Origin of the sequence: Pseudomonas sp. SGAir0191 (genome assembly GCF_002812565.2) — a bacterium.
Taxonomy (GTDB): domain Bacteria; phylum Pseudomonadota; class Gammaproteobacteria; order Pseudomonadales; family Pseudomonadaceae; genus Aquipseudomonas; species Aquipseudomonas parafulva_B.
Genome location: NZ_CP025035.2, coordinates 4,256,874 through 4,314,544 on the forward strand (window position 1 = coordinate 4,256,874; position 57,671 = coordinate 4,314,544).

General features: G+C 61.8%; 36 protein-coding genes and 1 pseudogene (1 of these 37 only partly in view). 17 read left to right on the top strand and 20 right to left on the bottom strand.

Features of this window, described 5'->3' with window-relative positions; translation table 11 throughout:
• Nucleotides 1–238 precede the first annotated feature (238 nt).
• Nucleotides 239–826, top strand: coding sequence for a hypothetical protein (locus CWR53_RS19070; RefSeq protein ID WP_100852249.1), 588 nt, complete (start codon nucleotides 239–241; stop codon nucleotides 824–826).
• 146 nt (nucleotides 827–972) lie between these two features.
• Here CWR53_RS19070 and CWR53_RS19075 read toward each other — a convergent pair whose 3' ends face one another.
• The 9 genes from CWR53_RS19075 to CWR53_RS19115 form a co-directional block, all read right to left on the bottom strand.
• On the bottom strand, nucleotides 973–1,620 hold the full coding sequence (locus tag CWR53_RS19075; RefSeq protein ID WP_058603107.1) for a response regulator: 648 nt from the start codon (nucleotides 1,618–1,620) through the stop codon (nucleotides 973–975).
• A gap of 28 nt (nucleotides 1,621–1,648) precedes the next feature.
• Nucleotides 1,649–4,549: an ATP-binding protein gene (locus CWR53_RS19080; protein WP_058603179.1), complete on the bottom strand. Its 2,901-nt coding sequence runs from the start codon at nucleotides 4,547–4,549 to the stop codon at nucleotides 1,649–1,651.
• A 115-nt stretch (nucleotides 4,550–4,664) separates the two neighbouring features.
• Nucleotides 4,665–5,852, bottom strand: coding sequence for an EAL domain-containing protein (locus CWR53_RS19085; protein WP_100852250.1), 1,188 nt, complete (start codon nucleotides 5,850–5,852; stop codon nucleotides 4,665–4,667).
• Entirely contained in the window at nucleotides 5,849–8,677 is a 2,829-nt protein-coding gene (locus CWR53_RS19090; RefSeq protein WP_100852251.1) for an ATP-binding protein, read from the bottom strand. The genes CWR53_RS19085 and CWR53_RS19090 overlap by 4 nt, the downstream gene beginning before the upstream one ends.
• 46 nt (nucleotides 8,678–8,723) lie before the next feature.
• A complete protein-coding gene (locus CWR53_RS19095) occupies nucleotides 8,724–9,491 on the bottom strand; it encodes a molecular chaperone (RefSeq protein ID WP_258313168.1) in 768 nt (255 codons plus the stop codon).
• On the bottom strand, nucleotides 9,481–10,830 hold the full coding sequence (locus CWR53_RS19100) for a fimbrial protein (RefSeq protein WP_100852252.1): 1,350 nt from the start codon (nucleotides 10,828–10,830) through the stop codon (nucleotides 9,481–9,483). The genes CWR53_RS19095 and CWR53_RS19100 overlap by 11 nt, the downstream gene beginning before the upstream one ends.
• The gene (locus CWR53_RS19105; protein ID WP_100852253.1) at nucleotides 10,827–13,418 is read right to left on the bottom strand and encodes a fimbria/pilus outer membrane usher protein; all 2,592 of its coding nucleotides are present in this window, start codon (nucleotides 13,416–13,418) and stop codon (nucleotides 10,827–10,829) included. Before CWR53_RS19105 ends, CWR53_RS19100 begins: the two co-directional genes overlap by 4 nt.
• On the bottom strand, nucleotides 13,402–14,157 hold the full coding sequence (locus CWR53_RS19110; RefSeq protein WP_058603112.1) for a molecular chaperone: 756 nt from the start codon (nucleotides 14,155–14,157) through the stop codon (nucleotides 13,402–13,404). The genes CWR53_RS19105 and CWR53_RS19110 overlap by 17 nt, the downstream gene beginning before the upstream one ends.
• A gap of 73 nt (nucleotides 14,158–14,230) precedes the next feature.
• Complete coding sequence (locus tag CWR53_RS19115) at nucleotides 14,231–14,776, bottom strand: fimbrial protein (protein ID WP_078479122.1); 546 nt, start codon at nucleotides 14,774–14,776, stop codon at nucleotides 14,231–14,233.
• A gap of 146 nt (nucleotides 14,777–14,922) precedes the next feature.
• Here CWR53_RS19115 and CWR53_RS19120 point away from each other — a divergent pair, with 146 nt between their 5' ends.
• Nucleotides 14,923–15,879: an arsenic resistance protein gene (locus CWR53_RS19120; protein WP_100852254.1), complete on the top strand. Its 957-nt coding sequence runs from the start codon at nucleotides 14,923–14,925 to the stop codon at nucleotides 15,877–15,879.
• Between the two features lie 6 nt (nucleotides 15,880–15,885).
• Here CWR53_RS19120 and betT read toward each other — a convergent pair whose 3' ends face one another.
• Together betT and CWR53_RS19130 are read right to left on the bottom strand one after the other, a co-directional pair.
• Nucleotides 15,886–17,859, bottom strand: a complete 1,974-nt coding sequence (gene betT, locus CWR53_RS19125; RefSeq protein WP_100852255.1) for a choline BCCT transporter BetT — start codon at nucleotides 17,857–17,859, stop codon at nucleotides 15,886–15,888.
• A gap of 164 nt (nucleotides 17,860–18,023) precedes the next feature.
• Nucleotides 18,024–18,908, bottom strand: coding sequence for a homocysteine S-methyltransferase family protein (locus CWR53_RS19130; protein ID WP_181405445.1), 885 nt, complete (start codon nucleotides 18,906–18,908; stop codon nucleotides 18,024–18,026).
• A gap of 118 nt (nucleotides 18,909–19,026) precedes the next feature.
• Here CWR53_RS19130 and CWR53_RS19135 point away from each other — a divergent pair, with 118 nt between their 5' ends.
• Together CWR53_RS19135 and CWR53_RS19140 are read left to right on the top strand one after the other, a co-directional pair.
• A complete protein-coding gene (locus tag CWR53_RS19135; protein ID WP_100852257.1) occupies nucleotides 19,027–19,848 on the top strand; it encodes an ABC transporter substrate-binding protein in 822 nt (273 codons plus the stop codon).
• On the top strand, nucleotides 19,845–20,666 hold the full coding sequence (locus tag CWR53_RS19140; protein WP_100852258.1) for an amino acid ABC transporter permease: 822 nt from the start codon (nucleotides 19,845–19,847) through the stop codon (nucleotides 20,664–20,666). Before CWR53_RS19135 ends, CWR53_RS19140 begins: the two co-directional genes overlap by 4 nt.
• Nucleotides 20,667–20,736: 70 nt before the next feature.
• Here CWR53_RS19140 and CWR53_RS23600 read toward each other — a convergent pair whose 3' ends face one another.
• The 3 genes and pseudogenes from CWR53_RS23600 to CWR53_RS19150 all read right to left on the bottom strand — a co-directional run bounded on the left by CWR53_RS23600 (nucleotide 20,737) and on the right by CWR53_RS19150 (nucleotide 23,927).
• A complete protein-coding gene (locus CWR53_RS23600) occupies nucleotides 20,737–21,240 on the bottom strand; it encodes a methyl-accepting chemotaxis protein (protein ID WP_258313254.1) in 504 nt (167 codons plus the stop codon).
• A gap of 96 nt (nucleotides 21,241–21,336) precedes the next feature.
• Nucleotides 21,337–22,179, bottom strand: a pseudogene (locus CWR53_RS23605) (PAS domain-containing protein); the annotation flags it as partial.
• The gene (locus CWR53_RS19150; RefSeq protein WP_058603119.1) at nucleotides 22,152–23,927 is read right to left on the bottom strand and encodes a sensor domain-containing phosphodiesterase; all 1,776 of its coding nucleotides are present in this window, start codon (nucleotides 23,925–23,927) and stop codon (nucleotides 22,152–22,154) included. The pseudogene CWR53_RS23605 and the gene CWR53_RS19150, both read right to left, overlap by 28 nt.
• A 211-nt stretch (nucleotides 23,928–24,138) precedes the next feature.
• Here CWR53_RS19150 and CWR53_RS19155 point away from each other — a divergent pair, with 211 nt between their 5' ends.
• Nucleotides 24,139–26,094 carry an ATP-binding protein gene (locus CWR53_RS19155; RefSeq protein WP_100852260.1) on the top strand — a complete coding sequence of 652 codons (1,956 nt, stop codon included), beginning with the start codon at nucleotides 24,139–24,141 and terminating at the stop codon, nucleotides 26,092–26,094.
• A gap of 27 nt (nucleotides 26,095–26,121) precedes the next feature.
• Here CWR53_RS19155 and CWR53_RS19160 read toward each other — a convergent pair whose 3' ends face one another.
• The 6 genes from CWR53_RS19160 to CWR53_RS19185 form a co-directional block, all read right to left on the bottom strand.
• Nucleotides 26,122–26,643, bottom strand: coding sequence for an AAA family ATPase (locus CWR53_RS19160; protein WP_100852261.1), 522 nt, complete (start codon nucleotides 26,641–26,643; stop codon nucleotides 26,122–26,124).
• 282 nt (nucleotides 26,644–26,925) lie between these two features.
• On the bottom strand, nucleotides 26,926–35,715 hold the full coding sequence (locus tag CWR53_RS19165; RefSeq protein WP_100852262.1) for a YDG domain-containing protein: 8,790 nt from the start codon (nucleotides 35,713–35,715) through the stop codon (nucleotides 26,926–26,928).
• Nucleotides 35,716–35,758: 43 nt separating this feature from the next.
• Complete coding sequence (locus CWR53_RS19170) at nucleotides 35,759–37,531, bottom strand: ShlB/FhaC/HecB family hemolysin secretion/activation protein (RefSeq protein ID WP_058603123.1); 1,773 nt, start codon at nucleotides 37,529–37,531, stop codon at nucleotides 35,759–35,761.
• 169 nt (nucleotides 37,532–37,700) lie between these two features.
• Nucleotides 37,701–40,010, bottom strand: a complete 2,310-nt coding sequence (locus CWR53_RS19175) for a TonB-dependent receptor (protein WP_100852263.1) — start codon at nucleotides 40,008–40,010, stop codon at nucleotides 37,701–37,703.
• Nucleotides 40,007–42,364, bottom strand: coding sequence for an ATP-binding protein (locus CWR53_RS19180; protein ID WP_100852264.1), 2,358 nt, complete (start codon nucleotides 42,362–42,364; stop codon nucleotides 40,007–40,009). The genes CWR53_RS19175 and CWR53_RS19180 overlap by 4 nt, the downstream gene beginning before the upstream one ends.
• The gene (locus CWR53_RS19185; RefSeq protein ID WP_309147992.1) at nucleotides 42,361–43,125 is read right to left on the bottom strand and encodes a DNA-binding response regulator; all 765 of its coding nucleotides are present in this window, start codon (nucleotides 43,123–43,125) and stop codon (nucleotides 42,361–42,363) included. The genes CWR53_RS19180 and CWR53_RS19185 overlap by 4 nt, the downstream gene beginning before the upstream one ends.
• A 433-nt stretch (nucleotides 43,126–43,558) precedes the next feature.
• Here CWR53_RS19185 and CWR53_RS19190 point away from each other — a divergent pair, with 433 nt between their 5' ends.
• The 12 genes from CWR53_RS19190 to CWR53_RS19245 all read left to right on the top strand — a co-directional run.
• Nucleotides 43,559–44,080, top strand: coding sequence for a cysteine hydrolase family protein (locus CWR53_RS19190; protein ID WP_100852266.1), 522 nt, complete (start codon nucleotides 43,559–43,561; stop codon nucleotides 44,078–44,080).
• A gap of 305 nt (nucleotides 44,081–44,385) precedes the next feature.
• A complete protein-coding gene (locus CWR53_RS19195) occupies nucleotides 44,386–45,588 on the top strand; it encodes a PD-(D/E)XK nuclease family protein (protein ID WP_100852267.1) in 1,203 nt (400 codons plus the stop codon).
• Nucleotides 45,589–45,917: 329 nt separating this feature from the next.
• Nucleotides 45,918–46,277: an IS66 family insertion sequence element accessory protein TnpB gene (tnpB, locus tag CWR53_RS19200; protein WP_258313169.1), complete on the top strand. Its 360-nt coding sequence runs from the start codon at nucleotides 45,918–45,920 to the stop codon at nucleotides 46,275–46,277.
• A gap of 18 nt (nucleotides 46,278–46,295) precedes the next feature.
• Entirely contained in the window at nucleotides 46,296–47,840 is a 1,545-nt protein-coding gene (locus tag CWR53_RS19205) for an IS66 family transposase (RefSeq protein WP_100852268.1), read from the top strand.
• Nucleotides 47,841–47,973: 133 nt separating this feature from the next.
• The gene (locus CWR53_RS19210; protein ID WP_100852269.1) at nucleotides 47,974–49,044 is read left to right on the top strand and encodes a hypothetical protein; all 1,071 of its coding nucleotides are present in this window, start codon (nucleotides 47,974–47,976) and stop codon (nucleotides 49,042–49,044) included.
• 79 nt (nucleotides 49,045–49,123) lie between these two features.
• A complete protein-coding gene (locus tag CWR53_RS19215) occupies nucleotides 49,124–49,381 on the top strand; it encodes a PAAR domain-containing protein (protein WP_100852270.1) in 258 nt (85 codons plus the stop codon).
• A gap of 114 nt (nucleotides 49,382–49,495) precedes the next feature.
• Nucleotides 49,496–49,696 carry a carbon storage regulator CsrA gene (gene csrA / locus CWR53_RS19220; protein ID WP_100852271.1) on the top strand — a complete coding sequence of 67 codons (201 nt, stop codon included), beginning with the start codon at nucleotides 49,496–49,498 and terminating at the stop codon, nucleotides 49,694–49,696.
• 47 nt (nucleotides 49,697–49,743) lie between these two features.
• On the top strand, nucleotides 49,744–50,175 hold the full coding sequence (locus tag CWR53_RS23050; RefSeq protein ID WP_181405446.1) for a carbon storage regulator: 432 nt from the start codon (nucleotides 49,744–49,746) through the stop codon (nucleotides 50,173–50,175).
• Nucleotides 50,176–50,487: 312 nt separating this feature from the next.
• Nucleotides 50,488–51,003: an Hcp family type VI secretion system effector gene (locus CWR53_RS19230; RefSeq protein WP_100852272.1), complete on the top strand. Its 516-nt coding sequence runs from the start codon at nucleotides 50,488–50,490 to the stop codon at nucleotides 51,001–51,003.
• A 93-nt stretch (nucleotides 51,004–51,096) separates the two neighbouring features.
• Entirely contained in the window at nucleotides 51,097–53,598 is a 2,502-nt protein-coding gene (locus CWR53_RS19235) for a type VI secretion system Vgr family protein (protein ID WP_100852273.1), read from the top strand.
• Between the two features lie 14 nt (nucleotides 53,599–53,612).
• Nucleotides 53,613–56,603, top strand: a complete 2,991-nt coding sequence (locus CWR53_RS19240) for a hypothetical protein (RefSeq protein ID WP_100852274.1) — start codon at nucleotides 53,613–53,615, stop codon at nucleotides 56,601–56,603.
• Nucleotides 56,600–57,671, top strand: partial view of a hypothetical protein gene (locus CWR53_RS19245; RefSeq protein ID WP_100852275.1) — the 5' portion only. Its footprint extends 29 nt past the window's final position; only the first 1,072 of its 1,101 coding nucleotides appear in the window; its start codon is at nucleotides 56,600–56,602; its stop codon lies off the right edge, out of view. Before CWR53_RS19240 ends, CWR53_RS19245 begins: the two co-directional genes overlap by 4 nt.

Here is a 57,671-nt window from a genome sequence, read left to right on the forward strand (position 1 = left end):
GCACAAGGCCGCTCCCACCCTGACTGCGTGACGCTTGAGTTGAAGGGCTCACAGGACAGTGTGGGAGCGGCCTTGTGCCGCGATGGGCCGTGAAACGGCCCCAACGATCTTAAGTGAACAGCATTACGGCCAGGTGCCGGGCTTTTTTGCATTCTGCGTTTGGAACCCGTTCCGGTTAGTCCCCTCGCGCACATCGTCATAGGCTCCTGAGCTCGTCCCTGAACACTGGAGGTCTACGATGAATCACAAAGCGCACTCTTTTCTCGCGACACTGTATGCAGCTGACTGCCCGTTGAATACCTTCGACAGCATGACCAGCGGTAATGTGGCTCTAGTAAGCCCCCTTACCACCCCTGGATACGCCGTGGACGGCGCCGCTACCCTGGGCGTACTTGATTGTTCCGACGACGACTGGACCCACGGTCAAGAGATGGGGCTGGTCACTTTCGAGAAGTCTTCTGCTGCCCTACCTCTGTTGCTCTACTTCCGGCACAGTGAAGACGGCTACCGTCTTTACGTTCGCAGCGGAGCACATTTCGGCGAGGGGGTTTTCGCAACAACCCATGGTCTGGTGGAAGTGAAGCCCATCAAGCAGCAAGACCCTACAGCTTGGAGAATCACACAAGCGTCGAGCGGCAACGCGTTTGATCTGACAACCTGCGAAGGCGATCAAGTCGACATCAAACTGGAAAGCAAGTCAGGGCCATGGGGGCGCAATGCGCTATACCCTGTTGGCGACTATTCGGTATGCCACACCAATGCAACTGGCTCTACGCTCAAACTGGTCATCCAAGAGCGGAGTGTAGATTGGCTGAATCCAGCGTAGCGCGCTGGATGATTATTGCTGGCTGAATGCCGATAGGATGCCCAGCGAGAAGCTGGGCTTTTTACGATGCGTGCCCAATTGTGTGTACGCGCGTGCTTACGGCCACGCACCCGCTTTCCAACTCCCTAGCCTGGCACAGACCCTCGCTACTGAAATTGCCTGGATTCGATACAGTAAGTCAGCAAGTCCTGGTCACTGTCGACATTGAGCTTGCGCATTGCCGACACTTTCTGGGCACTGACTGTCTTGTTGCTGCGCGACAGTTGCCGAGCGATATCACCTACGGTCATACCCGTGACAAAGAGCCGGACAACCTCGAGTTCTCTGGGGGACAGCTGATTGAAGCGTGCCTCGACCTTCACTGCTTCGCGCACCACGGATGTGGCGGGCGGCAGCGGGCTTCGGTACCGACGCCGCTTGCGGATGGCACTGAGCGCCTTTTCGATTTCATCATGCAGGTGATTTTTTTGAATGACCCCTGCCACCCCTAGTTCCTGAAGCCGGGAAAGAATCAACCCATTGGAAATCATGGTCAGAATGATGACCTGGGTGTCCGGAAAGTGACGCAAAATATACTCGATGAGTTTGAAACCATCCCCGTAGGTACAATCCCCCGGCATATTGAAGTCAGTGATCAGGGTGCGAGGGTGGTGCAGGCGCAGTTGATCGATCAATTCAGATGAATTGGTGGCTTGACCGACGACTTTATAACGCCCGATGCGCTGAACGACTTCACGCACCCCCAGCAGGACGATGGGATGATCGTCAGCGATGACAACCTTGTGATGAGGCATGCAGAAATACTCCAATAGGGGACAAGGCTCATCCGGGAATCTCGTCTGACAAGCGTTGCGCGACCTGGGCAAGCCGCTCGCACAGCGCACGGACTTGCCCGCCCAGGCGTGCGTCCAGCGGCAGTTCCTGCAACATGTTTTCCAGTCGCTGGCATGCGGTGTACAACGCCGTAGCGTTGATGCTGGCCAATGCACCGCTCAAACTATGCAACCGTTGTTCGACCAGAACCGCATCGTGCTCGATCACCCCCTTTTCCAACTGCTCAATATCGCTTGTCAACGTCTGGGCAAGCAATTGGCGCATGGGCTGGGACAATTGAATCCAGCCTGAAAAATCCTCACTGCCCGGGTCGGTTGCAGCCTGAGTACCAGTCGATCCAGGGCAGTGGTTCATCAGTACCTGCCGCAGGGCACCAAGGCTCAGAGGTTTGACTATCCATGCGGTCATACCCGCTTGCAGGCAACGCTCACCTTCTTCGCGCAGCGCATTGGCGGTGATGCCGATGATGGGTACGTCGACACCTGCCTCTCGCAGCGTGCGGGTCAGCGCGTAGCCGTTCATTTTGGGCATGTTGATGTCGGTGATGACCATGTCGAAACGCTTGGCGTGCCAGAGTTGAAGTGCCTGGTGGCCGTCAGCCGCGACGGTTGGGTAAGCCCCAATGGCTTCGAGCTGCTCACGCATGACCGCCTGGCTGACTGGGTTATCCTCAGCCACCAAAACGCTCAATTTCAACGGCATAGACAGCGCCTGCGACCCCTCTTTTTGTACAGGTACCACGGTCGGCGTGGAGGCCACGACGGGCAAGCGTATGAACAGTGAAAAGCTGCTCCCAAGGCCAGGCTCACTGACCACACGCATGGTGCCGCCCATCGACTCACTCAAGCGTGAACAGATGGAAAGCCCGAGCCCGGCACCTCCTCCTTCCTGCCCTGCCGATACCTGGTAGAACGGTTTGAACAGATGCTCCAGGGCCTTTTCGGGAATCCCTTTTCCGGTGTCCGTCACTTGCCATTGCAATAACACATCCTGATCGCTGCGCTCTTGAACGATCAAGCGCAGGCGTACGCGTCCTGAGGGGGTGAACTTGATCGCGTTGCCTAGCAAGTTGTGCAGGATCTGCCTGATCCGCCCGGCATCCCCTTCTACCTGTGCAGGCACATGGGCGTCTATTTCAGCTTCAAGCTGCAGCCCTTTACCTTGAGCTGTGGCTTCGAAACTGGCCTGTGCGTCGTCGACCAGCTGACGCGGATCGAAAGCGGCATGCTCGAATGCCATCTGCCCAGATTCGATCTTGGTCACATCCAGAACATTACTGATCAGCTGGAACAGCACTGTCGACGAGGTTTCGATGATCTGCAGGTAATGCCTCTGGCGTTCGCTGAGTTCGGTCAGCGACAGCAGTTCGAGATTGCCCAGCACACCGTAGAGCGGGGTTCTTATTTCGTGGCTCATGGTAGCCAGGAAAACGGTCTTGGCCTCATTGGCAGCCGTTGCACGCTGGTGGGCCTGGTTGAGCTGCAATTGCTCGTCGACGTGGCGGGTGATGTCATTGCAGCCGCAGAGAAACACGTCTTCTCCGTCGTAACGGGTAGCGACCGCCACCACCTGGACGTAACGCCCGTCTACCTGCAGGCACAGTTCGCCCGGCGCTTGGTCGCCGTGGTTATCGCGCAGCAGTTGCAGCACCGCTGCGGTAACGCCCAGTTGTACTGCGCACTCGTTTTCCAACAACACCCTGTGATCGTGGCGCCTCACAACGCACAGCCCGACCGGCACGTTGTGAAGGATGATGCGGCTGAAGGCCTCGCTTTCCGCCAGCCGGACTTGAGCTCGCTGGGCGGGCCGAACGATGCGCGACTTGTACCAGTGATTGACCCAAAGCCCTAGCAGGATCGCAGCGATGATTGTCAGCGCCAGGCCAAGCAGTGGCCATTTGGCGTAGCGCAGAAAATCCCCGTAGCTGATGGCGTATAGCCCAGTCCACGCGTCTCCCGACGATGACATCATCTTGAAACGCAAGCCGCTCCGGTTGAAGCTCAGGCCAAGCGGGGCCAGATCGCCCTTGCTGCGCTCCCCCATCAAGACCTTGCCATCTGGGGAAATCAGGGTGAACTGGTTGTAGACCGATAACCTGAGCACACGCTCGAATTCATCGACCTGCTCCGTATCCATTACCGCAGCCAAAACCATTTCCCGATCGCCCGTCGCACTCGGCTTGAGGGTGTGCTCAGGCGCCAACTTCAAAAGCGCGACCATGCGCAGGTTGTCGTTGTAAAGGCGTGCTGGCGCTCGCACCCAATGGACACGCTGGTCGGGCAGCATGTCGGGTTGGGCCAACAAGTGCACCAAGCGATCGACCACGGTTACATAATGGCGAGGCAGCAGGGGCTGATGCTGACGCTGGTCGCCAGCAGCGGGCACGGCAATGCTTGCACCCGTTCCCCGTTCGAGCACGAACAGTTGCGGCGATGCGTAGAACGAGCGGGCCCAGAACCCCCCGTAGTAGTCGGTCAGACGCAGCCCCAACCCCAAGGCGCCGCGTACCTCTTGGGCCTGGAAATTGCCCGGGTAGGCCAGGGTGAAGGGTAAGGAGAGTTCGAATCCTTTTGCTTTGACCAGCGTCTTGCCGTCGATGCTCGTTGAATCGAGCACCGTGACGCCCTGTTCCACAGGTGGAGGAAGCTCGCCACCGGCTGGCATGCTGTTGGCCAGATTCTGCAGGAAGATCTCATGCTCATGGATGATTTCGATCACCCGGGCAAAATGCAGCTCCAGCCGCTGCTGCTCCGATTCAAGAAGGCGCGAAACTGCCCAGTAACACGTACTGGACAACAGCAGCATCAGCCCGCTGAGTAGCAGGATTGCCTTGTTCAGGCGCTGAGAGCTGCGCGCAAGTTTGTCCATGCGCAAGCTTGCATTTTTCATGGTGTTGATCGTCGACATCACTCTATGAAGGTGAGAGTGCTCTAACAGACACAAAATTCATGCCATATAGCGACATATTTACGTGGCTGAAACGTTTCTTCGAGCGTCCGTTTTCTTATTCGACGCTCTGCCCATTTAGCAAGGAGAGCATGTTGTCTCGGTCCACGGCTGGGGAGATGATGAACCCCTGCACTTGGTGACACTGAGCCTTGCGGACAACCTCCAACTCATCTCGCGTTTCAACACCTTCTGCTACTGTCACCAGCCCCAACGCGCGCCCTAGGTGGACGGCACTGGCCAAGGCGATGGCCATGTCGGGGTTGCATGCACAACCATTGACCAAGGAGCGATCGATCTTCATTTCGGTGAAAGGCGTGGAGATCAGGTTGGAATAGGAACTGTACCCTTTGCCGAAATCATCCTGTGCCAGGCCGAAGCCCATCATGCGCAGCCGGCACGTCCCTGCAAAGTAATCGCTGGAGCGCCGGGTGGTCGACGTTTCTGTCAACTCGAAGGTGATGGTCCTGGGGTCGGCCCCTTGTCTTCGAACCTTTCGGTGCAGGGCGTCGACCAGATCGGAACGGTCCAGCAGGTGGGTAGGCAGATTGATCGAGACCGGCAGCCTGTATCCTTCTGCGGCCCAAAGCGATTGAGCGGTGAGCGTTTGCTCAAGCATGTTGTACAGCAACTGCAAATCGAGACTTGCAGCCTCCAAATCGGCCAGAAATGCCCGCGGCAGCAAGAGACCTTCGGCCGGATGCAGCCATCTGGCCAGGGCCTCGGCACCGACGATCCTGCCGTCGAGCATGGATTTCTTGGGCTGAAACCACGCCTGGACCTCGCCCGCCTGCAGTGCGCGGGTAAGCGCGCTGGCCGAATGACCACCCGAACAGGATCGAGGCTGCAAGTGGCCTTGAGCGCAGGCGCTATCCATGTAGCGACGCAATGCAGCGACATGATGCGCCTGCACGGGCTTGCTGATCATGCCGGCCAGGCGGATCCCGAGGTTTTCGGCGACCTTGCCAACACCTGCGAGCACGCGCGTAGAAGCCGCGGTCATCAGCCCCAGCGCCGGAGGCGTCGGTAGCAGGCTCATCTTCTGGATGAACTGTACGCCGTCCAATTGCGGCATCATCAGGTCAGTGACGACAAGGTCGTAGGCCTGGTTGCGCAACTGCTCGATCGCCAGGTTGGCATCGGCTTGCAGCGCGACGTCGAACCCTCCGACGGACCGGAACAGCTGTGCCAGGTGCTGGTGTTGAAAGGGGTGATCCTCGACGATCAAGACGCGATAGATCATCAGGCCGCGCCCTTACGGTACGGCAGCAGGCACTGGTAGAGCGCGTGCAACGTGAAGGGTTTGACCAGAAACTGATCCATTCCGGCGCCCAGGCAACGCTCCGCCTCATCGAGCATGGCGTTGGCGGTGGCACCCACGATGGGTATGGCATGGCCCTGTTGCCGCAGGTGCTGCGCCAACTGGTACCCGTTGATCCTGGGCATGTTCACATCGGTCAGCACCAGGTCGAAGACCTCCTTCTGACACAGCGCCAGCGCTTGCTCGCCATCATTGGCAAGGGTGACCGTGCAGCCGAGCTTCTCCAGCTGGTCCCGCAATATCAGCTGGTTGATGACATTGTCCTCAGCCACCAGCACATGAATGTACAGTTTGGTTTCGATCATTGCCTGACGGGCTGTCGCGCTGTGTCGAGCCTCGATGCCCTGGGCTTGGCTCACGGCCTGGTTGAGGCACTGAAGATTGTTCAGCCCCACCTGCCAGCATTGAGCCGAAGGACGCGAAAGCGCATGCTCATCGGCGCAGGCCACCACCAAGGGGCCAGGCCATTGCCCGATGACAGCCGAGCTGGCAGGCCCTGGACATAACTCGACCAGTACGATGCCCGGCTCATGACGTACGTCCGGCACGCCAATCGCCTGCGCCCGGGCACCCCAGCGACGCAGCCACCCAGCGGCATGATCGGCCAGTTCGGGAACAGGTGAATAAACCATCACGCCTTGGTTGAGCAATGGCTGGGCCCAGCTCTGATCTTCATCGAGCGCCAATTGCCCGAGCGGCAGCGTGAACGAGAAGCTGCTGCCCAGGCCCGGCTCGCTGAACACACGAATCGACCCGTTCATCAACTCGACCAGCCGCTTGCAGATGGACAGGCCCAGGCCCGTCCCTGCCACCGTGTTGGTACTGGGACCACTTTGGAAGAACGGCTCGAACAGGTGTTGCTGGTCCTGCTCGGGGATGCCCTGCCCCGTGTCCACTACCTGCCAGCGCAGCATCATGCGCTCTCCTTCTACCCCAACCAGATGAAGCCTGACCATGATCCGGCCACTGCGGGTGAACTTGACCGCATTACTGAGCAGATTGCCAAGGATCTGGCGGGTACGCGTCGTGTCGCCCACCACCTGTTCAGGAAGTTGCGGGTCCATGCAGCTGAGCAACTGCAAACCTTTGGTCTGTGCAGCACCCATATAGCCCTGCATGACGTCCTGGGTCAGCTCGACGGGTGAGAACGCACTGACTTCCAGCGCCAGTTGCCCGGCCTCGATCTTGGACACATCCAGCACATCGCAGATCAGCTGCAGCAAGGTGGCCGATGAGCCTTCGATGGCATTGAGGTACCCCCTTTGCTGGCTATCGAGGTGAGTGCGTGAAAGCAGTTCGAGCGTTGCCAGCATGCCGTAGAGCGGGGTGCGGATTTCATGGCTCATGGTGGCCAGAAACAGTGTTTTCGCTTCATTGGCAGCATCGGCCAGCGCCCTGGCCTGTTGCAGCGAAAGCTCGGCGGTTTTTCGTTCGGTGATGTCGCTGAAGGCGCAGATCAGAACATCTTCCCGTCGATAGCGGGTAGGTGCATAACTCAGACACAGGTGACGACCATCGGCCATTTGCAGCTCTTCTGTGCAACTGGTCTGCGCAGGCTTGCCAAACGCACGGGTAATCCAGTCCTGACAGGCTCGGGTTCGCTCATCGCCCATTACAAGCCACTGCTCGCTCAGCCGATTGGCCAGCACTACCGCACCGTCACGACGACGCAATACACACAGCGCAACCGGGGCGGTGCGGATGACGGCACTGCTGAACGCTTCGCTTTCGACCAATGCCTCGATTCGAGCAGCTGCCGGGCGGATGAGCCGCAAGTCGACCCGGCGGACTAGCCACAGCATCAACAGTGTGACGGCGACACTGATCAACACTGCCAGCCCGAACGGCAGAATCAGCGCTGGGACGATAGAGCCCAAGGGCGTGCTGTAGATGATCTGCCAATCCGAATGGTCGAGCTGTTTGCGAATGCTCAGGCGATCCGGGAGCCAGTAGCCGCCTTCCCAACCGAAACCATCATCCACGCGCGTTGCCGTATGGCGCTGGGAAGTCAATTGCTGCTCGCGGTCCTTGCTGGCGATGATCTGGCTTGCACTGTCGACCAGCTGGAATTCACCCGCCTGCTCATGGCGCAACGCTGCGACCAGCTGCGGGCCCTCTACTTCAAGCCCCAGCCAACCTGAAGCGCGGTCGCGCTCATCCATGGCAATGAAAATGTAGAGCGAGGGCGGTTTATCGTCTCCAGGGTCCGCCAGCCAGATTTGCTCATTCTCAGGTTCGCCGGGCGATCCGCGCAGGCGTTGCAGCACGGCGTTGGGGACCAGGGGTAGGACCTCGGGCCGGCTATAGAGCCACTGCACCGACGCATCCAGAGCGTGCGGCACGTATACCAGGTTGGTCTGCTTGGTGCGCAAAAAATCCAGCATGCGCGGCGTCAGCCACAAGCTCCAGGTACCGCTGGGCTGACGGAGAACAATATGGACTTCCTCGCCCGGAATGTAAGTTTCGCTATCGCTATCGCTGGCAGTGGCAGCGTGCTTGACCGTCGAGAGCCCCAGCGACTTGAGCAAGGTCTGACGGCTGACAAAGAAATCCTGGGCGTTGAAGATGGCCTCGTTCATGTACCTGCGCCGGGACGAAATCTCCTCGTTCAGGGTCATGCGCATGTAACCGTAGGCGCCGACATAGACACCCGCTACGAGGGTGATCGCAAACAGGCGTAAAAGATTACGCGCTGCAATAGGCGTCGACAGGTTCCACTGGGCGGCAGGTAACAGGTTGGCTAGCTTCATGCAGCCAGCCTAGGGGCGGGACGGATGGACCTGAATAAGACGAGTCTCAATCTGGCGAGAAGGCAGGCGACCCTGCTCCATCACTGATGGGCACCAGATGCCTAATGGGCCGTTCACCATTGTGGGCATTGCCATCATCGTCCAGCCATGAAAAACGAAATGTTGCGTCGCTAGGCACGGTGGCCGGTGCCGTCTGCCGTTGCGTACTGAACGGTGCCAGCAAGGGCGCATCCAGAACGATCGAGCCCTTGCCTTCGCCGATCTGCGCGTGGGAGAGGGAGATGTAGAACGGCGTCGGATTGCGCAACTGCACACTGCGACCTTCGGCTATGACGACCAGGTGCGAGGGTGCCCGCTCGGCCTTGCTCGACAAACCCTGGGGCCGGTAGATGACTTTCAACTGAGTGCGAAGCGTGATCGTCAGGCGCGTCGCACCCTCGTCCAGCACCTCGGTCGGCCGAGGTGGAATCTCGTACACATTAAGCCAGTACAACGACTCTCGATCCTGGGCAAGCACCCGCCCGGTCGTGACGAGGCGCACGCTTCGCTGCTGTTGGGGTTCAAGCCTGAACATCGGGGGAAGCGGCATGATCGGTGCGCTTGCGGTGTCCGGCGTGACAGCCAGGTCCCCATTGTCGACCCAGGTCTGGACCACGACCGGATAGGCGTTTTGATTGACCAGTGCCAGTGAGGTTTCGCGCTGGCCTTCATGCACGATGACCTTCGTCCGCTCGGCAGTGACCCCAGCGTTGGCGAGCGTGCAGCTCAGCATAGCGACCAGTAGCAGCAGACGTTGCCCACAGCTACTGAACACGTATCACCACCTGCGCTGTGGCCTCGACCCGGCCAGGCCTTACGGTAGGCAGGGTGCCGGTGGAGAGTTTCTCCAGACGGGCTCGGAATGTCTCGGTGTACTGGCCGATGCCATTGACGCTACCGGTCAGGTTGGCAGCGCTGCTGATCACCGGGTACCAACCCCGGCCAGCCGCACCACTGCCATTGGCAGAATCCTCATTGGCCAGCAAATTGATGGGCGCACCGCCGCGCAGCAGCCGTATGCCTACTCCCTGCGCCACACCTGCCTGGCCATAACGGTCCGCCAGCAGGTAGGTCAGGCCGCCCTGGGCATTGACCAGGCCCAAGGAAGAAGACGCAGCCAGGGCACCGGAGGAAACCTTGATGCCAATGGCCGTACCGTTGGCGCTGGTGCTGTTCACGATGTTGCTCTGGCAGCGAAAGTTGATCTGAAAAGGCATTTCGCGGCGGCCGCCCGCGTTGATTTCGCTCACGCTGATCGAGGGAAACACTACATAGGGGGTGACACTGGTGACGCTGCAGGTGGGATAACGCTTGAGCGTGACCTTGTTGTACAAGCCCAACGCACCAGGCCAGTTTCCGTACCAGCCACTCCAGTTTCCATAATGCGTTTGACCCACTGTCGGATAGGCCAGCCCTGGGCCCTTGATGGCGATGTAGGCCGCCGGCTGTGCGTAGCCGTAAAGCTGCGATGAGACCGTTTCGCTGTAGTAGTTGTAGCTGGGGTCTTTCGGCGCACTGAACAGCTCCGCGCGAACGGCACTGAGGTTCTTGGCCTTGACCAGCTGATACCCTCGCGAGTCGGTGTCCAGCCCCGTGAGCCGCCGCTCTTGCCAGACGTCGGTGAACAGTTGGCCGGTTTCCAGGTGAGTCAGGCGCAACAGCACATTCGTCCAGGCTGTCCGGTAGGCGCTGCGCAAGCCCAGGGTGTTGCCGACGCTGTCGCCCCCCTGGAACCAGCCGCTGTAGACGTCGTCACCGTTGGTGGAAAACATCTCGTAAACCGCATCTTGGGCCTCGCAGCGGAAAAACACGTATTCCGGGTTGAATCCGGCCGTAGCACCATACTGGGTGAAAGGCGCCACCGAACTGGCAATCAACGAACCGTAGGGCTGAAAGCTGGGGTCGCTGACATTGATCACGCTAGGTAAGCCCAATGAGCCATTGCAAGTATCACAGCCACCGGCCCACGCACCGGCAGTGCCCTCGCCGGGCCGGATGGCATCGTTGGCCGTGGTAGTGGCGGCGCCCACGTAGGTGACCTTGTAACAGGTCGCCCAGGCGTTCTGAACGGTTGCGAACACAAAGGCTGCCAACAGCCAGGCCCTGAGCGTCATGAGGGTTCCTCGTTAGGCGTGCATGTACTTTTCAGATGAATGAAGCCCTGGCTGTCATGGGCGTTGCTGCTGTTGACGTCGAAGGGCAACAGGCATGCCTGGTCAGGGCCTGAGCCCCAGCGGACCTGCAGGCGCCCGCTGTCGGCCTGGGCGCGTGCATACACCTGCCCGCCCTGCCCCACCATGCCAATGACGGTGCCCTGCTCGTCCAGCACATCGGCGCCCAGCGCAATGGCACCGCCGCCTGGCAAGCTGGCCTGGATCAACAGGGCATGGCCGATCAAGGTCTTGAAATCGACCAGCACCGCAGCACCGGCGTAGGGCGCGACCTTTCGTTCCGTTTCGATCAGCTCGGCCTGGTCACCCATGCCGCTGGGGTCGAGCCCTACCGGGTTGTACCGGTAGGGTGACAGCGAAGGCACCACCGCGTAGCCATCCGCATTCACACGCGCCCCCTGCCCACCCCGGATGATCGCGCCACCTGCGCCCTTGGCCCGCACCAGCGCGAAGGTGTCCCCCACATAGGGCCCCAAGGTCAGGCCGCCTCCATGCAGGACGGCTGCCCCGCGAATGCCACCATTGACCTGCCGGTAATCGGCGCTTTGCGAGTAACCGCCGTTGAATGTGGCAACGGCGCTTTGTGCCTGGAGATTGCCCGTCCAGTTCGTCCCGCGTCCGGCGCTGTCACGACTGGCCGCGATTGCGTAGCTCATGTCGCGCTGGGCTCCCAGGGTGCCGTTGATGCCCGTCTGGAAACTGCTGCCCTTGGTATCACCTGAGCGCTGCGTCAGCATCGAGCTGATACTCGGTGCCCGGGTCGAGCTGCCCAGGGGCATGGAGAGCGTCAGCGTCAGGGTATTGGTGCGATTGCTGGTGTCGTGCTGGTCTGCCTGGTTGGCGAAATCGGGCACGGCAGCACTGGTCACCGTGTCCCGGTACCACGTCGTGCGCTGGCGTGAATAGGCCAGGCTGTAATTGAGTTGCCGCCAGGTGTTGGAATAACCGAACTGCACCTGCGTATCACGGCTTTTGCCGTCGTAGTAGTCGCTGCTCGAGCCAGACAGATACAGGTTTCCGTATCCCCCCAGCCCTTGGTTGACCAGCAAGGTCAGTTGATTGCGCTGCTTGAAACTGGTCGAGTCCCAACTGTCACCCCGCTCGGAGGCCTGCCGCGCACCCAGCGCATCGGCCAGATCCCGGTACCCTTGGGTTGAGTATCGATACCCCGCAAGGTTGAGGGTGGTGTTGGTGGGCTGGAAGGTACGGCTGTAGCTAAGCCCCATGCGCCAGCCTTGCTTTCGCTGTTGGTTTTCAACGGTGGCACTGGAAAACGTGCTGTTGACGCCGAAGGCGCCATAGGGCGTTGCCAGTACGCCACCGCCCAGCACGGCCAGGTAGTCCTGCGCTACCCGAGCGCCCAGGTTGGCCGAAATTGCATTGTTAAGGCCCCGTTGGTAAGTAGCCTCGGCAAAAGCCCCTTGGTTCGCACCGGTCTGGCGTACCTCACCCAGCGTGGCGCTGTAGCGAGAGATGCCGGGGCGGATGGAGTCGGGCACCGCCGCATAGGGGACAGTGAAACGCGTGATGCTGCCGTCGGCCTCGATTACCTGCACATCCAGGTCACCGTTGTAAGCCGTACCGTACAGGTCGTCGATAACAAAGGGTCCTGCCGCCACCGTGGTTTCATGCACCTTGCGGCCATTCTGGCTGATCACCACGCGAGCGTTGCTCACCGCCGTGCCGCGCACCTGCGGGGCATATTGACGCTGTGAGTCAGGCAGCATGCGATCGTCACTGGCCAGGCGCACGCCCCGAAAGCCGATGCTGCCGAACAGGTTGCCTTCGGTGAAGCTGTCGCCGACCGTCAGTTCGCTCTGCCAAGGGGCAATGGCACGCTGTGCATACGTGCGAATGCTGTTCCAGCGGCTGACCGCAGTGCCCCCAAAGCTTGAGTAGCTGTAGTTGGACTGGTGCCGCAAACGCCACAGCCCGACGTTCACGCCCGTGTTCAGACCCAGGTAGCCGTAGTTGGCCGCCTGGCTTGCTGATGCTTCGTAGCGAGAGTTGTAGAGGCTTGCGTCGTAGTTGACGAAGCCCATCGTGCCGCCTGCGTCCCAGTCCTGCGGATCGACGTAGCCGCGCGGCTTGATGTCGAGCAATGCCTGGGGCACGGAGAGGTCCAGGCGCAGGCGGGCTGAATCATATTGAAACGTTGCCCCCGGTAGCCGCGTGCTCAGCGCCAGGCACTGGGCCGCGTCGGCGGTAGGCGTTTCAAGCGTGCGGGCGTTCATGTGTTGATGCAGGTACCGTTCGGAAAAACAGGGCTCGACGACATCGTCTTGCAGTCTGAAACTCACTTCGCTTCGGTTGACGTAAAGCGTGTTCACGTACACATCGACCAGGTAAGTACCCGGGTCGATCTGCTGCGCTCGATTGAAACGCTCCAGGCTGCCACCGGCCAGACCCGAGCCAAGCAACAGGCTGTCGTCGAAGCGGTACTCACCTTCGCCATGGGCCAGCCGGGCCATCATCCAGGCGAGGCCGCCCAGCAGGACCGAGGTGCGCCGCAGATTAGCGCTGCAAGCCATGAGTGATGCCCACACGTGCACCGTAGTCGTTGATCAACTGCGCGTTGAGCTGCGCCGCTGTACCTGTGAGCGCTCCGCTGGCCTCTGGCGTCCACTGCACCGAGCCGTAGGGCGGCACCATGGCAGCATGCAGTTTCACCTGTCTGTTGCCGACAGTGATCGTCGCCGCCCCGAACGAGGCATGGAAGCCCGTCGGATTGTCGACGAGCACGTGCCAGCTGGCGCCGTTCTCGACCAGACTGAAACCTAGTTTTTCAGGCAACTGCTCGGCCGTACCGGCGATGCCAGCAGGGCGGTAGAACAGCTTCAGGCGATTGCGAAGGATCAGCAGCATCTGGCTTCTGTCGGCCTGTGCGGCATTGCGCGGGGGGATCTGGAGCACGTTCAGATAGAACACCGACTCGCGGTCCTGAGGGAGCGCCGCGCCGGTATAGATGAGCCTCAGGGATTGTCCGCTGCCCGGAGCCACGCGTGACACGGCCGGATTGACCATGAACGGCGCCTTGGCAGTTTCTGGCGTGGACGCAGGGTCATCGACATCCACCCAAGCTTGCACGACATTGGCGAAGGGGTCCTGATTGGTGAGCTGCAGGGTTTTTTCCTTCGCATTACCGGGGTAAATGACCCGTGTACCCGTCACTACCACGCTGGCCTGGACGAGGGACGCGCCCATCATGCCGAGCACGAAGGCAAGCGCAATGGCGACCAGCCTGAGCCGACCCACTGACAAAGTTCTCATGCGGATATCTCGAAGGCCTGCCGCCCTGGATACGAGCCCCAGGGCGGCAGTCGGAAAAAGTGGCGTGCGCCAATTACTCGTAACGCAGGGTGTAGGTGACCGCGCCGAGCACAGGGCCTGCAGTAACGGTGGCGGCCTCGGATACGTAACGCACGGCATAGTCGTGGCTTGTGGAGGTCTGGCCGGAACTCAGGATGATTTGTCCGGCGCTGACGGCCGCACCTCCTGCCAGGTTCACCGGGCTACCGCCGGGTGCGTCGAGCAACTGCAGTGCAACGCCGGTCGCGCCATTGGTGGCGGTGTTGGTCAGGTTACCCAGCGATGTCGGGTTGGTGGCCTGGAACAGCGTGGTGAATTGCTCGTTGGCATCGGTCGGTGCGGCGCAGCCGGTCAGGCGCAGGGTGAATTTGGTCTCCCCGGTGTTTTTGCCGGTGCTGCCGCTCAGCGCACTGGCTGGCACGCTTTGCATGACGACGGTTGGCTCGGTGTTGCCATCGACGACAGCAGAGCAGGTCTGATCGGTGACTTCTCCGCTGAAGGTGATGGTGTTGGCCGCGTTCGCCAGGCCGGGAACGGCCATGGTTGCAGCTGCAGCGAAAGCGATAGCGCGAATATTCATTACAGCGTCCTGTGGTTGTTATGTGGGCTGCGCATAGAATGCAGCCCTGGCGCTGTTGGATAACTCAGACGAGTCTTAAAACGGCCACACGCGCTCGATTGCCGCATCGCGCTACAGCGCTGCACTTTTTCCAAGCAGGTACGTTCTTGACCAGAGACCAACTCGAAACCCGGCAGACACCCCTTTATTTCGCCACCGTGCTGGTGGCCATCGCCTTCGGCCTTGTAGCCGATGCCAGTGCCTCTGTCCTGGAAGCACTGATCACGCCAGCCATCGCCGTGCTGATGTACGCCATGTTCCTGCAGATACCCTTTCTGCACCTGCGCGCGAGCCTGGCCAATCGGCGGTTCATGACTGCCTTGCTCCTGGCTAACTTCGTGCTGGTGCCCGTCCTGGCGTGGGCGTTGACCCGTGGGCTGACAGGCCACCCGGCCTTGCTGATCGGCGCCCTGCTGGTCCTGCTGGCGCCCTGTATCGACTACGTGGTGGTGTTCACGCACATGGGCAAGGGCGATGCACGGCTCATGCTGGCCGCCACACCCGTGCTGTTGCTGCTGCAGCTGGTACTGCTGCCGCTTTACCTGGCGCTCATGCTTGAAGACGGCGACCACATAAGCCTGGCGCTCGGGCCTTTCTTGCAGGCGTTCGTGCTGATGATCGTCGTGCCGTTGGCCTTGGCGGTGCTGACCAGTGCACACGTGGCCAAATCAGAGCGGGTCAGTCGCTGGAACGACGCCTGGGCCTGGATGCCGGTGCCGGCGATGGCACTCGTGTTGTTCGTGGTGATCGCTTCGCAGATCGGCATCGTGTTGCAGGCGCTGGATCAACTGCTGCCCGTGGTGCCGGTGTTTCTGGGCTTTGCGCTTTTGGCACCGGTGATTGGCTGGGCGACGGCACGGCTGATGGATTTGCCTGTACAACAGAAGCGCGCCGTCATGTTCAGTGCTTCGACGCGCAATTCGTTGGTGGTGTTGCCGTTGGCGCTCGCCTTGCCAGAGCAGATACGAACGCTGGCAGCGGCGGCGGTGATCACGCAGACAGTGGTCGAACTGATCTGCGAGCTGGTGTACGTGCGGGCGTTTCCAGTGGTCGCCCGCACGTAGGCGGGTTCAGCTGACCACGTGCAGGTAGTGCAGGTGGCGCTCGTACTGGTCGAGGATGTCGCCGATCACATCTTCACGGCTCCAGCCCATGACATCGTAGTCCTGCCCGCCTTCGCGCAGGTACACCTCGGCACGGAAGTACTTGCGTGCATCGCTGTTGTCATCGGCATCACGCATGACGAAGCTTGGCGTATTGAAGGCGCGAGGGCGAACCTCGTATTTGAAGCGGCCCTCACCGGCATGAGAAAGCTCCAGCGTGATGCGGCCGTCTTCGCGCTCCTCCACCGTCACTTCGTAGCCCTGCTTGCGCAGCTCCTGCGCCACTTCCTCGCACGCGGGCTTTACCACCTCTCCAATGAAGCGAGTGACATGGGCCCTGCGCGGCATCATCGCGATATTGCGCAACCGACGCTGCCAGCCGCCGTGGTTCTGACGGCCCTGCCGCTGGCCCGGCAACGCCTGGGTTCGCAAACCACGCCGTGTGGCATCCAGCCCCAGTGCCTTGAACAGCCCCCACATGGAAAACAGCAAGATGATCGCGAACGGCAGGGCGCTGGCGATGGTGGCAGCCTGCAAGGCCTTCAAACCGTTGGCCAATAGCAGTGCAATGGCCACTGCACCCATGCTGACCGACCAGAACACACGTTGCCAGAGCGGTGAATGTCCCCTGCCAGACGAAGCCAGCATGTCCACCACCAAGGCGCCCGAGTCCGCTGAGGTGACGAAGAACACGACGACCATCAGCACCGCCAGCATCGAAATGGCCGTAGACCAGGGGAAATGCTCGAGGAACGCGAACAAGGCCAGCGAACTGTCCTGATCGACCACCGTGGCCAGGTCCTTGATGCCGCCGTGCAGGATCATGTGAATGGCCGAATCGCCAAATACGGTCATCCACAGCAAGGTGAAACCTGCCGGTACGAACAGCACGCCACAGACGAACTCACGAATGGTGCGACCACGGGAAATCCGTGCAATGAACAGCCCGACGAAGGGCGACCAGGACAACCACCAGCCCCAGTAGAGCAAGGTCCAGCCACCAATCCAGTCGGTGGGTTCATAAGCGAACAGGTTGAACGTCTTGTTGACGATATCGGACAGGTACGCACCTGTGTTCTGCACATAGGCCTGGAGCAGGAAGACCGTAGGCCCGACTGCCAGGACGAAGATCATCAGTACCACGGCAAGACCGAGGTTGAGCTCCGAAAGAATCCGGATACCCTTGTCCAGGCCGCTGGCTACCGACAGCGTGGCCAGCGCACAGGTGACGGCGATCAGGATGACCTGGATCGTGGTACTGATCGGAAGGCCGAACAGCTGATGCAGGCCGCTATTGATCTGCAGCACACCGTAACCAAGCGAGGTCGCCACGCCGAACACGGTGCCCAGGATGGCGAAGATATCAACCGCATGGCCAATGGGCCCGTAGATACGCTCCCCGATCAGCGGGTACAGCGCCGAGCGCAGGGTAAGCGGCAGCCCGTTGCGAAAACTGAAATAAGCCAATATCAGCGCCACGATGGCGTAGATCGCCCAGGCATGCAGGCCCCAGTGGAAAAAGGTGATGTTCATCGCTTCGCGGGCTGCAGCCACCGTATTGGGGTCACCCACAGGCGGATTGATGAAGTGCATCACAGGCTCGGCCACGCCGAAGAACATCAGGCCAATGCCCATGCCCGCCGAGAACAGCATGGCGAACCAGCTCTTGTTGGGGTAATCGGGCTCGCTGTGGTCCGGGCCCAGCTTGATATCGCCGTAGCGGCTGACGGCAAGGAAGACGACGCTGATCAGCACCAGGGCGACGGTAAGGATGTAGAACCAGGCTGCATTGGTGACGATCCATTGCTGAACATGCTCGAAGACGCTTTGGGCATGCTCCTGGAAAAGCGTGGCGTATAAAACCAGCAACAGCACCAGTATCGCACTGGTGAAAAAGACAGGTGGGTTGATGGTGCTCCTGCGGTGTTGTTCTTCAGGCATAGGCATTGCTCCTTCTGGCGTTCAGCGCTGCGCTCCATGGTTGGGCAGTCAGAACACGACTGCCCGTGGCGCATGATGAATGGAAGATGCTGAAACCTTACCGTCAGTTCCGGCGTTTCCCAAACTTAAACGCTTCGCTTGCTTTGCAGATGCCCTTGAACCCGTCAGCCGAGGCGCTGTTTGAGCTCGGCAATGTGCTCAGGGCCAATGCCGCAGCAGCCACCTACCATGCTGGCGCCGCGTGCACGCCAGTCCTTGGCCCAGGCCAGGTAGCCCGGTGGGTCCAGGTCTTCGCGCAGTTCGTCCAGCCCGTCGTTGGCGGTGGCTTCCTTGGGCTGGGGTGGGAAGGCGTTGGCATAGGCACCGATGGCGACTTCGCCACCTTGCTGATCGATGACCGAACGGGCGACATCAATGGCCGCGCCGATCACTTCTGTCTGGCTGCAGTTGAACAGCACCGCTGCTGCGCCCAGTTCGATCACCGCCTGCACGGCATCGGCCACCGGCTCACCGGAGCGCAGGCGCGGCACCGTATCGACGTCTTCATCCTGCAAGGTGAAGGACACCCAGAACGGGCGACCGTCCTCGGGCAGGTGGGCACGTATGGCGCGGACTTCAGCGATCGCGCTCTGGGTTTCGGCAAGCCACAGGTCAACGTGTGGCGCCAGGCCCTCAAGCAGCGGCCGCAGGACTTCCTCGACGCGCTCAGGCTGGAACAGGTCGGGACGATAGGACCCGAACAACGGCGGCAGCGAACCGGCCACCCTCACCGGGTGCGGGCCGGTGTCGGCTGCGTGGCGGGCCAGTTGCCCGGCAACATTGGCCAACTGCCGGCCTTCTTCGGCAAAGCGCGCTTCACCAATGTGGAAGGGGACGACCGCGTAGCTGTTGCTGGTGATGACCTGAGCACCTGCGGCAATGAACGCCGCATGCACCCCCACCACCGCTTCCGGCGCCTCGGTCAACGCCAGTGCAGACCACTCTGGCTGGCGGAACGGCGCACCACTGCGCTGCAGTTCGCGGCCCATGCCACCGTCGAGAATCACCATCGCTCGCTCTGTCATATAACTACTCTGAAGGTGCTTATGAATAAAATTCATTATGTGGGTTAGATATATAACTATTTAATACCCTAATACTCATTTGGCCAACACTTCAGGTATGAACATGCGTTTTTCCACATTGCTCGGTGCAAGCCTTGCGCTGCTTGCGACCGCCACCCAGGCTTTTGCCGGCGCCACGCTGGAGCGGGTCGAATCACGCAAGGAACTGGTCAATGTACTGATGGAGAGCTATCCCCCGTTCTCGTTTCTCAATGACCAGAACCAGCTCGACGGCTTCGACGTGGACGTCGCCAAGGCAGTGGCGGACAAGCTGGGCGTGAAGCTGCGCCTGGAGACGCCTTCCTGGGATGTGATCGCCGCCGGTCGCTGGAGTGGGCGCTACGACATCTGCATCTGCTCGATGACCCCCAGCAAGGCCCGCGCCCAGGTGTTCGACTTCCCTGTGGAGTACTACGCCTCCCCGGCTGTCATCGTGGTCAATGCCAAGGATGACCGCATCCACGGTGCAAAAGACCTTGATGGGCGCAAGGTCGGCCTGACCAGCGCGTCGAGCTATGAGAGCTACCTGAACAAGAATCTGGTTATCGAGGGCGACGAGGGCCGAACCCTCGACTACCCCTTCGACTTCGTGCAGATCGCCCCGTATGACACCGACAATGTGGCGTTCCAGGACCTAGGGCTGGGCGCGGGCGTGCGCCTGGATGCAATCCTGACCAACCTGGTCACGGCCAAGCCGCGCCTGGACCAGGACAAGCGTTTCAAGCTCGCCGGTGCGCCGTTGTATGAAGAACCCAACTCGGTCGCCATCGAGAAGGGCGACCCAGAGTGGGATGCCAAGGTTCGCCAGGTGTTCGCCGAGCTCAAGGCAGACGGCACCCTGAGCAAGCTGTCGCAGAAGTGGATCGGCGCCGATATCAGCAAATGAGCACGTTTCCGCCCTCCCCCAAGCCCGTGGCCAGTACCACGGGTACACGCCTGCTGGGTTTTCGCACACGGTTGATGCTCACCTGGCTGGTGATGTTCGCACTGTTCGTCGGGTTCTTCCTGAGCTTCGACCTCAAGTTTTCGATCATCCTGGAGAAGTTTCCCAACCTGGCCGGTTTCAAACTGGGGCCCAATGGTTTTCTGCAGGGTGCAGCGCTGACACTGTTCCTGTGCGTGTGCTCGATGGTGGTGTCGGTGGCGTTGGGCTTTGCCGCCGCGCTGGCACGCTTGTCCGGCAGCGCGGTGCTGGTGGGTGTTGCCAGTTTCTACACGTCGTTTTTTCGCGGTACACCGCTGCTGATCCAGATTCTGCTCATCTACCTGGGCTTGCCCCAGATAGGCCTGGTGCCCGGCGCGATCAGCGCCGGTATCATCGCCCTGTCGCTGAACTACGGCGCTTACCTCAGTGAGATCTTCCGCGCGGGTATTCTGGGTGTTGCCCGCGGCCAACGGGAAGCGGCGCTGGCGCTGGGCATGCGCCCGCCGCAAATCTTCTGCCACATCGTACTGCCGCAGGCCATGCGGGTGATCATCCCGCCAACCGCCAACCAGTTCATCTCCATGCTCAAGGATTCGTCGTTGATCTCGGTGATGGGGGTGTGGGAAATCATGTTCCTGGCCCAGTCCTACGGACGGTCGAGCTACCGCTACCTGGAAATGCTGACCACTGCGGCCGTGATCTACTGGGTGTTGTCGATCGCGCTGGAGCTGGTACAGGCGCGCCTTGAGCGGCATTACGGCAAGGCCTATCAGCGCTGACGGTGCCTAGCGCCTGCCCCTGGCCAGGGGCAGGCGTTGCGTTCATCGGCAGCCGTGCTGCCGGATCGGACTAACGCCCCGCCTCCGCCACCAGTTTCGAAGAGAATTGGCCCACGGCGGTGACCACTTCCTGCGCACCTGACTGGATTTCCGTGATCACGGTACCCGCCTGCTGGGCCAGGCTCAGGCCCAGTTCAGCCTGTTTCCTGCTCTCGACCATGCTGTGTACCGCCTCCTCCACCAAGGCGTTGTTCTTCTGCACCACCTCGACGATTTCCTGGGTCGCAGCACTGGTTCGCCCGGCCAACTTGCGAACCTCGTCCGCCACCACGGCAAAGCCCCGGCCTTGATCACCGGCACGCGCGGCTTCGATGGCCGCGTTCAGGGCCAACAGGTTGGTCTGCTGGGCGATGCCGCCGATGGTCGACACGATGGACGTAATCAGGTGCGACTGATGCCCCAGTGCCTCGACGCCAGTGGACACATTCGAGACCTGCTCGACGATGCGGTTCATGGTTTCCACCGTGTCCCTGACCGCCTCCGCGCCGCGCTGGGCCGAGCTGTCAGTCTTCATGGAGATCTCATAGGCAACGTCCGCCGCCGAGCTGACCTGTTTCTCGCTCTCGACCTGAGCGGTGATATCCACCGCAAACTTCACGACCTTGTACAGCCGCCCGCGGGTGTCGCGCACCGGATTGTAGGAGGCTTCGAGCCACAACTCGCGACCGCTCTTGTCGAACCGCTGAAAGCGCTCAGCAACGAAGCGACCGTCGTTGAGGCTGGCCCACAGTCGCTGATAATCCGCCGACCGGGTGTAGGCCGGATCGCAGAAGATGCTGTGATGCTTGCCGACGATTTCCGGGAGCGTGTAGTTCACCGTATTGAGGAAGTTCTGGTTGGCGGTGAGTATGGTGCCGTCCAGTGCGAACTCGATCACCGCCGTGGACCGGGAAAGCGCCTTGATCAGCTCGTCGTTTTCACGGGCCTTGTCGATGGCGGCGGTGACCTCGGTGCCGTAGGCCGTCATATGGGTCACCTCGCCGCTGGGGGCCTTGACCGGGCACCACGCCGCGCGCATCCACACCAGACGCCCATCAGCCGCGATGTAGCGGTAGTCGTCGCTCACTCCAGTGCCCTGGCTCATCGCGGTCTGGAAGTCCTTGTAGCACGGCAAGTCCTTCACATAGTCAGGCGTGAGCGCGCCCATCGATGTGCCGACAAGCTTTGAAGCGTCGATCCCCACGAAGCTGGAAAACCGCGGGTTGACGGCCGTGATCAGCAGGTCGCGGTCCACGGTGATTTCAAGCATCTCTGTGGACCTGCTCTGTTGCGCAGCCCTGAGCCCATGCAGCTCCCGTTTGAGTGCCTCGACCTCATCCCTAAGCGCTTTGTTGAACATGGCGATCCTCGTCATTGCGGATGACAACTGTTGGGATTGAACAGGCGCTGACAGGCAGCGCACACCGAGTGCTGCTTCACCTAACGTCAGGCTTGCCGCGGCTGACGCAACCATGCAGCCAGGTCATCTGCCGGGAGGGGCCTTGCGTAATAATAGCCTTGCCCTTGATCACAGCCCCACCCCCGTAGCACATGATGGTGCAGGTCCGTCTCCACACCCTCGGCCACCACCGTCAGGCGCAGGTCGCGCAGCAGGCTGACCAGCCCACGCACGATGTGCCAGTCATTGCCGCCAGGCTGCAGTTCGGCGAGCAGGGAACGGTCGAGCTTCACGCTGGTGGCGGGGATTTTGCGCAGGTAGATCCAGTTGCTGTAGCCGCTGCCAAAATCGTCGATGCCGATCGAAATGCCCAGGGCGCGGAAGCGCTGGAGCTGCTCCTGCACGGCATCGAAGTCGGCTACCAGGGCGCTTTCGGTGAACTCGAGCTCCACCAGGCTCGGGTGCACCTGGTGTCGGGCCAGCGCTCGCGTGACATCTTCGTACAGCTGACCATCACCCAGATCGAGGGCCGAGATGTTCAACGAGACCTGCAACATCAGGTCGCTGGCCTGCCACTGGGCAATTTGACGGCACACCTGTTCCACCACCCAGCGAGTTATGCCGCGGATGGAAGCGGTGGTTTCCGCCAGCGGAATGAACTCTGCCGGGCTGATCACGCCCAGTTGCGGATGCGTCCAACGCAAGAGTGCCTCGACCGCCACGCAGCGGTTGCTGCCAAGGTCGATCCTGGGCTGGTAGGCCAGGCTCAACTGGTCGGGTGCCAGCAGTGCGGCTTCCAGGGCATTGAGTATCGCGGTGTTGCGCCGCAGGTTGGCGTCCACCACCGGGTCGTACGCCAACCAGCGCTGCTCGCTCTTGCGAGCGGTGTCGGTCATGCTGGCTAGCAGTCGCAGGATATCCGGCGAGGCGCTGGCGTCCACGCCCAGCGTCAGGACACTGATACCGACATCCGGCGTGACCGGTATGTGACCGCTGCGCAGTGGCCCACCGAGCGAAGCCACCAGCGTCTGAAGCCAACCGGCAAGAAAACTGGTATCGCATGCATCAATGACCGTCATGAAGCCCAGGGTACTGGCCCGATAAAGGCGGCAGCCGGGCGGAAGTGCTGTGAGCAGCACTTCTTTGACTGCCAGCATGAAATCGGTGAAGAACTCGATGCCCAGCGCCTTGAACAGTCGGTCCATACCCGCAGCCGACACCGGCTCGATGAAAACAGCCACCTGGCCGGCCGTCACGGCACCTTCCTTGAAGTCCGTCTCGAAGCGCCGCCGATTGGGCAACCCGGTCATCGGATCGTAGAAGTTCTGCCGGTGGATAGACTGCAGGCGGGCCACCACCACTTTGGCGGCGTTGGTCAGCAGATTACGGTCGCGCTCCGACAAGGCTTGGCGCGTGGCATGGTCGATGATGCACAGCCCACCCAGGCTGACGCCTGGCCGAACGATCAGCGGTGCGCCAGCGTAGTAGCGAATATGGGGGGCCGATTGCACAAGCGGATTATCCACCGTGCGCGGGTCCTGCAGCGTGTCGCAGATCTCGAGCACCGTTTCCTGGCGCAGGCCATGGGCGCAGATGGACATTTCGCGCGGCGTGCGGTCGTCGGCCATGCCGATCTTGGCCTTGAATACCTGGTAATCGCGGTCGACGATGCTGACCAGCGCGGAAGGGACGTCAAAGTGCGCACAGAGCATGTTGACAACGCCGTTGAGCACCGGATCCTCTCCATTTGCCAGGTCCGATGTAAGGCGGTCCACTTCAACCAGGCGCAAGCGCTCGTCTCGAAGGGTCGTCAAGTTGTCCATGAAAGCTCCGGTCGCGGTAACAGCAAATTCTAGCCCAGAAGGCACATTGCCAGCTTAGCTGTGATGAGTTTCTCTCGACAATTGAGCACCCCAACCGGTGGTCGGCCAAAAAATCTATTGGACGCCTGCGGTCAGCTAGCCTAAAAGGCTGTCAGCCGCGCTTGGCACGGCAGATCGCTTAGATGATGCTCAGCCTGTTACGGAGTCAGCCTTGGCCTGGTTCAAAGAAAGGATTACCGCCATCCTGCAACGCCTGCGACGTGCCGAACCGAGCACGGCCAGCCGCTACGTGGGCGCCGCGTTGATCATCGCTGCGTGCTCCCTGGCGCGCGCGCAAATGTCGCCTGTCGCGCTCCCCTACCTGTTTTTCATTCCTGGGCTGATGCTGATCGGGTTCTGGTTCGGCGCAGGTCCGTCCCTGCTGGGCTGCATCATGGCGGTACTGATCGCCCAGTATTTTTTCATCGGGCCGCTGGGTTTCGATGCTGACTGGGCCACATGGGCCAACAGCCTGAGTTTTGGCGTGGTGACCTTCGCCATGGCGGTGGTATGTGCTTCGCTCAGGCGTAACCTGAGCGCCGTGGAACGGCTCAACGATACGCTCGAGCAGCAAGTGCAACACCGAACGGGGGAGCGCGACAGCCTGTGGAACGTATCCCCCGACCTGATCTGCACGTTGTCCGAAAACGGCCAGGTGCTGTCGGTGAACCCGGCGTGGCAGGTAGAAACGGGCTTCACTGAAGAACAGCTCAAGACTGGGACGTTCTACAGTTTCATCTCTCCCGCACAATTGGCGAACGCATTGCGCGAGCTCAACCACAAACCCATTGTTGAGCTCGACACCCAGAGCGTGCGCCACGATGGCCAACCCTTGCTGCTCAATTGGCGTATTGCCGGGTTCGAAGGCCGTTACTTCGCCGTGGCGCGGGACGTCACCCAGTATCGCGAACGGCAGCAGGCGTTCGAGCAGGTCAGCCAGCAATTGCAGCAAAGCCAGAAGATGGAAGCGCTCGGGCAGCTCACCGGGGGCCTGGCCCATGACTTCAACAACCTGCTGACCGTGATCACCGGCACGCAGGACATGATCGAACAACGCCTGGCGCAGGGTCGGCACGACGAACTGGGCCGTTACCTCTCGTTGGCCAGGACTGCCACTCGCAAGGCCAGCACCCTCACCCACCGCCTGCTGACCTTCGCCAGGCGGCAACCGCTGGCCAGCACCACGGTCGATGTGGTGCTGCTGGTGGACGACATGAAAGAGCTGCTGGCCAGAACCCTTACACCCAAGATCGAGTTTCAATTTACCCCATTGCCTTCGCCAGCCTTGTGCTACTGCGACGCCCACCAACTGGAAAATGCGCTGCTCAACTTGTGCATCAACGCACGTGACGCCATGCCCCAAGGGGGCCGTTTGCAGGTGCGGGTCAGCAAGGTGACAAGCGGCACGGCTGAGCTGGAGCAGCTTGGGCTACGCGCGGGCGACTACATTCAGGTAAGCGTCACCGATACGGGCCTGGGGATGCCAGCCAGCGTTGCCGAGCGGGCCTTCGAACCGTTCTTCACCACCAAACCGCTAGGGTCGGGCACGGGTCTAGGGCTGTCGATGGTCAAGGACTTCGCTCGCCAGGCGGGCGGTACGGCAGTGATCGAATCGGTTATGGGCAGCGGCACCACGGTCAGTCTGCTGTTGCCCGTTCACCTGGAGCCCGTCCGGTCGAGCGTCACAGCGATCACGCACGCCACCCTGGCGTCCCGCACCGACAAACGCGGCAGTGCACTGGTGATCGAAGACGAGGGCGCGATCCGGGAGCTGGTCGGCGAAGCCTTGAAGGAGCTGGGCTTTGAGGTAATCGAAGTCACTCATCCTGCCGATGCGCTGCACCTGATCGAGCAGTGCCAAGACCTGCAGCTTGTGGTGACCGACCTGGTCCTGCCCGGCGGCCTGACGGGGGACAACATCGCCCACGGGGTGCGGGCGCGGGTGCCGGCGATGCGAGTGCTGTTCATTTCAGGGTTGATCGAGGCGCCCGCCAGCCTTACCGAGCAGCAGCCACATACACGCTTGCTGTCCAAGCCCTTCACGCTCGGTCAGTTCAAGGCGTGCGTCGAAGGGATGTTCAGTGACCAGGATGCACCCTCGCTGCTGGACCAGGCCGAACGCCGCTAGCGCCATGGCCGACAAGCGTCACATACCTCAGGGCTGCGAATCGATCGACGCCAGAAACTGACGCGTCTGCCGGTTGGAGCGCAGGTGCACGACCCGGCACCCCGCAGGCGCCGTCGCCATCAGGTGCTTGATCTTGTCCTGTGAAGAATGCCGCGTGGACCAGATGAACCGGATGAAGCCAGGCAAATTGCGCAGCGACTCGGGGCAGTCATCTGGCAGGTCCGGGCGGGTGCGGCCCAACTGGGTCAGGGTTCTGACCAGCACACGCCACAATCGGACCGTCAGGGAACGGTCAATCCAGATAAGCATTTCGGCCCTGGCAAGACGGTTGTCCCAGGTCGCCGAATGCCCGCCCTCGAAGATCCACCGTTCGCGCGCCTCCACTTCATGGCACAGGCGGGTCTTTTCGTCCCGGCTGCGCTCGACCCAGCCGGGTAGCCAGTGAATGGTATCGATATGCACGACCGGCAAGCCGGTTCGCTCGCCCAGGTGGCGAGCCAGCGTACTCTTGCCGGCGCCCGGTTGACCAACGATCATGACGCGTTTCATGGGGACTCCTTTTCAACCCGCCATTTTGAACGTCAGGTCAGCGATGTAAAGCCGCGTTGCGCTGGCAGACAGTGAGTCGAATGGTCTGAAGCCGGGACGCGCCATCGAGTGTATGCAGGTCAACGCCAGCACATCCTGAAAACGACAAAGCCATCCGGTCCCTGACGGAACTCGGATGGCTTGAAGGGATGCAGCCTGCTGCGCACGTTGCAAAGGCAACGTCAGCCGCTGGGCTGCATCAAGGGGCCACGGGGCAGCAGGCTACCCCGCCGTGCCCCAGGCTCAGCGTTGTGCCACGGTGTAGTGCGTACCTCCCGGCACTGCGCCTTGGCGGGCGCTGCGCTCGATCAACACCGCGCGGATGCCGGCCACACCCGCCTTGAGCCGCAGCTTGGCAACAGCCAGGCCTTGGCTTGCCAGTTCTTCGTCGGAAACCGCCGCCGCCGGAACCGGTGCATCGATACGCAGCGTGCCGTTGCTGAACAGCATGACCTGGATGGTGACGGCGGTGCCGTTGCCGTCACGGACCTCGGCACGGGTCCAGGCCGAGTGATTGCCGCTCAGGTCAGGCACTGCCTGTACCGCATCGGTGGTGGACTCGAGCGTGATGCTGTTGCCCAGGTCGGCTGCGCGGTAACGGCCTTGAAGCTGCGCGCGGTCACCCTGCTCCAGGTTGAACACGCCCAACGTACCGCGGGTAGTCGGCTCAGGCGCCTGGTCAGCCAAGGCCAGGCTCAAGCGTCCATGGCTGCGCAGCGGGGTATCGAGCACCAGCGCCTGAGCATCACGCCCGTCGAAGGTAGCCGACGTGGCGTCAGCGTACAGCGGCCTGTTGGCGACCTGCTGGCTGCTGGCAAGCTGGTCGGCTACCAGCGCGTCGCTACGCTCGACGAACAAGGCAGTACCGTTTGCGCCCTGCGCGTCGGTGATCAGGCCGACTGGCGTGAACAGCACCGGCTCGATGACCCCTTCGCCCACCAGCATGGCCGGGTCGATGCGGTAGTTGCCGGCATCGGCACCGCTGAGCAGCAGCTCTGCAACGCTCACCGGCTTGCCCGACCCGGCCACGGCTGTTGCGTAGTGGCCAGTGCCCGAAGCGCTGACAGTATCGCCGCCGATCACGCCGTCCAGAACGATTCGTTCGATGGGCGCCTGGGTGCTGCCATCGTAGGGCCTGCTGCCAACCACCACCGTGCCGCCGAGGGTCTTCGGCGTAATGGAGGCACGGCCGATCGATGCGGTAGTGTCGAAGCTGTAGTTGCCCGCCTCCTCGCCCGTCAGCACGATACCTGAACCGGAAACGGACTTGTCGGTCCCCGCCTGCTTGTCGACGAACGCCCCTGTGTTGCCTGCGCCGACGACCTTGTCCTGGTCACCGTCAACCAGGCCAATCAGACCCACGTTGCCCAACTGCGCGACCGTGTTGCCGTCATACACCTTGTCGGCCACATCGGCAGTGCCGGTCAGTAGCTTGCGGTCGATGTTGGCCTTGCCGATCTCGGCAGTGGTGTCGAAGCTGTAGTTGCGGGCTTGTTCACCCGTCAACGCCACACCTGCGCCGGTGACCGACTTATTGGTGCCTGCGTTCTTGTCCACGAAGGCGCCGATGGTGCCGGTACCGTCGACTTTGCCCATGTCGATATCGAGGATGCCGATCAGGCTGATGTTGCCCAAGTGCGCGACCGTGTTGCCGTCATACACCTTGTCGGCCACATCGGCAGTGCCAGTCAGCAGCTTGCGGTCGATGTTGGCTTTGCCGATTTCGGCAGTGGTGTCGAAGCTGTAGTTGCCTGCTTCTTCGCCGGCCAGGACGATTCCCGAGCCGGTGACCGACTTGTTAGTGCCCGCATTCCTGTCGACGAACGAGCCGCTGTTGCCACCGCCGGTCACCTTGCCCTTGTCGCCATCGACCACCCCCACCAGGCCAACATTGCCCAATTGCGCGAGGGTGGTGCCGTCATAGACCTTGTTGGTGACATCAGCGGTGCCGGTCAGGACTTTGCGGTCGATGTTGGCTTTGCCGATTTCGGCGGTGGTATCGAAGCTGTAGTTACCGGCTTCTTCGCCGGTCAGGGCAACGCCTGCGCCGGTGACCGACTTGTTGGTGCCAGCGTTCTTGTCCACGAATGCGCCGGTGGTGCCGGTGCCGGTTACCTTACCTTCGTCGCCATCGACCACGCCAATCAGGCCCAAGTCGCTCAGTTGAGCGGTAGTGGTGCCGTCATAGGTTTTGTTGGCCACGTCGGCTTTACCGGTCAGGACCTTGCGATCAATGTTGGCCTTGCCGATTTCGGCGGTGGTGTCGAAGCTGTAGTTGCCTGCTTCTTCGCCGCTCAGCGCAATACCGGAGCCAACGACCGACTTGTTGGTGCCAGCATTTTTGTCCACGAACGCGCCGGTGGTGCCGGTACCGGTTACCTTGCCTTCGTCGCCATCGACCACGCCAATCAGGCCCAAGTCGCTCAGCTGAGCGGTAGTGGTGCCGTCATAGGTTTTGTTGGCCACGTCGGCTTTACCGGTCAGGACCTTGCGGTCGATGTTGGCCTTGCCGATTTCGGCGGTGGTGTCGAAGCTGTAGTTGCCTGATTCTTCGCCGGTGAGGGCAACACCGGAACCGGTTACGGATTTTTGGGTACCAGCGTTCTTATCGACGAATGCACCTGTGGTACCCGTACCGGTTACCTTGCCCTCGTCGCCATCAACCACGCCAATCAGGCCCAAGTCGCTCAGTTGAGCGGTAGTGGTGCCGTCATAGGTTTTGTTGGCCACGTCGGCTTTACCGGTCAGAACCTTGCGGTCGATGTTGGCCTCGCCGATTTCGGCGGTGGTGTCGAAGCTGTAGTTGCCTGCTTCTTCGCCAGCCAGCGCGACACCTACGCCGGTAACCGACTTGTGGGTGCCTGCATTCTTGTCCACGAACGCGCCAGTGGTGCCGGTACCGGTTACCTTGCCTTCGTCGCCATCGACCACGCCAATCAGGCCCAAGTCGCTCAGTTGAGCGGTAGTGGTGCCGTCATAGGTTTTGTTGGCCACGTCGGCTTTACCGGTCAGAACCTTGCGGTCGATGTTGGCTTTGCCGATTTCAACGGTGGTGTCGAAGCTGTAGTTGCCCGCTTCCTCGCCGGTCAGGGCCACGCCTGCGCCGGTGACCGACTTGTTGGTGCCAGCGTTCTTGTCCACGAAAGCGCCCGTGGTGCCGGTCCCGGTCACCTTGCCTTCGTCACCATCGACTACACCGATCAGGTCCAGATCGCTCAATTGCGCAGTGGTGCCACCGTCATAGACCTTGTTGGCCACGTCGGCTTTACCCGTCAGGACCTTGCGATCGATGTTGGCCTTGCCGATTTCAGCGGTGGTGTCAAAGCTGTAGTTGCCTGCTTCTTCGCCGGTGAGGGCAACACCGGAACCGATTACGGTTTTTTGAGTACCAGCGTTCTTATCCACGAATGCACCTGTGGTACCCGTACCGGTTACCTTGCCTTCATCGCCATCAACCACGCCAACCAGGTCCAGATCGCTCAGCTGAGCAGTGGTGCTGCCGTCGTATACCTTGTTGGCCACATCGGCTTTACCTGTCAGGACCTTGCGGTCGATGTTGGCTTTGCCGATTTCGGCGGTGGTGTCGAAGCTGTAGTTGCCTGATTCTTCGCCGGTCAGTGCCACACCTACGCCTGTGACCGACTTGTTGGTGCCGGCGTTCTTGTCTACGAAGGCGCCGGTAGTACCGGTGCCAGTGACCTTGCCCTCGTCGCCATCAACCACGCCAACCAGGTCCAGATCGCTCAATTGCGCACTGGTGCCACCGTCATAGACCTTGTTGGCAACGTCGGCTTTACCGGTCAGGACCTTGCGGTCGATGTTGGCTCTGCCGATTTCGGCGGTGGTGTCGAAGTTGTAGTTACCTGATTCTTCGCCGCTCAGCGCAATACCGGAGCCAACGACCGACTTATTGGTGCCAGCATTTTTGTCCACGAACGCGCCTGTGGTGCCAGTCCCGGTCACCTTGCCCTCGTCGCCATCAACCACGCCAACCAGATCCAGTTCGCTCAACTGAGCGGTGATGCCACCGTCGTAAACCTTGTTGGCCACGTCGGCTTTACCGGTCAGGACCTTGCGATCGATGTTGGCCTTGCCGATTTCAGCGGTGGTGTCGAAGCTGTAGTTACCTGCTTCTTCGCCGCTCAGCGCAATACCGGAGCCAACGACCGACTTATTGGTGCCAGCATTTTTGTCCACGAACGCGCCTGTGGTGCCAGTTCCGGTCACCTTACCTTCGTCACCATTGACTACACCGACCAGATCCAGGTCGCTCAACTGAGCGGTGATGCCACCGTCGTAGACCTTATTGGCCACCTCGGCTTTACCCGTCAGTACCTTGCGATCAATGTTGGCCTTGCCGATTTCAGCGGTGGTGTCAAAGCGGTAGTTACCTGCTTCTTCGCCGCTCAGCGCAATACCGGAGCCAATGACCGACTTGTTGATGCCAGCATTCTTGTCCACGAAGGCGCCGGTAGTGCCGGTGCCAGTGACCTTGCCCTCGTCGCCATCGACCACGCCGACCAAGTCCAGGTCGCTGACCTGAGCAGTGATTCCACCGTCATAGACCTTGTTAGCCACATCAGCTTTACCGGTCAGGACTTTACGATCAATGTTGGCCTTGCCGATCTCAGCCGTGGTATCGAAACTGTAGTTACCGGCCTCTTCGCCGGTTAGCGCAACGCCCGAGCCTGTCACCGTCTTACCGATGCCAGCGTTCTTGTCGGCGAATGCACCTGTGGTGCCTGTACCGGTTACCTTGCCTTCGTCACCATCAACGACGCCGATCAGGTCCAGATCGCTCAGCTGAGCAGTCGTACCGCCGTCATAGACCTTGCTGGCCACCTCGGCCTTACCGGTCAGGACCTTGCGATCAATGTTGGCCTTGCCGATTTCAGCAGCGGTGTCGAAGCGGTAGTTGCGCGCCTCATCGCCGGTCAGGGCCACACCTGAACCGATCACCGTCTTGCCGGTGCCCGCGTTCTTGTCGACGAACGCGCCCGTGGTGCCGGTGCCCGTCACCTTGCCCTGGTCGCCATCGACCACGCCAACCAGGTTCAGGTCGCTCAACTGGGCAGTGGTGCCACCGTCATAGACCTTATTGGCCACCTCTGCCTTGCCGGTCAGGACCTTGCGATCAATGTTGGCCTTGCCGATTTCAGCCGTGGTGTCGAAGCTGTAGTTGCGCGCTTCTTCACCGGTCAGGGCAATGCCGGAACCGATGACGGACTTGTTGCTGCCTGCGTTCTTGTCCACGAACGCGCCGGTGTTGCCGGTGCTGGTGACCTTACCTTCGTCGCCGTCGACCAGACCCACCAGGTCAAGGTCGCCAAGCGTGGCAGTGGTGCCACCGTCATACACCTTGTCCGCTACTTCGGCCATGCCGGTCAGCACCTTTCGCGCGATGCTGGCCACGCCGTTGGCGGTGGCATCGAGCAGGGTGTAGTTGCCGGCTTCGTCGCCGCTCAGGCCCATCTCGCTCAGCACCACGGCCTTGTTGCTGCCCGCGTTCTTGTCGGCGAACAGGGCTTTGTCCGAGTGACCCGCGACTTTGCCCTGGTCCGCGGCGATCACGCCTTGCAGCTCGATACCGGTCACCGAGGCATTGCGGCCTCCGTCATAGGTCTTGTCGGCAACGGCCACCTGTCCGACCGTAATGCCCTTTGGCGTAATCGATGCCTGGCCTGTCAGCGCAACGCCGGTCAGGTCCACTTCATAGTTGTTGGCATCGGCGCCGAGCAGTTGCAGCCCGCTCACCTCGACGGTCTTGCCATTGCCCGCATTCTTGTCGCTGAAGGCGCCATTGCCTGAGGCGTGCAGCTGATCACCGTCCACCAGGTTATCGAAGGCTACGTCGGTCACTTCGGCGACTCGCGTGCCGTCGTAGACCTTGTCGCTGACCTGCGCCGCGCCGTTGCCGCCGTTGGAGAGCGCCAGCTTGCGCTTGTCGATGACGCCGATGTCAGCTGACGCGGTGTCGGACTCCAGTTGATAGCCGTAGACCTTCACCTGGCCATTGCTGGCTTCGCCAATGGCGATGCCCGTGGCACTGACGTTCTTGCCGACACCTGCCTGTTTGTCGTCATAGACCGCGTTGCCGCCGGGGGCGATGACGAAATCGACCTGGTCGCCATCGATGGCACCGGTGCTGGTGTAGTTGCCAGCCCCCAGGGACGCCTGGTTGTTGCCGTCGTAGGTCTTGCGCACTTCACCGGTCAGGCCGACCTTGACCACCGGCGCCACTTTGTAGATGTGACCATTACCGCTGGCTTGCGCGATGGTGTCGCCGAACTGGGTATTGTACTGCTTGAAATCCACCGCCAGGCCGTTGCGGATGTCCTGCTGCGGCGACGTGGAGTAGGTCAGCCAGCGCCCGGCACTGTTGGTGCTGAGCAGGGCGTTGGCACCAGCGTTGTTGTAGAAGTTGCGGGCCGCCGCCAGGACGACCGCGTCGCCGCTGCCATTGGCCTGCACACTGCCACCTGTACCGATGACCACATCGCCCACACCGGCCTTGCCGATCACGTGGCCGGTGGCGTTGCTGTTGCGCAGCGCGCCGTCCACGCGCAGCTCACCGTTGAGCAAGGTCAGGTTGTTGTTGGCATTGAAGCTGAAGCCGCTGCTGTTGACGGTGGTGATGCCCGTGCCGTCGGTGCGGCCGATGGTCAGGTTGCGGATGTTGTCGAGCTTGCCAAGGGTATCGGCGGTGGCAATGCCATCGGTGCCATCGAGGGCGATATTGGTCGCGGCCAGCCAGGGCTCCAGGGCGATGCTCGCCGTGGAGACGTTCTGCAGGCGGGCCTGGGTGAAGTCGATGTTGGTCGCCCGCAGGGTCAAGGCGCGATCGCCCGTGTCGAGTTTGACGGTGCTGCTGAAGTTGATATTGCCGTCGGTGTGGATCGAGGCGCCGCCGAGCATGGTCAGCGGCGTGGTGAAGTTCACGTCGCCGCTGAGACTGAGCAGGCCGCCCAGGCGTTTTTCACCCGTGGAGCCACCCAACGCGCTGGCGCCCATGGCATCGCCGAAGTACAGGCGACCGCTGCCCAGCGTGACGTCACCGTTGAGGGTGGCGATGCTTTCGGGGTAGCTGGTGGTGCCGAACGACAGGTACAGGTTGCCGCCGTGGGTGTTGATCGGGGTATCGATGGTCAACGCCCCCCGCCCGCCGTTGTCCGAGTCGCTGGACAGGCGCACGTAGCCGCCGTGGGTGGTCAGCGAGCCGGCGATGGTCAGGCCGTCTGCCCCGAGCAGGGTGATACTGCCGGCACCTGGGGTACCGGAGCCCGCCGAGTTGACGTTGTGTACGGGCAAGGCCGCCACGTCCGGGTTTGCCCCGGCGCCATGCGCGATCAGGTTGGCGACGTTGCTGATGCTGCCGGTACCCGTGCCGCCGGACTGGAAGTACAGGCTGCCGGTGCCGGACACCTCGATGGTGTTGTTGGCATTGTCGAAGCGAATGGCGCTGTTGCTGTTGGAGCGGTTGCCCGCCTCGACCCGCAGGCTGACGTTGTCCTGCATCGTGATAGTGCCGTCGCCACCGTTTTGCAACAGGTCGGCGAAGGTGATGATGCCGGTGGCGGTCATCAACACGTTGGCTGCCTGGGCTTCCAGGGTTTTTTCGTAGACGGTGATGTCGCCGCTGCCGGCCGACCAGTCACCACTGACCCCGGAACCACCCGAGACGGTGATGTTGGTTGGGTCGAGCAGCAGGTCACCGGTGCGGCCCTGGCTGGCCCGCGCGTCGGTGGCGCCGTCGTAGCGCAAGGTCTGCTTGCCGGAGACTTCAGCCTTGCCACCGTCACCGCCCTGCTCGCCCCCGCGCACGGCAACGCGGCCGGCGAAGCGGTTGTCCTGGTCGGACCAGGCGACAACGGTGCCGCCGTCGCCCTTGACCGTGGCGTTGGCCTGCAGGCGTGATGCCTTGTCCACATCCAGCTGTTGCGCATGGCGCACGCTGGCGTCCTGGCCTTGCCAGCCGCCGCCGACCTTGATCGTGCCACCGCCCTGCGCGCCGTCGGCAGTGAGCGTGGCCCCTTGCAGCGCCACCTTCTCACCGGTCACGACGATGTCGCCGCCCTTGCCCTGCCCCGAGGACACATCGAGGGTGCCGGCCACCTGGGTCAGCCCGCCATCGGTATCGCCGTCCAGGACGATGCGCCCGTTACGGGCCACCAGGCTGTGCGCCTCGATCACGCCCGTGTTGTTCACCACGCTGCTGATGGCCGCATCGGCCGAACGGGCGCTAAGGGTGACCCTGCCGCCGTCAGCACTGATGTGCCCATCGTTCTTCACCAGCGCGTCAAGTACGCCGCGCTCGACGTTGACACTGACCAGGCCGTCGCCCTGGAAGTCCAGGCTGACCTTGTCACCGGCAGCCATGACCGTGCTGCCGCCCGGGGTGCTGATCGACCCCGAGTTGCTGACCTGCGGCCCGATAAGGGCAACCATCGAGCCTTGTGCGGCACGGATCTCACCCTGGTTGACCACGGCGCCTGCGTTGGCACCGCCGGTCAGGCGTGCCTTGCCCGCCATGAAGTCGGCGTCGGTCATTTGCAGCGACGAGGCCAGCAGGCCGCCGACGTTCACCTGGGCGCCCTTGCCGATCACCACCCCGTTGGGGTTGAGCAGCCAGACTTGCCCGTTGGCGTCGAGCTTGCCGAGTATCTGGCTGGCGTTGCCGCCGCCGACCACCCGGTTCAGGGCGATGCTCTGGGTATTGGGCTGGTCGAAGCGGACCGAGGCATCGGCGCCGATGTCGAAGCTGTTCCACTGGGTGACCATCTTGTCGGAGGTCTGGTGGATGTTCATGTGATTGCCGCTTTGGCTGATGCTACCGGTACCGGCGACGATGTCGCCTGCGGTCGGCAACGGCCCTGCACAAGCCAGGCCGCTGCCCAGCAGCCCCAGTGCCGCCAGTACGCCGACCACGCCGCCGCGCTTGCCGCGGGCAGTGGATGTTTCGGCAACCGCCACGAAGGCCTGGGCGGTGTCGCTCCAGACCAGGCGGTAGACATGGTTCAACGATGCGCTTTTCATAAGCTGTTCCTCAAAAAGGTATCAGTGCCCGCCGGGGCGATTGTCAGAACGCCACGGAGGCTTGAATCCATGCGCGCCAGTCGCTGGAGCGGCTGTCGGCGTCCAGCCCATTGACGCTACGGCCAGGGTTGTCACCCAGGGTGCGAGCCACCGCCGTACGCAGGGTCCAGCGGTCGAACCAGACGTTCACCCCAGCGCCCACCGCATTGAGGTCGTAGCGGTTGCGCCCGGTCGCGTTGTTCTCCGAGCCCTGCCAACGGTCCTGGTGCAGCCAGACCCTGCCGGTGTCGAGGAAGCCGAGCGCTTGCACGCGCAGCTGGGGAATGCCGGTGTCGATCATGCGGCGCACTTCGAGGGTGCCCAGCCAGCCGTGGTCGCCTGCTGCCTCACCGATGGGGTAGGCGCGCACGCCAGCCGGGCCGCCGAGGAGGAATTTCTCGGCCGAATCCAGGTTCTGGTCGGCCCACTGGGCCGACAAGCCGGCGTACAGGCTCCAGTCACTGCCGGCGCCTAGGTTCTGCAAGCGCGACACACGCAGGTTGACCTTTTCGAAGCGCCCGTCGCTGCCGGCTGTACGGGCATCGGCGAACGCATCGGCACGGTTGCCGCTCAGGTCCAGCTTGCCCAGGGTCAGGCTCACCCCGGCATCGGTTACACCACCGCTGGCGAAGTCGTCGAAACGGTTGCCGCTCAGCCCAAATGTGAAGTTATCCAGGCTCCGGTCGCGCAGGTTGCTGCCCAGGGCGCGGTCTTCCAGCGCCTTGTGCTCGTAGCCGGCGGTCACGTACAGGTTTTGCAGGCGCGAGCGGATCAGCGGGTAGCTCAGGCCGATCGATGCGGTACGGGCATTGCCGCGCAGGTCGAGCGAGCGGAACTGCTGCTGATCGACGTCATAGCGCAGGTAGGATGCACCGACCTGCAGGCGCAGGCCCGACGGCGTCAAGGGCAGGCTGTAGCTGGCGCCGAAGATGTCGCTGCCGGTGGTCTTGCTGGCCCCGAGTGTGAGTTGATCGCCAATGCCCAGCGGGTCGTTGAGGCTCACCTGGGCGTTGAGGCGGGCAGTACCCGTGCTGCGGTTGCCGTAGTTGTCGGCCGAAACCCCACCGCTGACCCGTTGTCCGGCCTTGGCATCGACTAGCAGGCGGCTGGTGCCTGGCTGGGTACCACGCTCCAGCGCCGAACGGGCGCTGACGCCTGGCTGATCGTTGATCAGCAGCAGGGCCCGCTCCAGGTCTTCGGCGCGCAGCACTTCGCCTTCGGGCAATGCCGAGGCGGCGATGGCGCGCAGGCGTTCAGGGTTGCTGCGGGTGGTGCCACCTACCTCGATTCGCTGCTTGCCCGATTCCAGCCGTCCTTGCATCAAGGCGATTTCCAGCACACCGTCGGTCAGGTCCTGGCGCGGCAGGTAGGCACGCGCCAGCACGTAACCGCGACCGCGCAGGTAGCGGGTCAGGGCATCGGCGATCTGCTGCAGGCCGGCGTGGTCCAGGGTCTTGCCAAGCACCGGCTTGACCCGCGCTTGCAGGTTTTCTTTCTGGGCCAGGGCGATATCGCCGCTAAAGCGCACGGCTGTCAGGGTCACGCGCAATGCCGAATCTGCGATCTGGCGGGTTTCGGTGGGCAATTCGAAGGCCGGTGGCGGCTCGGTGGACTGTGGCTCGGCAGGTACGGTCTGCTGGTACTCGTTGAGCAACTGGCCCGCGTTAGGCAGGGTCGCGGCACAGACGTAAGGGGCGCACGCCGTGCTCGCCATGATCAGGGACCAGCGCACCAGTGGCCAGCCGGATCGCACGGACGTCGGGAAGGAACTTTGCATCGAGGAACTCACTCCATGAAAACCAGAGGATCATCCGCACCTGCGCAGGCTGACCGGATGAGTAACCCCGAGAGTGTTCCCGTTTCCCAACTGTCGCACTTTTGCCAGAACACCCGAAACCTTTGCCAGACCGGATGCCTTCAACATTTCGTTTAACCAAAAGCGCCGATCAGTGCTTCCAGCGCACCGTCACCCCTGCCGTGCGCTGCTGCCCCGGCAAAGCGGCATAGTCCCCCGCGCCCAACTGCGCCGAGATGGCCGTGACATACTCGGTATCGAAGGCATTGCGCAGCCAGCCAGTCACCTCCCAGCCCGCCCTGACCTGGCGTAGCCCCAGGCGCAGGTCGGCCAGGCCGTAGCTGTCGATCTGGCTGCCCTCCCCACCTTCAAGGCTGCCCTGGTAGCCGCTACGCCAGCTGTAGTCCACACCAGCGAAGGCCTCCAGGCCTTGCCCGAGCGGTACGCGCTGCTCGACGCCCGCTGACGCACTCCACGGCGGCGCGTTGAACAGCCTGTGACCGCTCAGGTCACACTGGCTTGCCAACTGCCCGGCACTGCATGGCCCATTTTTGAAGTCGCGGTAGCGGGCATCGCTTAAGGCCAAGGCCAGGTGTAGGTCCAGATGGTCAGTGGGTCGCGCCAGCGCCTGGACCTCGATGCCGCGCAGGCGCACCTTGGGCACGTTGATCAGGTTATCGCGCAGCGGAGGTGAATACAGATCGACCGGCGGGCTGGTCGTCAGCGCCTGGTAGTTGCGCACCTCGGTCTGGTACAGCGCCAGCCCCAGCTCAAGGCGACTCTGCCAGAAACGGCTACGCAGCCCGGCTTCCCAGCTGGAGGCCCGCTCACTGTCGTAGCGAGGCGGCACGCGCCCGCCGATGACGTCCAAGTTGAAACCACCGGCCTTGAAGCCGCTGCTCCACCCCACGTACAGGTCGTTGTGGGCGTCGAGCGCGTAGTCGAGCAGCACGCGCCCGGTCAATGCTTCATCGCTGCGGGCCTCCTTGCGCTGGTAATCGGCGCCCAGCGCGACGCCCCGCAGCAACTGCCCGCCGGTGCGTGACACCAGGTCGGTGCCCAGCGGCGACAACCCTTCTACCTGACGTTCGATGCTGGCCTGCTTGCGCTCGCGGCTGTAGCGCGCGCCGTAGGTCACCTTCAGCCGCTCGCTGGCCTGCCAGTCCAATTCACCGAACACCGCCTGGGCCTGGGCTTGCTGTCGCGCCTGGCCACGCTGCCAGGCGCCGTTAAGCAGCGACGCCGGCACTTGCCGCGGGGTTAGCCTGAGCAAGCGCGCTTCGGGCCGGTCACCGATGAAGAAGGCAGCTGCGTCCGGGCCGAAACCCACATCCAGCCCACGGTCGAAACGCTGGTCCAGGTAATAGGCGCCCACTCGGTATGCCAAGGCATCAGTGAGCTGCGCGTCGAAGCGCACTTCCTGGCTGAATTGGCGGTGCTTGAGGGCCAGATCGGTGGTAGCGATGGCCAGGCCCAGGTTGTCGCCATCCTGCCGGGCCGCATAGCGCCAGTCCCGGTAACCGGTGATGCTGGTGAGCGTGGCGCGCTCGCCCAGCGTGCGCGACGCCACGAATGTGAGGCCGTGCTGCTCGGAATGCTGGGTGCCTGGCTGATCCTGATCGATGCGGCGCCTGGCCGGATCGGCTGGCAGCAGCGGGTACTTCATGAAGGCCGCCCGTTGTCGGGTTTGCGCGCTGTAATGGGAGGCCGGCAGTACGGCGGCGCGTTGGTCGGTCTGCACGGTGTCGAGCATCAGGCGCAGGGACGTGGCGTCGTCCGGCAGCACCTGAAGTTGCCCGCGTGCGCCTTGGCGATCCTGGTCGTTGTAGCGCCCGGCGTCGCGCACATTGTCGATGTCGCCGTCGGCGCGCACCTCGAAGGCACTCAGGCTGCCGGCCACGCGGTCGCTCACAGGGCCGGAGGCGGCCGCGCGGGCTTCACGCTGGCCCCGTTCGCCCAGGCCCAGTTCGGCCTGGGCCGCCGGTTGCCAGGTTGGCGTGAAGGTATGCAGGTGGATCGAGCCGGCCGTGCTGCCACGTCCCCCGGCCGTGCCTTCGGGGCCGCGTTGCACCTCGATGCGTTCGAGGTCGGTGAAGTCGGCCAGGCTCATACCCGCCCGGCCCAGATACACCTCGTCGAGGTAGACGCCGACACTGCCTTCCAGGCCATCGTTGAAACCACTGGCGCCCAGGCCCCGCAGCCCGTAGCTGGCATAGCGGGGGTTGGGGTCGGAAACCAGCAACGACGGCACGCGTCCGGCCAACGTGGCGGGGCTGTGCACCCCGGCGGCTTCCAGCGCGCGGGCGTCGAAGGTGGTGAGGTTGGGCGGTACGGTGCGCTCGTCCGCTGCTGGCGCCTGGACCATGACGCTGTCGAGCGCAACGCCGTCGGCTGCAGCGCACGCGTCGAACGCTGCCAGCAGCACGACGCAGGGCCAGGTGTGCGGGCGGTACGCGCTCATGAACGCTGGGCCCGGCCGCCCAGCAGCCTGTCGAGGGTGGCAAGGATGTCGCGGCTATCGGCCGGCTTGAGCAGTGCCGCATCGAACTCCAGCCCAGCCGTGGCGCAGCCTGGCCGTGGTGGCGCAGCGGAGTACAGCACCACGGGCAACGACGGCCAGCCCTGGCGGATGTGGGCCAGCAACTGCCAGCCGTCCATGGTGGGCATCATCTGGTCGCACATCACCACGTCCACCGCATCGTCGTGCAGCGCCTGCAAGGCCTGCACGCCATCGGCCGCGGTAGTGACATCGAAGCCGTAACCGGTCAACAGGTCGTTCAGGGCCGCCAGGCCCTCGGGTTGATCATCGACCAGCAACACTCGGCCGACGTGCTCGGGCATGGGGGCATGCCCCTCGATGAAGGCCAAGTCCAGCGCCTGCTCGTCGCCGATGGCCAGCGACAACTCGAAACTGAAACAACTGCCCTGGGCCGGCTGGCTCTGCACATGCAAGGTGCTGCCCATGGCCTGCAGCAACTGGGTGACGATCGACAGCCCCAGCCCGCTGCCCGTGGCCGGCTGCGCATTGCTGCCGCGACGAAACGGCAGCAGGACCTGATCCAGCTCGGCGCCTGCGATACCCATGCCGGTGTCGCGAACCTCGAAACGCAATCTGACCTGCCCGTCGTCCATGCCGAGGTTTTCCACGGTCAGGCTGATCAGCCCGTGCGCGGTGAATTTGGCCGCATTACCCAGCAGGTTCAACACCACCTGACGCAGCCGGCGGAAATCGGCCGTGACGACGACGGGCAAGGGCGAAGGCAGGTGGTACTCGAACCGATTATGGTGACGCTGCGCCAGGTCGGCGCCTTCGGTCGCCAACTCTTGGATGAAGGCATAGACGTAGCCCGGCACCGGCTCGATCTGCACCTGCCTGAAACTGTCGCGGGAGAATTCGATCAGCTCGTCGATCAGTGCCAATTGCTGACGCGCCTGGCGCTCGATGCGCTGGGCGTGGGCGCCTTCGGGGCTGTCCTGCAAGGCCCTGGCGTGGTCCAGGATGCCCACCAGTGGCGAGCGCAAGTCATGGCTGATGCGCGCCAGCAGACTGCTGCGGTCCAGCAAGGCGGTGTGCAGTTCTTTGGTGCGCAGGGCGACGGTCTGTTCCAGGCGTTCGTTCTCGGCCTGCTGCGCTTTGTACAGGGCACGCCGGGCGGTGCGTTCGCGCTGGCGGCTGCTTCTGACCACCATGATCAACGAGCACGTCAGGAAGAACACGCCCCCCAGGCTCGAGGACAGGCTGTAGAAGGTGCTGCGTTCCTGCCAGGGCAGGTCTTCAAGGCGCAGCACATAACGGGCCAGGCACTGCGCCGCCAGCGACCCCACCACTACCCAGGCCAGCCAGTTGTAGTTCAGACGCTTCCACCACCCCCAGCAGAACGCGACGATCACCACCGGGTACATCAGTTTCAGCAACCAGTAGACGACCGCGCGACCGGCGACGGCGTCCACCATCATTCCGTACAGCCAGGCTGCGACGTAACCGAACAGCAGCAGGCTGAACAGCGCCCCCACCCACCGGGACAGTTCGCGGACGCGTAGCAGTTCGCGCAAATAGGCCAGAAAGGCCATGAACGACACCGCAGCCAACACGCTAGTCAGCGCGCTGGACCAGGACAAGGCTTGCGGCCAATACAGCAGGTAACCGCTGATCAGGCAGGCCAAGCCTGCATAGCTGCCTACTGCCACCGCGTGCAACAGCAATAGGCGTGACCGGAAGATCCAGCTGACCAGCAAGCTGAACGGCACCACCAGCAGGACGATGCCCAAGGCGATGCCGTCATGGAAATAGGTACGCTCGCGGTCTTTGTGCAACGCCGCATCGGTCCAGACATGGGGGTTGAGCAGCAAGGCGTTGGTACTGCTGACCCGCGCCAGCACCGTCTTGCCCTCCCCCGGTTCGAGCGTTATGGGAAACGCCGGCTGGCGCTCCTTGGCCGCCCAGCGCTCCAGCGGGTAGTCACTGCCGCCAACCAGCCTCTGCCAGCCCGAGAGCGCCGGCACGAAGACTTGCAGGTTTTCCAGCCGAGGCTCGCCCAACGTAAGCCAGCATTGCACGCGGTTCGCCGACGGGTTGACCACCGGCAGGCGCAGCCAAATGGCCGAGCGCGTCGGCACCTGCGGAACCACTTGGTTCAAAGAGCCGAAGCGCTGCGGTGCCAGGGCGGTCACCTGCTCGACAGACAGCAGGCCGTGCGGGTCTTCCAACGCCCCTGCCCCGCTCGCCAGGTGTTGTTGCGCCACCTCGCACGGCCCGGCCAATGTCCACGCGCTGATGAACCACAACACCAGCAGGTGCCAGCGCACACGCTTCATTCGGTGGACGTTCGAGTGACAGCCTGGTTGCGAAACTCCCGAGGCGTCATGCCGCTGTATTCACGAAACGCCGTGGCGAAGTTGCCGGCGGTGCTGAAGCCCACATGGGCGGCGATGTCCTGCACGCTCATGTCGCTGGTGGCCAGCAACGCCTGCCCCGCCCGCAGGCGAGCGCCGCGTGCGAAGGCGAAGACCGTAGTGTTCAAATGCTCGCGGAACAGCAAGGACAAGCGCTTGCTGTTGGTACCCACCGCCTCGGCCAGGGCATCGAGTGACGGCAGTGCGTCCAGGTGCTCGTCGATAAATCGCATGGCCGCGCGCAGCACGAGCTGATCGCTGTCCACGGCGTCGCCGCCTGTACCGGCATCGGCACCGGTCTGGCGCCAGGTCAGTTGCAGGTGAATGCGAATCCGGGCGATGACTTCGGCGGGCTGGTAGGGCTTGACCACATAGTCCACCCCACCCAGGCTCAGGCCTTCGAGCCGGTGCTCCAGCTGGCTGGCAGAGGTGAGAAAGATGATGGGTACATCGCGGGTCACCGGCGACTCGCGCAGCAGCCGACTAACCGAGAACCCGTTCATTCTGGGCATGTGCACGTCCAGCACGATCAGGTCGGGCCGCAGCGCCAGGGCCCGTTGAAAACCTTGATGCGGTTCATGGCACACCGACAGCTTCCAGGGTTGCGTGCTGAGCTGGGCCAGCAGCGGGCGCAGGTCTTCGGGGGAATCGTCGATCAACAATAGGTGTGGCTTACGTGCCACTTTCAAGCCCTCGGGCATTGTTGTTATCCCATGTAATCATTCACTTCACCCGTGTCAGGCACGCGCTGGCTTGGGCTTGTAGGGTGCGGCGCAGAGCGGGTAATACGGGTGCAGGCGCTGGAAACGAGGCTCTGACTGGCGTGCGAAAACCGAACCGGTGCGCTGCGACGGGGCGCAGTATGATCAAAATTTGTGCTGTGGACAACGCGTGAACATGCTCGGCGGTACCCTGCTTGTAAGCGCAGCGTAGTGTTGCTAGTGTCGGGCAATGCTCATCTACCGCTCGACCCCGACAACCACCACCACGACCGCCCTTGGTGGAGCGTGCGAGGTGTCGTGAGCACATAGCGAACAGACTTCAAAGGCCCGCCAGTGATGGACAGGGCCTTTTTTGTGCCCTTGCTTCACTGGCCTCATGCAGGGAAACGCACGAATGTACGCGCTAGTGATTCTGGATGTTCAAGTTGGGTTGGTGCATGGCCAGGAAACGCCATGGCGTTGCGAAGCCCTGTTGGAAACCATCAATGAACTGATGGACAAGGCGCGCAGTGCTGGCGCGCCGATCTTTCTCGCCCGCCATGTAGGGCCCGCTGACTCGCCGATTGCGCCGGACAGTGCATTGACGCAACTTGCGCCGGAGCTGCGGCTTGCGGGTGGCGAGGTGGTGTTCGAGAAGCACCGGCCCAATGCGTTTACGCGGACGGGCCTGGCTGAGGATTTGCGGGCGCTTGGGGCGACCGGGGTGGTGATTACCGGGATGAAGACCCAGTACTGTGTGGACAGTACCTGCAGGGCCGCTCGGGATCTTGGGTTCGAGGCGGTGCTGGTTGCGGATGGGCATAGTTGTACGGATACCGCGCAGATGCGGGCTGAGCAGATTGTGGCGCATCACAATGCGACGCTTGAGGGGGCGTTTTGTGAGGTGGTGTTGGGGCGAGATTGGACTTTCCGGTGATTAGTGCGGTGATGCCTGCTTGGGCGGGCGTTACGAGAGAGCGCGTATCGCATCGAAAGAGGCCTTGCCTCGCGCCCTGTTGGCTGTGGAGCAGGCAAGCCGATTACAGATGATCTAGGAAAGCGCGAATCGGTGACCGTCTGGATCAATGAATACGTAGCTCGCGGCCTATATCATCGGCCCCGAGTACGATCCAACGCGATGGTTGATGTGCGAATTTCTGATCGCTACAGCACGCCGTTGATATCTAACTCGAGCCCGAACCACGGGACAATGCTGAATCTGATTCTGGACAAATAACGAGCATGGACAAAGCGCAACTGTTGTTGAATCAGGCAGGCAGCCTGGTAAGGGAGACAGAAGCCAAGCTCGCAGCAAGCGGTGAGCTTTTCAATATCTTCTCCATCACCCGAATCGAGCGGGCCGAGGTCAATACCCACTCTGCGATGATTGCAGAACTGTTGAACCCCAAGGGCCGCCACGGTCAGGGTGAATGCTTTCTCGAACTGTTCCTGGCGACAATCGGCTTCGACTACCAAGGCAGCATCAGCGACGCCAAAGTCAATAAAGAGCAGTTTTTTGCGGGCTACGGCCGTGTCGACGTGGTGATCCACCTGCGGGACCACCTCATCCTGATAGAAAACAAGATCGACGCCCCTGACGGCAACCAGCAACTCAAGCGCTATAACGACATTGGCAAGGCCTCACGCAAGCCGTGGCAGTTGTGGTACCTGACAAAAAAAGGCACGCAAGCGCACGCAAACAGTCACTGCGGCGTGAGCTACCGCCAACTGTCCTACCAGGAGCACATCCTCGGCTGGCTTGAGCAGTGCATCAGCATCTCGACCGCAACGCCGGCGCTTCAGCACGCGTTAATCCAGTACAAGCATCTGGTCCAGAAAATCACCGGGCAAACCATGACGCATACAACACGACATGCACTGATCGAACTTCTCATTGCCGGCGACAATTTGCGGGCCGCCGAAGCCATTGCCCAGGCACTGCCCCATGCGAAGGGGACGGTATTGTTTGGCTTCTTCAATGCAGTACGACATGGGTTGTCGGCACAGTGCACACCGGTGTCAGCGCCGCCAGGCTTTTCTGGGCATGACTGCAGCGAGGAGAATTGCCGCAAATGGTTCTATCCCAAGGCTTCGAGATTGAAGCACGTGGGGCAGTTTTTCGACATTGGCGTCGATGGCATGCTGCTTAGAATTGAGGTTGCGTCTGAGGCGCTGCACTACGGGGTGGTGCGGATCACGGGCGGGAAGATGGCGAGCGAGGGTGAGTTATCTGGGCAGACGCTTTCATTGCCCTCATCGTTGATGTGGAGGAATTGGAATGCGTTTAAATGGTATTCCTGCCTGTATCAGGACAATGTTGCTAGCGGCATGGAGGGTTTGTCTGATGCTGGGCCGTTGGTCATGGAGGTGCTGCGTGTGGTTGAGTTGATCAGATGTGGTGGGGTGGATCGGCCTGGATTGCAGCTTGAAAGTGCATTGAGCTGAATCGCTGTCAGAGTTTGGTACACCCGTTACATCGTTGGGGGCGGTCCGACGCCCTGGCAAGGCCGCTCCGGTGGTCGTGTGATGCCAGGGGGGACGGGATAGGCTGCTAGGCCGTTCTGAGTGAAGAGCGTGGTGCCCTGAGGCGGCTTTTGCGGGGGTTCCTACGTATCAGAAGAACGCGCGCTTAATTGCTGATTCTAGAAAAAATGGACAGGTTTATTTTTGGTGAGCGCGTCGAAAAATCGTAAGGGATCCATCATCCCCACATTCCAAGCGTCTACCTGATGCCCGATGCTGCGCTCCCGATTACTTTCAGGAGCCAGCGCACCATGATGCGTCCCGACAGCAAAGTCGAAAAGGTGTACCTCTATCCCAAGCCCGTGGACTTCCGAAAGTCCATCGACGGCCTCACTGCCCTGGTCGAGCTGGACATCAAAGTCGCCGTGTTCGACCCCGTGCTTTTTGTCTTCCTCAATAAAGCCCGTAATTGCATCAAGGTCATGTATTGGGAGCGCAACGGCTTCTGCCTGTGGCTCAAGCGCCTCGAAGCCGAACGTTTCAAAACATCGCCAGATGCCAGCGACGAAGCGATTGTCTTGACCGTCCAGGAACTCAACTGGCTGCTCGACGTTTTCGACCTCTGGCGCAACCGTCCGCATCAGGTTCTGACGCCCCGTTTCGTGGCCTGACCCGGTATAATCCGGGCCATGATTTCAGTGCCCGACAACCTCCCCGATGATCCTGTTCTGCTCAAGCAAATGCTGCTTGAGAGTTACGCTGCTCGTGCGTGTGAGCAATCTGCTGCCCATGCATGCGAGCAGGAGGTCAAGGCGGCTTATACGACACACATCGACGACCTGAAAGAGCAAATCAAGTTATGGCGTGACCGTTTCTTTGGCCGTAAGTCCGAGCAAACCGTCGATCCCAATACGCCGCAACTGGCGGTGGTTGACGATGCCGACGAAGAAGTCGTAGCACCTGCCAAACGTCGTGGCAAACGCAAGCCACTGTCGGCCGATCTGCCTCGGGTCGAAGTCATCCACGACCTGCCCGAGCATGAACTGACCTGTATCTGCGGTTGCCGCAAGCATGTGATCGGCGAGGAAACCAGCGAACAGCTCGACATCGTACCGATGCAGATCCGCGTACTCAAACACGTGCGCAAGGTCTATGGTTGCCGTGGTTGCGAGACCGCTCCAGTCACTGCTGACAAGCCCGCCCAACTGATCGAAAAAAGCATGGCCAGCCCCAGCGTGCTGGCCATGCTGCTGACGACTAAGTACGTCGATGGCTTGCCGCTGCACAGGTTTGAACGTGTGCTGTCGCGCCACGGCATCGAGATTCCACGACAAACCCTGGCCCGTTGGGTGATCCAGTGCAGCGAGCACTTCCAGCCGTTGTTGAACCTGATGCGTGACCGGCTGCTGGAAAGTCCGGTGATTCACTGCGACGAAACACGCGTACAGGTCTTGAAAGAGCCAGACCGCGACCCGACCAGCCAATCCTGGATGTGGGTGCAGGCCAGTGGCCCGCCTGATCGCCAGGTCGTGCTTTTCGACTACACCACCAGCCGTGCGCAGGAAGTACCACTGCGCCTGCTGCAAGGGTATCGCGGCTATGTGATGACCGACGATTACGCCGGTTATAACGCACTGGCGTTGCAACCTGGCGTCGAGCGGCTGGCGTGCATGGTTCACGCGCGCCGCAAGTTCGTCGAGGCGCAGAAAGTGCAGCCCAAGGGTAAGACGGGCCGCGCCGATGTGGCACTGGCGATGATCAACAAGCTGTACGGCATCGAGCGCGACCTCAAGGAGGTCAGCGACGAACAGCGGTTCCTCGGTCGCCAGGAAAGAAGCCTGCCGATCCTCGGCCAGTTGAAAAGCTGGCTGGACAAGACGTACTCCCAGGTTACACCGCAAAGTGTCCTGGGCAAGGCCGTGCATTACCTGGCGAACAACTGGAGCCGGTTGGAGCTCTATGTCGAGGCTGGGCATTTGCCGATCGACAACAACCTGGCAGAGCGTGCGATCAAGCCATTTGTCATCGGGCGTAAGGCCTGGTTATTCAGTGACACACCCAAGGGCGCCACGGCCAGTGCGCAGATCTACAGCTTGGTCGAGACCGCCAAGATCAACGGCCAGGAGCCCTATACGTGGCTGCGCCACGTACTTGAGCGCCTGCCGTATGCATCGTCGGTGGCCGACTACGAAGCCCTACTGCCGTGGAACTGCTCGCCAGAGATGCCACGGTAACCTGTTGCCCCATCATGTGATAGGTGGGCTTATGGATCGCACTCGAAGGATTGGATATCGGGTGACGATGAACTGGCCGCACTGGGCCAGGAACTGGAAGCAATAGGTCTGGCGTTGATCGAACGCATTGAAGATGACGACGACAGCAAACTCTGCAGCCGCATACCTGCCCAGCCCACCTGCTACTGCCTTGTTTCCAGCCTCGGCCTACCAGGAACTGCACATACTATCGCCACTTGGCGATGGCTGGGCCGTCGGCCACTCGCAAAGTGAACCCGGCACCGCTCTGATCGACTTGAGTAAATGGCCCGAAATCCGGGAGGTGCGCCACGCTAACGCAGAGGTGAGCAGCCCCCATGCCAAGCGCTCAGACGGCCTGTACGCCTGGGTTCGCAGCCTCCAGAACCCTCCCGAAAACACCCAGGGCATTTACGAAGAGCTCTATCACGAAGAACTCTGCTACGCCACCGGCCCGCTACACGATTGCAAAATCGTACATACCCTGCCCCTACGCGCCCCGCAAAGCATGAGTCAGCAAAGTCTCCCCGACTACGCCCTGGCGTTCGTTGGCAACGACCTGCTGGTAGCCGATTCTTACGGTATCTCTATCTATCGCGAGGCAGAAACTCCCGAGCAGCCACCCGTGCGAGAGCACTTGCTGGAATTGCCACCCTCCGACTTCAGTTCCACTCCCCCCGCCATCATCCAGACCGAGCGCGGCCGCACCTTTGCCTTCTGTCAGCAGCAGTTGTTCGAGTGGTGTAACGATACCCTGCAGCGTATGCCGTTCCCGGTCGTTGATGAAGACGACCCGCAGGGTATCTCCGCCTTGAGCGCCCAAGGTGATGCCATAGCCTGGATACAGGCAGGCATGCTCTGCAAAGGCGACCCCGAGACTGGAGAGATCACAACCTATACCTTGGCTGGCATGCCCTATCACGACGCGCTTCAGCTTGAGCGCGTTCATAACGATTGGCTGCTGATCCGCCATACCGCTGGCCAGCACCCTGCAACCGATATCGCGCAGCTATGGCATCTGGATTCAGGTCATGTGTTACGTATCCGGCACGGACATCTCGCGCTGGAACACGGCCTTGATCATTGGATAGAACTACCTGACGAAAGCATTCTCGTCAGCAGCTATAGGCAATGCGTCAATATTGGCCGCTTCGATGACCTCATTCAACGTCTGGGGCCTGTGTGACGTTATGCCGGCCACGCCGTAACCGAATACCTGACGCCTAACCCACCGCCGCGTCCGCCGGGCGCGCAAGGAGTGAACTATGAACTTCCCAGGCAAACGCCCCGTCCGGCTGGGCGACAAGACCACCCACGGCGGTGCCGTTATCGCCACCCCCAACCGCAGCTCGGCCGGGGGCATCCCGCTGGCGGTGATCGGCGATGCGGTCAGTTGCCCCAAGTGCGGCCCGACCACGATTGCCGAGGGCGATGCCACCTGGACTATCGACGGCAAACCCGTGGCACTGAATGGCCACGCCACCGACTGCGGTGCCAAGCTGATTGCCAGCCTGCCCGCCTGAAACCGGCCATAGACTGGGGCCGCCGCTGCACCGCCGATGTGAGTACGCATCATCAAGGAAATGGCTTGTCGTTACGGGCGGCCGTAAATCAACACGGAGCAAGAAGACACCAGCATACTGATACTTTCACGCCATCCGGGCCAGACACTGATGGTCGGCGACAACATTCAGGTAACGATTATCGAGGTAAAGGGCAACCAGGTACGCATCGGCATACAGGCACCCAAGGAGGTCGATGTTCATCGGCAGGAAATCTACGAGCGTATTCGTGCCGGTCTCCCCAAGCCCAACTCCGGCAACCATCCACAGTATTAAATCGCATTACCTGATCAGCCTTCGCTGATCAGGAAGGAGAATTGACCATGCTGTTCCTGACCCGCCGGCGCGGCGAAGTCGTAATCATCGGCGACGCTATTCAAGTCACGGTCATGCAGTTCGATCTGCATCAGGTTCGCCTGGGCATCCAGGCGCCCGGTGACCTCGAGATTCACTGGCAGGAGAACGCCCGTGATATCCGCACCCGCGCCCAACCGCAAAGCCCGGTTATCGTAGACCGCCGGCATACTGAAACCGTGACGATTGGCGGCAGCATTCAGATAGCGATATTGCAAACCGGCCTACACCAGATCCGCCTTCGCGTTGAGGCACCCCGGGATGTTCGCGTCGATAGAGATGAAGTCCATCACCGCCCCCAGGTAAAACACGCCAGCGAGGCCGCACCGCCGCCAGCCCCAGCCCCAGCCCCAGCCCCAGCCAAGCGAACCCTGCGCACGCTCTCGCTCAAACGCCACTGATCATATTTCGACCGGGCCATTTTTGGCCCGGCCTAGCCAAAAATGGCACAGTTAAAACCCTTTATTTTCAATCACTTAATATATTCCAGGCCAAAAATGGCCCGCCGCAACTGGATTCCACCTCGATTTACCCGGCCACACACGCGCCACCACCGCATCAGAATATCCACGCAGCCCAGTAAGTACGCAGGGTTCAAAGAAGCTTCCGGGCAAAAACACGTATTGGCATGCCCCCTGCAATGTCGTCCTCCTCCCCGCATGGGACGGCATCAACGGCCACTGCGGCCCTCTCGACGACATAAGGAATCCGTCATGTCCACACCCGCCTACATCGCCATCACCGGCAAAACCCAGGGCAAAATCACCCAGGGCGCCTTCACTTCCGATTCGGTCGGCAACGTCTACCAGGAAGGCCACGAAGACCAGATCCTGGTGCAGGAAATCAAGCACCGCGTCACCACCCCTACCGACCCGCAAAGCGGCCAACCGTCCGGCCAGCGTGTGCATAAGCCGTTCGTCTTCACCTGCGCGCTGAACAAGGCTATCCCGCTGCTGTACCAGGCCCTGGCTACCGGCGAAACCCTGAGCAAGGTGGAAACCCAGTGGTTCCGCACTTCGGTCGAGGGCAAGCAGGAACACTTCTTCACCACCCTGCTCGAAGACGCCACCATCGTCGACATCAACACCGTGCTGCCGCACGCCCAGGACACCAGCAAGTCCGGCTACACCCAGCTGATCGAGGTCAGCATGGCCTACCGCAAGATCACCTGGACTCACGCCGTGGCCGGCACCGAGGCCTCGGACGACTGGCGCAAGCCTGTCGCCTGATGAGCGAACCGCCGCTGCCGGCCAGCGCCGGCAGCGGTTTCTCTTTGCCTACGGACTGCCGGACACTCCATGCCGGCCCGCAAGGAGCACGTCATGCCGCGCCAATCCGACCTGCGCTTCACCGTCACCGCACCTGCCGGCGATTTCGAGGTGGCCGCCTTCTCCCTCGACGAGGCCCTCTCCACACCCTTTCGCCTGCACCTCGAACTGGCCAGCTTCGACCCGGCCATCGATTTCGCCAAACTCCTCGACCAGCCCCTGACCCTCCACATCGCCCAGGGCAGTGTAGTGCGCCATGTCCATGGCTTGGTCAGCACCTTCGAACAAGCCGACACCGGCCACCGCCGCACCCGTTACCGTGCCACCGTCGAGCCCGCCCTGGCCCGCCTCGGCCTGTGCGCCGACTGGCGCATTTTTCAGGCGTTGAGTGTTCCCCAGATCATCGAACAGGTCATCGCCCAGCACAGCATCACCGATGTCGAACTCGTTTCCACCCGTGAGCACCTGCCGCGCGAGTACTGCGTCCAGGCCGGCGAGACCGACCTCGATTTCGTTGAACGCCTCGCCGCCGAGGAAGGGTTCTACTACGCCTTCGAGCACCGCGCCGACGGCCACCGCCTGGTCTTCAGCGACCGCCTCTACAGCCACGGTGCCATCGACGGCGAACCCGTCACCTACAACCCCAAGGCCGGTGGCGATGCGCCCAGGCCCGCGCTGCACCGCTTCGTCTATGCCGAGCAGGTGCGCACCGCCCGCCAGACCCAGCGTGACTACACCTTCAAGCACCCACGCTACAACCAGCAGCACAGCGTCGACGGCGTTGAGCTCGACCACCAGCGCAGCGACTACGAGCGTTACGCGTACCCTGGCCGCTACAAACAGGACGAGGCTGGCAAGCCCTTTACCGAGACCCGCCTGCTTGCCCTGCGCGGCGATGCCCGCCTGGCCCGTGTCGAAGGCGACGATGCCCGTCTGCTGCCCGGCCCCGCGTTTACCCTCAGCGGCCACCCGCGCGAGGACATGAACCGCGGCTGGCGCACCCTGCGCTTGCATCACGAGGGCGTGCAGGCCACCAGCCAGCAGGAAGACGCCGCCGACGCCGAACAGGGCACCCGCTACCACTTCAGCGCCGAGCTGCTGCATGACCACACCGACTGGCGCGCCCCGCTGCCGCCCAAGCCACGTATCGACGGCCCACATATCGCCACCGTGGTCGGCCCCGCCGACGAAGAGATTTACTGCGATGAGTTCGGGAGGGTCAAAATCCAGTTCCCCTGGGATCGCCTCGCCGCCTGCGACGAGCACAGCTCCTGCTGGGTGCGTGTCGCGCAGAACTGGGCCGGCCCGGCCTGGGGCCATATCGCCATCCCCCGTATCGGCCACGAAGTCATCGTCGATTTCCTCGACGGCGACTGCGACCAGCCCATCGTCACCGGCCGCGCCTATCCGGCCACCCACCCCACGCCCTACAAGCTGCCGCTGCACAAGCCCCTCAGCGCCATCCGCAGCAAGGAGCACCAGGCCGGCCGGGCCAACGAGCTGCGCATCGACGACACCCATGGCGAAATCAGCGCCGCGCTGATGAGCGACCATGCCGACACGGCCATCCACCTGGGCTACCTCACCCATCCCCGACCCAGGGGCGGCGAGCCCCGTGGCGAGGGCTTCGAGCTGCGCAGCGATGCCAGCGGTGCGTTGCGTACCGCCAAAGGCCTGCTGCTCTCCACCGAGGCGCAGCCCGGCGCCAATGGCGGCCAGCTCGACCGCGAGCAGGCCATCGCCCTGCTGGAGCGCGCGCTGGAGTTGGCCAGGAACCTCGGCCAGGTGGCCGGTGACAACCAGGGTATCGGCCACGACCCCGACCCGCAGCAGACCCTGACCACCGCCGTGCGCGAGCTGGACCACGGTGCCAACGACCACCCCGAGGGCGCAGGCCAGGGCGGCGAACCGCTGGTGGCCGTCAGCGCCCCGGCCGGCGTGGCCGTGGCCACCTCGCGCAGCATCGCCCTCGCCGCCAGCGAGCATATCGACAGCGTGGCCCAGCAGCACCAGCACCTCACGGCCGGCAAGAACATCGTGCTCAATGCCGGCGACCAGATCGGCCTGTTCGCCCAGAGTGGCGATATGCGCCATATCGCCCACCAGGGCGAGGTGCTGGTGCAGGCCCAGCACAACAGCATCAAGGTGCAGGCCGAGCAGAGCATCGAGCTTAGTGCTTCCCAGCAGTACGTGCAGATCGACGCCGGCACGCACATCACCCTGCTGTGCGGCGGCGCCTACCTGAAAATGGAAGGCGGCAACATCGAGCTGGGCATGCCCGGCAGCTTTATCGTCAAGGCGGCGAATCACCAGCAGGAGGGGCCGGGACAACTGAGCCGGACGGTGAACACCTGGCCGCACGCGAAGTTCGACGACAAGTTCCAGGTGCTGCTGCATGACGGCAAGCCTGCTGCCAATTACGCCTACGTCATTACCCGTGCCGACGGCGCGACGATCGAGGGCGTTACCGACAGCCAGGGCATGGTCGATGTTCAGCGTGGCCTGAGCATGGAATCGCTTTCCCTGGAAATCCTTGAACCGAATGATGCTAATTGACAGGAGACCCCGGCATGAGCACGGAAGAAACCACTTGCCGCCAGGTGGGCTCGCGGCTTGACAGCAAGACCGCCAACTGCCGCTTCGACCATACCCTCACGCCGAACAAGCGGACTGATCTGGTGCAGCTGCGCCTGCCGCCACCGCAGCAGGGTTTGGCGATCTACCCGTTGCGCTATGCCGTGCTGCGCCATGAGTTCCCCCGCGCCAAGTTCCCGACGCTGAATTTTTCCGGTTATGCCGAACTGGGCGACGGCTACCATCTGGGCGTACGCGAGCTGCGCCCGCGCACCCAGCTTTACCTGCTGTACACCGAGAATGGCACGTTCAAGTACAAGCATTACCAGGTAACGGATGCGGTGCAGTTCGCCGAGTTTGTCCCGCCCGAAGATGCCGGCGAAACCACGACCTCGACCGATCAGCAGGGCAACCCGATTACCGTCATGCCCACAGTCTCGTCGGCTGTCGGCTTCATCACCGCGCCGCTGCCAACCGCCGAGCGTGACATCGGCGACACCGCCTATCTGCTGACCTGCGATACACAGCTCACCGCTACCGTACTGGGCAAGCTGGAACGCAATGAAGGCGGGCTGCGCACCGCCACTACCACGGAGATCCGCCTCAAAGGTGGCCCCCGGCAACCCCATGTGCTGGGCACCGAAACGCTGAAGGACATACCCGCCCTGGCCGAGGACGAAAAACAGCGTCTGTCACTGCTTGAATGGAGCGAAAACCAGCCACAGGAAATGCTCGGCGGCGAGACGATTCACCTCGTCTGTCAACGCCGCTCCCAGCAGCCCGGCCAGTCGCAGCGCCAGGCCCCCGTGGCCGTGGCGCTGCATGACCCGGTTGGCGTCATGAGCGAGTTCGGCCACCTCACCGGCAGGTGCGTGCTGGATCTGCAGGAATGGTCTGATCGCGAGCAGGTGCCGCGCAAGGTCATGGTCTCCCAATGGATAGATGAACTGGGCCAGCAGAAGGCCCGCAGCGTCGAGCTGGATACCTACAACAATGACGCTATTGGCAGCGCAACCCGGGGAGCCTCCGGTGGCGCGGCCAATGCAGCTCGTGACCGGGCGTACCGCGCGGGTCTTGCTGCACGCGACAAGCGCCTGGAAAGCGCCCGCAACGATAAACGCCGTGAGTTCATGGCCACCTACGAGCAGAAGCGCGATGAGTTTATCGCCGCCATCGACAAGACCGCTGCAGCGGCCTACGCCATGTACAGTGCCCTGGAGCTTCGCCACGGCGCCGTCATGCAGCTTTACGATGAAACCGATGTAGAAAGCTTTATCTGCCTGCGTCGCGCCGTTACCTACTCGATGACCGTGCTCGCCTGCGACCCGCAGGGCCGCAAGGTGCTGGAGGCCATGTTGCCCGAAGCCGGCCCCACCGGCCTGATGGCGCGTGCTATCACGGGGTTTCCGGAATTTGCGGACTTCATTCAAGTTGGCGTCGCCATGGCCCAGCAGGGGGGCCTGGTGGCGGCCAGCCTGGTAACAGACCGGATACGGCAACTGGCAGAGCGGGTGCCGCCGGACGATGCCAGCCGCTATCTGAGCCATGTCATCGCCGAGCTGGTGGCCCGCAAGCGCCTACGCACGGCAGAAGCGTTCGAGCGTAGCCTTTACTTCCGCGCCCTCCAACTGTTGGAAGGTACGCTGGTTAGCCATGAGCCGACTGACCCCAGGCAGGCCGGCAAGTGGTTGCTGGAACGCACTGGCGGCAAGGCAGTTAATGGCTTTCGCCCCAGCACTCTGGCCCGCCACGCCAATGAGTTGCTCTCTCTCTACAAGAGCGAGCCGGTACAGAATCATCTGTCGGAGATCAATCGTAACGCCAAAGCGCTGCGGGAGTCGTCCAACCACTGGCATAGGCTCAAGTTCAGCTTCGGTGCCTTTGGTATTTTTTTGGGGACATGCAACCTACAAGAGGCGATCGACAAGCTGGGCAACGCCGATGGTCCGGTGCTCGTCAACTCTCTCAGCCTGGTATCTGGCCTGCTCGCTACAGGCAGCTCCATGGCCGTGGTCGGAGAGGCAAGGCATCAGGGCCGGGAGGCCGCAGCCAGAACCCGGGCGAATGCAGGGGCGGCTACACAAGCACAGCATAGGGCCACGCGCTACGGTAACTGGGCCGTGGGCATGTTGGCGGCCTCTGCAGCGACGACCAGTTTCAAGGAATTGTTGCTTGCCGCCAATGCAAACTCCGTCGGCCAGGCCACCGCCCATGCTGCAGGTAGCGTACTTCAGGCTGCCGCCGCAACTACTGGGGGCTTGCACCTGATGGGGCAGCTAAGTACGCAACAACATGCCGGGGCCTTGTCGCAACTATCAAGAACAGCCATGACCAGTATGGGAACGCGCGCCGCCGGTACGGGGGTTGCTGCCAGTACAGCTCGTTTGGCCCTCGGAGTCGCCAGGCTGGGGTCAGGCCCGATAGGCTGGACTCTAATCGCACTGGAACTCTCGTATCAGGTCATTCGGACATGGAATGAGAAAAACACCGAAGAACGCAAAGTAACGGATTGGATAGCCCGAAGTATCTGGGGAACAGGGATACACCAGAATCGGATATTCAGTAACGAAGTTCTCTCTCCCTTTACATCCGAAGAAGAAATCATTGGGTTTTATTACTTCTTTATGAAACCTCATATCGAAACGGATACGGCGGTACTGCGCACGATAGGTTCGCTGACTATTCCGGTATGGGGTGCGGTCAATCGGGCAAATCATGGCAGCCAGTTGCCAGCAGATGCCCGTACTGTCACCGTGGCATTTCCCGGCTGGCAGCCGCAAGTTAGCGCCTACACCATCACCCAGCATAATGAATTCAAGTTTACCGGCATACAAAAAACGCTAGATGACCCGGATCTTGTTCAAGTTCGCGATGGTGTCGGTTATATTAGCTACCCTACGGACACATTGGGCGGCAACATTGAAGTTAAATACTGGCCTAATGCCTTTGCCGAACCCAACCAGGTGCTTGAAATGGAGAAGACGTGAGCCAACAACCACAAGAGGCGCCGCTAAGTACAGACGAGTTGGAAACTAGAGTAGCCGCATTATGGCGTGGCGAACTGGAATGGGTGCGCCAGCACCCTAATCCTGATCTGTCCATGTTTGATGCGGAGTTTGAAAAGGAATTAAGCCGGACTGAAATACATGAGCTTCCTGCGCTTGATATTGCCATGTGGCCAAAAGACTTAAATTTCAATATTGATACCAGTGATCCAGGCAAATTCAATGATCGCTTTATCGAGATACCGGCCAAGTGCAGCAGCTCTGCAGCCCTCTTATTAATCAGCATTCATCATGTCGTCCTGATGTTTATTCTGGCATTGGCAGTATTCACTGGTGCATCGCCTGTTGAATTTGCTCCTCTATATTTGTTTGCCCTATTAATTCTGGCACCACTTACGTACTACGCCATAAAATCCAACAAACTATCCGCAGGTAGAATCCGCTATAACCGTCAGGCCCAACTGATCCATATTGATAATGGTCAAGGCCGTATTGCACATATCCCCTGGCGGCATATCAGGCCGGCAGTGGACAACCGCTACGGCCCAATGGGTGCCCTACAGCTCTACGCCCCCCATCCACATGCAGCAATAGAGAGCAATAAGCTGCGCACATCAGGAAACCCTCACCCCTCTTACTTGATGGAGCCCTACACCTGCGGTAGCGGAATTGAGGGGTTATATGACCTGCAGCGGCTTGAGTTCCTGCGCCGCTATATGGAGCATGGCATTAAGGCGGTTCAGCCGCAGCCGGGAACGATCACGCCGCAGCAGAAGGCCACTTATTCCAGGCACAGGCTGTCTCCACTGCTTCGCGTATGGCACTGGCTTTGCTTTATCCCGTTACTCGATAGGTACATGCGCCATGGCGCTGAAAACGCTGAATGGAGCGACGAAGTGCAGAATCTTTGCGGCCCAGCTCCCGATCTGCGCGGGTTGGATACCCGGCCGGTCAAATCCCGCACCGATATCTACTACCGCCCGGCCTACGACCATCCCGTCAGCTTCGGCTACCGCCTGGTGAATCGCCACGGGCACCCGTTACCGCAGC

Bases quoted from the DNA above. Each gene is read 5' to 3' on its own strand.
- CWR53_RS19070 (WP_100852249.1), top strand. From the start codon at position 239: ATGAATCACAAAGCGCACTCTTTTCTCGCGACACTGTATGCAGCTGAC.
- CWR53_RS19075 (WP_058603107.1), bottom strand. From the start codon at position 1,620: ATGCCTCATCACAAGGTTGTCATCGCTGACGATCATCCCATCGTCCTG.
- CWR53_RS19080 (WP_058603179.1), bottom strand. From the start codon at position 4,549: ATGAAAAATGCAAGCTTGCGCATGGACAAACTTGCGCGCAGCTCTCAG.
- CWR53_RS19090 (WP_100852251.1), bottom strand. From the start codon at position 8,677: ATGAAGCTAGCCAACCTGTTACCTGCCGCCCAGTGGAACCTGTCGACG.
- CWR53_RS19100 (WP_100852252.1), bottom strand. From the start codon at position 10,830: ATGACGCTCAGGGCCTGGCTGTTGGCAGCCTTTGTGTTCGCAACCGTT.
- CWR53_RS19105 (WP_100852253.1), bottom strand. From the start codon at position 13,418: ATGGCTTGCAGCGCTAATCTGCGGCGCACCTCGGTCCTGCTGGGCGGC.
- CWR53_RS19110 (WP_058603112.1), bottom strand. From the start codon at position 14,157: ATGAGAACTTTGTCAGTGGGTCGGCTCAGGCTGGTCGCCATTGCGCTT.
- CWR53_RS19115 (WP_078479122.1), bottom strand. From the start codon at position 14,776: ATGAATATTCGCGCTATCGCTTTCGCTGCAGCTGCAACCATGGCCGTT.
- betT (WP_100852255.1), bottom strand. From the start codon at position 17,859: ATGCCTGAAGAACAACACCGCAGGAGCACCATCAACCCACCTGTCTTT.
- CWR53_RS19130 (WP_181405445.1), bottom strand. From the start codon at position 18,908: ATGGTGATTCTCGACGGTGGCATGGGCCGCGAACTGCAGCGCAGTGGT.
- CWR53_RS19135 (WP_100852257.1), top strand. From the start codon at position 19,027: ATGCGTTTTTCCACATTGCTCGGTGCAAGCCTTGCGCTGCTTGCGACC.
- CWR53_RS19140 (WP_100852258.1), top strand. From the start codon at position 19,845: ATGAGCACGTTTCCGCCCTCCCCCAAGCCCGTGGCCAGTACCACGGGT.
- CWR53_RS23600 (WP_258313254.1), bottom strand. From the start codon at position 21,240: ATGAAGACTGACAGCTCGGCCCAGCGCGGCGCGGAGGCGGTCAGGGAC.
- CWR53_RS19150 (WP_058603119.1), bottom strand. From the start codon at position 23,927: ATGGACAACTTGACGACCCTTCGAGACGAGCGCTTGCGCCTGGTTGAA.
- CWR53_RS19160 (WP_100852261.1), bottom strand. From the start codon at position 26,643: ATGAAACGCGTCATGATCGTTGGTCAACCGGGCGCCGGCAAGAGTACG.
- CWR53_RS19165 (WP_100852262.1), bottom strand. From the start codon at position 35,715: ATGAAAAGCGCATCGTTGAACCATGTCTACCGCCTGGTCTGGAGCGAC.
- CWR53_RS19170 (WP_058603123.1), bottom strand. From the start codon at position 37,531: ATGCAAAGTTCCTTCCCGACGTCCGTGCGATCCGGCTGGCCACTGGTG.
- CWR53_RS19175 (WP_100852263.1), bottom strand. From the start codon at position 40,010: ATGAGCGCGTACCGCCCGCACACCTGGCCCTGCGTCGTGCTGCTGGCA.
- CWR53_RS19180 (WP_100852264.1), bottom strand. From the start codon at position 42,364: ATGAAGCGTGTGCGCTGGCACCTGCTGGTGTTGTGGTTCATCAGCGCG.
- CWR53_RS19190 (WP_100852266.1), top strand. From the start codon at position 43,559: ATGTACGCGCTAGTGATTCTGGATGTTCAAGTTGGGTTGGTGCATGGC.
- CWR53_RS19195 (WP_100852267.1), top strand. From the start codon at position 44,386: ATGGACAAAGCGCAACTGTTGTTGAATCAGGCAGGCAGCCTGGTAAGG.
- tnpB (WP_258313169.1), top strand. From the start codon at position 45,918: ATGATGCGTCCCGACAGCAAAGTCGAAAAGGTGTACCTCTATCCCAAG.
- CWR53_RS19205 (WP_100852268.1), top strand. From the start codon at position 46,296: ATGATTTCAGTGCCCGACAACCTCCCCGATGATCCTGTTCTGCTCAAG.
- CWR53_RS19210 (WP_100852269.1), top strand. From the start codon at position 47,974: ATGACGACGACAGCAAACTCTGCAGCCGCATACCTGCCCAGCCCACCT.
- CWR53_RS19215 (WP_100852270.1), top strand. From the start codon at position 49,124: ATGAACTTCCCAGGCAAACGCCCCGTCCGGCTGGGCGACAAGACCACC.
- CWR53_RS23050 (WP_181405446.1), top strand. From the start codon at position 49,744: ATGCTGTTCCTGACCCGCCGGCGCGGCGAAGTCGTAATCATCGGCGAC.
- CWR53_RS19230 (WP_100852272.1), top strand. From the start codon at position 50,488: ATGTCCACACCCGCCTACATCGCCATCACCGGCAAAACCCAGGGCAAA.
- CWR53_RS19235 (WP_100852273.1), top strand. From the start codon at position 51,097: ATGCCGCGCCAATCCGACCTGCGCTTCACCGTCACCGCACCTGCCGGC.
- CWR53_RS19240 (WP_100852274.1), top strand. From the start codon at position 53,613: ATGAGCACGGAAGAAACCACTTGCCGCCAGGTGGGCTCGCGGCTTGAC.